General features: G+C 70.7%; 53 protein-coding genes and 5 tRNA genes (2 of these 58 running past the window's edge). 14 read left to right on the top strand and 44 right to left on the bottom strand.

The annotated features are described in order from the left end of the window. The 6 genes from trmD to proS all read right to left on the bottom strand — a co-directional run. Positions 1–18, bottom strand: partial view of a tRNA (guanosine(37)-N1)-methyltransferase TrmD gene (trmD, locus tag QBL25_RS29155; RefSeq protein ID WP_409059919.1) — the start only. It extends 804 nt beyond the left edge of the window; the window shows 18 of its 822 coding nt (coding positions 1–18); its start codon is at positions 16–18; its stop codon lies beyond the left edge, outside the window. Next, positions 18–632, bottom strand: a complete 615-nt coding sequence (gene rimM / locus QBL25_RS29150) for a ribosome maturation factor RimM (RefSeq protein ID WP_409059918.1) — start codon at positions 630–632, stop codon at positions 18–20. Before rimM ends, trmD begins: the two co-directional genes overlap by 1 nt. A gap of 143 nt (positions 633–775) precedes the next feature. Continuing rightward, the gene (locus QBL25_RS29145) at positions 776–1,015 is read right to left on the bottom strand and encodes an RNA-binding protein (protein ID WP_030361979.1); all 240 of its coding nucleotides are present in this window, start codon (positions 1,013–1,015) and stop codon (positions 776–778) included. 2 nt (positions 1,016–1,017) lie between these two features. After that, on the bottom strand, positions 1,018–1,455 hold the full coding sequence (gene rpsP / locus QBL25_RS29140) for a 30S ribosomal protein S16 (protein ID WP_409059917.1): 438 nt from the start codon (positions 1,453–1,455) through the stop codon (positions 1,018–1,020). 218 nt (positions 1,456–1,673) lie between these two features. Then, positions 1,674–2,270: a hypothetical protein gene (locus tag QBL25_RS29135; RefSeq protein WP_409059916.1), complete on the bottom strand. Its 597-nt coding sequence runs from the start codon at positions 2,268–2,270 to the stop codon at positions 1,674–1,676. A gap of 261 nt (positions 2,271–2,531) precedes the next feature. Then, complete coding sequence (proS, locus tag QBL25_RS29130) at positions 2,532–3,947, bottom strand: proline--tRNA ligase (protein WP_409059915.1); 1,416 nt, start codon at positions 3,945–3,947, stop codon at positions 2,532–2,534. Positions 3,948–4,174: 227 nt separating this feature from the next. Here proS and QBL25_RS29125 point away from each other — a divergent pair, with 227 nt between their 5' ends. Beyond that, positions 4,175–5,044 (top strand): SAM-dependent methyltransferase, encoded by an 870-nt coding sequence (locus tag QBL25_RS29125; RefSeq protein WP_409059914.1) that lies wholly within the window; start codon positions 4,175–4,177, stop codon positions 5,042–5,044. Between the two features lie 18 nt (positions 5,045–5,062). On the opposite strand, the gene ftsH is transcribed toward QBL25_RS29125, so the two are convergent. The 6 genes from ftsH to QBL25_RS29095 form a co-directional block, all read right to left on the bottom strand. Then, a complete protein-coding gene (gene ftsH / locus QBL25_RS29120; protein WP_409059913.1) occupies positions 5,063–7,000 on the bottom strand; it encodes an ATP-dependent zinc metalloprotease FtsH in 1,938 nt (645 codons plus the stop codon). 107 nt (positions 7,001–7,107) lie between these two features. Further along, the gene (gene ffh / locus QBL25_RS29115) at positions 7,108–8,664 is read right to left on the bottom strand and encodes a signal recognition particle protein (RefSeq protein ID WP_409059912.1); all 1,557 of its coding nucleotides are present in this window, start codon (positions 8,662–8,664) and stop codon (positions 7,108–7,110) included. An 853-nt stretch (positions 8,665–9,517) separates the two neighbouring features. Further along, the gene (locus QBL25_RS29110; protein ID WP_409059911.1) at positions 9,518–11,986 is read right to left on the bottom strand and encodes a [protein-PII] uridylyltransferase; all 2,469 of its coding nucleotides are present in this window, start codon (positions 11,984–11,986) and stop codon (positions 9,518–9,520) included. Positions 11,987–12,082: 96 nt separating this feature from the next. Beyond that, a complete protein-coding gene (locus QBL25_RS29105) occupies positions 12,083–12,421 on the bottom strand; it encodes a P-II family nitrogen regulator (protein ID WP_150493276.1) in 339 nt (112 codons plus the stop codon). Next, positions 12,418–13,782, bottom strand: a complete 1,365-nt coding sequence (locus tag QBL25_RS29100) for an ammonium transporter (protein WP_409059910.1) — start codon at positions 13,780–13,782, stop codon at positions 12,418–12,420. Before QBL25_RS29100 ends, QBL25_RS29105 begins: the two co-directional genes overlap by 4 nt. 336 nt (positions 13,783–14,118) lie before the next feature. Beyond that, positions 14,119–15,594 (bottom strand): hypothetical protein, encoded by a 1,476-nt coding sequence (locus tag QBL25_RS29095; protein ID WP_409059909.1) that lies wholly within the window; start codon positions 15,592–15,594, stop codon positions 14,119–14,121. A gap of 422 nt (positions 15,595–16,016) precedes the next feature. Here QBL25_RS29095 and QBL25_RS29090 point away from each other — a divergent pair, with 422 nt between their 5' ends. After that, positions 16,017–16,679 carry a bifunctional DNA primase/polymerase gene (locus tag QBL25_RS29090; RefSeq protein WP_409059908.1) on the top strand — a complete coding sequence of 221 codons (663 nt, stop codon included), beginning with the start codon at positions 16,017–16,019 and terminating at the stop codon, positions 16,677–16,679. Between the two features lie 105 nt (positions 16,680–16,784). On the opposite strand, the gene ftsY is transcribed toward QBL25_RS29090, so the two are convergent. Continuing rightward, positions 16,785–17,993 (bottom strand): signal recognition particle-docking protein FtsY, encoded by a 1,209-nt coding sequence (ftsY, locus tag QBL25_RS29085; RefSeq protein ID WP_409059907.1) that lies wholly within the window; start codon positions 17,991–17,993, stop codon positions 16,785–16,787. Between the two features lie 198 nt (positions 17,994–18,191). Between ftsY and QBL25_RS29080 the strand changes: the two genes are divergently transcribed. Next, positions 18,192–19,640 carry a purine-cytosine permease family protein gene (locus tag QBL25_RS29080; RefSeq protein ID WP_409059906.1) on the top strand — a complete coding sequence of 483 codons (1,449 nt, stop codon included), beginning with the start codon at positions 18,192–18,194 and terminating at the stop codon, positions 19,638–19,640. A gap of 108 nt (positions 19,641–19,748) precedes the next feature. Next, on the top strand, positions 19,749–20,729 hold the full coding sequence (locus tag QBL25_RS29075) for an LLM class flavin-dependent oxidoreductase (protein WP_409059905.1): 981 nt from the start codon (positions 19,749–19,751) through the stop codon (positions 20,727–20,729). A gap of 44 nt (positions 20,730–20,773) precedes the next feature. Here the strand turns inward: QBL25_RS29075 and QBL25_RS29070 are convergent, their stop codons facing one another. The 4 genes from QBL25_RS29070 to QBL25_RS29055 form a co-directional block, all read right to left on the bottom strand. Continuing rightward, positions 20,774–22,225, bottom strand: a complete 1,452-nt coding sequence (locus QBL25_RS29070) for a sugar porter family MFS transporter (RefSeq protein WP_409062815.1) — start codon at positions 22,223–22,225, stop codon at positions 20,774–20,776. Between the two features lie 191 nt (positions 22,226–22,416). Continuing rightward, positions 22,417–25,992, bottom strand: a complete 3,576-nt coding sequence (gene smc / locus QBL25_RS29065) for a chromosome segregation protein SMC (RefSeq protein ID WP_409059904.1) — start codon at positions 25,990–25,992, stop codon at positions 22,417–22,419. Between the two features lie 330 nt (positions 25,993–26,322). Continuing rightward, positions 26,323–26,526 carry a hypothetical protein gene (locus QBL25_RS29060; protein WP_135333243.1) on the bottom strand — a complete coding sequence of 68 codons (204 nt, stop codon included), beginning with the start codon at positions 26,524–26,526 and terminating at the stop codon, positions 26,323–26,325. 382 nt (positions 26,527–26,908) lie between these two features. After that, the gene (locus QBL25_RS29055; RefSeq protein ID WP_409059903.1) at positions 26,909–27,190 is read right to left on the bottom strand and encodes an acylphosphatase; all 282 of its coding nucleotides are present in this window, start codon (positions 27,188–27,190) and stop codon (positions 26,909–26,911) included. Positions 27,191–27,322: 132 nt separating this feature from the next. On the opposite strand from QBL25_RS29055, the gene QBL25_RS29050 reads away from it, so the two are divergent. Both QBL25_RS29050 and QBL25_RS29045 read left to right on the top strand, forming a co-directional pair. Next, entirely contained in the window at positions 27,323–28,261 is a 939-nt protein-coding gene (locus QBL25_RS29050; RefSeq protein ID WP_409062814.1) for a CAP domain-containing protein, read from the top strand. Between the two features lie 72 nt (positions 28,262–28,333). After that, positions 28,334–28,801 (top strand): winged helix-turn-helix transcriptional regulator, encoded by a 468-nt coding sequence (locus tag QBL25_RS29045; protein WP_409059902.1) that lies wholly within the window; start codon positions 28,334–28,336, stop codon positions 28,799–28,801. On the opposite strand, the gene mutM is transcribed toward QBL25_RS29045, so the two are convergent. From mutM to QBL25_RS29000, 9 genes are all read right to left on the bottom strand, one after another. Next, entirely contained in the window at positions 28,771–29,634 is an 864-nt protein-coding gene (gene mutM, locus QBL25_RS29040; RefSeq protein ID WP_409059901.1) for a bifunctional DNA-formamidopyrimidine glycosylase/DNA-(apurinic or apyrimidinic site) lyase, read from the bottom strand. The genes QBL25_RS29045 and mutM overlap by 31 nt on opposite strands. Before the next feature lie 112 nt (positions 29,635–29,746). Continuing rightward, on the bottom strand, positions 29,747–30,598 hold the full coding sequence (rnc, locus tag QBL25_RS29035; RefSeq protein WP_409059900.1) for a ribonuclease III: 852 nt from the start codon (positions 30,596–30,598) through the stop codon (positions 29,747–29,749). Positions 30,599–30,605: 7 nt separating this feature from the next. Continuing rightward, a complete protein-coding gene (gene rpmF, locus QBL25_RS29030) occupies positions 30,606–30,779 on the bottom strand; it encodes a 50S ribosomal protein L32 (RefSeq protein ID WP_003951102.1) in 174 nt (57 codons plus the stop codon). Between the two features lie 2 nt (positions 30,780–30,781). Next, entirely contained in the window at positions 30,782–31,426 is a 645-nt protein-coding gene (locus QBL25_RS29025) for a YceD family protein (protein WP_409062813.1), read from the bottom strand. Positions 31,427–31,596: 170 nt separating this feature from the next. Continuing rightward, entirely contained in the window at positions 31,597–32,697 is a 1,101-nt protein-coding gene (locus QBL25_RS29020) for a cell division initiation protein (protein ID WP_409059899.1), read from the bottom strand. A 121-nt stretch (positions 32,698–32,818) separates the two neighbouring features. Then, positions 32,819–33,298 carry a pantetheine-phosphate adenylyltransferase gene (coaD, locus tag QBL25_RS29015; protein ID WP_365824281.1) on the bottom strand — a complete coding sequence of 160 codons (480 nt, stop codon included), beginning with the start codon at positions 33,296–33,298 and terminating at the stop codon, positions 32,819–32,821. Positions 33,299–33,324: 26 nt separating this feature from the next. Then, positions 33,325–33,918, bottom strand: coding sequence for a 16S rRNA (guanine(966)-N(2))-methyltransferase RsmD (gene rsmD, locus QBL25_RS29010; RefSeq protein WP_409059898.1), 594 nt, complete (start codon positions 33,916–33,918; stop codon positions 33,325–33,327). A gap of 100 nt (positions 33,919–34,018) precedes the next feature. Continuing rightward, positions 34,019–36,241: an ATP-dependent DNA helicase RecG gene (recG, locus tag QBL25_RS29005; RefSeq protein WP_409059897.1), complete on the bottom strand. Its 2,223-nt coding sequence runs from the start codon at positions 36,239–36,241 to the stop codon at positions 34,019–34,021. A gap of 72 nt (positions 36,242–36,313) precedes the next feature. Further along, positions 36,314–37,996 (bottom strand): DAK2 domain-containing protein, encoded by a 1,683-nt coding sequence (locus tag QBL25_RS29000; RefSeq protein ID WP_409059896.1) that lies wholly within the window; start codon positions 37,994–37,996, stop codon positions 36,314–36,316. A 218-nt stretch (positions 37,997–38,214) separates the two neighbouring features. On the opposite strand from QBL25_RS29000, the gene rpmB reads away from it, so the two are divergent. After that, entirely contained in the window at positions 38,215–38,400 is a 186-nt protein-coding gene (rpmB, locus tag QBL25_RS28995) for a 50S ribosomal protein L28 (protein WP_160507429.1), read from the top strand. A gap of 73 nt (positions 38,401–38,473) precedes the next feature. On the opposite strand, the gene QBL25_RS28990 is transcribed toward rpmB, so the two are convergent. Further along, positions 38,474–39,442 (bottom strand): thiamine-phosphate kinase, encoded by a 969-nt coding sequence (locus QBL25_RS28990; protein ID WP_409059895.1) that lies wholly within the window; start codon positions 39,440–39,442, stop codon positions 38,474–38,476. Between the two features lie 209 nt (positions 39,443–39,651). On the opposite strand from QBL25_RS28990, the gene QBL25_RS28985 reads away from it, so the two are divergent. Then, on the top strand, positions 39,652–39,885 hold the full coding sequence (locus QBL25_RS28985; RefSeq protein WP_361720591.1) for an Lrp/AsnC ligand binding domain-containing protein: 234 nt from the start codon (positions 39,652–39,654) through the stop codon (positions 39,883–39,885). Positions 39,886–39,905: 20 nt separating this feature from the next. Next, the gene (locus tag QBL25_RS28980) at positions 39,906–40,394 is read left to right on the top strand and encodes a DUF3515 domain-containing protein (protein ID WP_409059894.1); all 489 of its coding nucleotides are present in this window, start codon (positions 39,906–39,908) and stop codon (positions 40,392–40,394) included. A 16-nt stretch (positions 40,395–40,410) separates the two neighbouring features. Here the strand turns inward: QBL25_RS28980 and QBL25_RS28975 are convergent, their stop codons facing one another. Genes QBL25_RS28975 through QBL25_RS28965 form a run of 3 tightly spaced genes read right to left on the bottom strand, consistent with a single transcriptional unit; the run spans position 40,411 to position 43,434 of the window. Continuing rightward, entirely contained in the window at positions 40,411–41,589 is a 1,179-nt protein-coding gene (locus QBL25_RS28975; protein ID WP_409059893.1) for a D-alanine--D-alanine ligase family protein, read from the bottom strand. A 34-nt stretch (positions 41,590–41,623) separates the two neighbouring features. Then, the gene (locus tag QBL25_RS28970) at positions 41,624–42,634 is read right to left on the bottom strand and encodes an NAD(P)H-dependent glycerol-3-phosphate dehydrogenase (RefSeq protein ID WP_409059892.1); all 1,011 of its coding nucleotides are present in this window, start codon (positions 42,632–42,634) and stop codon (positions 41,624–41,626) included. Next, a complete protein-coding gene (locus QBL25_RS28965; RefSeq protein ID WP_409059891.1) occupies positions 42,631–43,434 on the bottom strand; it encodes a lysophospholipid acyltransferase family protein in 804 nt (267 codons plus the stop codon). The genes QBL25_RS28970 and QBL25_RS28965 overlap by 4 nt, the downstream gene beginning before the upstream one ends. A 159-nt stretch (positions 43,435–43,593) precedes the next feature. Between QBL25_RS28965 and cofC the strand changes: the two genes are divergently transcribed. Together cofC and QBL25_RS28955 are read left to right on the top strand one after the other, a co-directional pair. Next, a complete protein-coding gene (gene cofC / locus QBL25_RS28960; RefSeq protein ID WP_409059890.1) occupies positions 43,594–44,229 on the top strand; it encodes a 2-phospho-L-lactate guanylyltransferase in 636 nt (211 codons plus the stop codon). A 13-nt stretch (positions 44,230–44,242) separates the two neighbouring features. Further along, positions 44,243–44,446, top strand: a complete 204-nt coding sequence (locus QBL25_RS28955) for a hypothetical protein (protein ID WP_409059889.1) — start codon at positions 44,243–44,245, stop codon at positions 44,444–44,446. 140 nt (positions 44,447–44,586) lie between these two features. Here QBL25_RS28955 and QBL25_RS28950 read toward each other — a convergent pair whose 3' ends face one another. The 4 genes from QBL25_RS28950 to leuC form a co-directional block, all read right to left on the bottom strand. Further along, positions 44,587–45,285 carry an HU family DNA-binding protein gene (locus QBL25_RS28950; protein WP_409059888.1) on the bottom strand — a complete coding sequence of 233 codons (699 nt, stop codon included), beginning with the start codon at positions 45,283–45,285 and terminating at the stop codon, positions 44,587–44,589. A 173-nt stretch (positions 45,286–45,458) separates the two neighbouring features. Further along, the gene (locus tag QBL25_RS28945) at positions 45,459–45,695 is read right to left on the bottom strand and encodes a hypothetical protein (RefSeq protein WP_409059887.1); all 237 of its coding nucleotides are present in this window, start codon (positions 45,693–45,695) and stop codon (positions 45,459–45,461) included. Between the two features lie 249 nt (positions 45,696–45,944). After that, positions 45,945–46,538 (bottom strand): 3-isopropylmalate dehydratase small subunit, encoded by a 594-nt coding sequence (gene leuD / locus QBL25_RS28940; RefSeq protein ID WP_409059886.1) that lies wholly within the window; start codon positions 46,536–46,538, stop codon positions 45,945–45,947. Positions 46,539–46,543: 5 nt separating this feature from the next. Continuing rightward, a complete protein-coding gene (gene leuC / locus QBL25_RS28935; protein ID WP_409059885.1) occupies positions 46,544–47,977 on the bottom strand; it encodes a 3-isopropylmalate dehydratase large subunit in 1,434 nt (477 codons plus the stop codon). Between the two features lie 180 nt (positions 47,978–48,157). On the opposite strand from leuC, the gene ndgR reads away from it, so the two are divergent. Further along, positions 48,158–48,874, top strand: coding sequence for an IclR family transcriptional regulator NdgR (gene ndgR / locus QBL25_RS28930; protein ID WP_053137572.1), 717 nt, complete (start codon positions 48,158–48,160; stop codon positions 48,872–48,874). Positions 48,875–48,962: 88 nt separating this feature from the next. On the opposite strand, the gene QBL25_RS28925 is transcribed toward ndgR, so the two are convergent. After that, positions 48,963–49,421 (bottom strand): DUF4188 domain-containing protein, encoded by a 459-nt coding sequence (locus QBL25_RS28925; RefSeq protein WP_409062812.1) that lies wholly within the window; start codon positions 49,419–49,421, stop codon positions 48,963–48,965. Between the two features lie 154 nt (positions 49,422–49,575). Here QBL25_RS28925 and QBL25_RS28920 point away from each other — a divergent pair, with 154 nt between their 5' ends. Further along, positions 49,576–50,238 carry a MerR family transcriptional regulator gene (locus QBL25_RS28920; protein ID WP_409059884.1) on the top strand — a complete coding sequence of 221 codons (663 nt, stop codon included), beginning with the start codon at positions 49,576–49,578 and terminating at the stop codon, positions 50,236–50,238. A 96-nt stretch (positions 50,239–50,334) separates the two neighbouring features. On the opposite strand, the gene QBL25_RS28915 is transcribed toward QBL25_RS28920, so the two are convergent. The 9 genes from QBL25_RS28915 to QBL25_RS28875 all read right to left on the bottom strand — a co-directional run bounded on the left by QBL25_RS28915 (position 50,335) and on the right by QBL25_RS28875 (position 54,296). Beyond that, positions 50,335–50,407, bottom strand: a tRNA-Glu gene (locus QBL25_RS28915). A gap of 22 nt (positions 50,408–50,429) precedes the next feature. After that, positions 50,430–50,501 (bottom strand) — tRNA-Gln (locus QBL25_RS28910). Between the two features lie 28 nt (positions 50,502–50,529). Further along, positions 50,530–50,602 (bottom strand) — tRNA-Glu (locus QBL25_RS28905). A 62-nt stretch (positions 50,603–50,664) separates the two neighbouring features. Further along, positions 50,665–50,737: transfer RNA gene (locus QBL25_RS28900), tRNA-Glu, on the bottom strand. A 21-nt stretch (positions 50,738–50,758) separates the two neighbouring features. Next, positions 50,759–50,830: transfer RNA gene (locus QBL25_RS28895), tRNA-Gln, on the bottom strand. 87 nt (positions 50,831–50,917) lie between these two features. Continuing rightward, entirely contained in the window at positions 50,918–51,643 is a 726-nt protein-coding gene (locus QBL25_RS28890; protein ID WP_409059883.1) for an HAD family hydrolase, read from the bottom strand. A 109-nt stretch (positions 51,644–51,752) separates the two neighbouring features. After that, on the bottom strand, positions 51,753–53,234 hold the full coding sequence (gene gltX, locus QBL25_RS28885) for a glutamate--tRNA ligase (RefSeq protein ID WP_409059882.1): 1,482 nt from the start codon (positions 53,232–53,234) through the stop codon (positions 51,753–51,755). After that, positions 53,227–54,015, bottom strand: a complete 789-nt coding sequence (locus QBL25_RS28880) for a fumarylacetoacetate hydrolase family protein (protein ID WP_409059881.1) — start codon at positions 54,013–54,015, stop codon at positions 53,227–53,229. The genes gltX and QBL25_RS28880 overlap by 8 nt, the downstream gene beginning before the upstream one ends. An 80-nt stretch (positions 54,016–54,095) precedes the next feature. After that, the gene (locus QBL25_RS28875; RefSeq protein WP_409059880.1) at positions 54,096–54,296 is read right to left on the bottom strand and encodes a hypothetical protein; all 201 of its coding nucleotides are present in this window, start codon (positions 54,294–54,296) and stop codon (positions 54,096–54,098) included. A gap of 575 nt (positions 54,297–54,871) precedes the next feature. Between QBL25_RS28875 and QBL25_RS28870 the strand changes: the two genes are divergently transcribed. Beyond that, positions 54,872–56,431, top strand: partial view of a nitrate- and nitrite sensing domain-containing protein gene (locus QBL25_RS28870; RefSeq protein ID WP_409059879.1) — the 5' portion only. 2,307 nt of this gene lie beyond the right edge of the window; the window shows 1,560 of its 3,867 coding nt (coding positions 1–1,560); it begins with the start codon at positions 54,872–54,874; the stop codon falls past the right edge of the window.

Below are 56,431 nucleotides of genomic sequence, written 5' to 3'. Positions count from 1 at the left end.
GACGACGTCGAGCCGCATCAGGCGTCGTCCTTCGCGGGGCCGCCCGCGGAAGGGCCCTCGGCGGGGTCCTCGTCGGGGTGCTCGGCAGGGTCCTCGTCGTCCCTGGCGGACGCGATCTCCGCGCGGTCGTCGATCAGGCCGGGCGGCGGGTCGATGACGGCCCGCTGCTCCTCCAGGTCGATCTCGGTGACGATCGCCTCCACGAAGGGGATCATCACCTCGCTGCCGTCGGGCCGCTCCACGATGAACAGGTCCTGCGAGGGCAGGTGCGAGATCTCGGTGATCCGGCCGACCTCGGTCCCGTCCTCGGTGACGACGTCGAGGTCCATCAGCTGATGGTCGTAGTACTCGTCCTCGTCCTCCGGGAGCTCTTCCGGGTCGATCTCCGCGATCAGCAGCGTGTTGCGCAGCGCCTCGGCGCCCGTGCGGTCGCGTACGCCCTCGAAGCGCAGCAGGAGGCGGCCGCTGTGCACCCGGCCCGCCTCGATGGTCAGCGGCCCCGTGGAGGCGGGGTCGGTGGCGAGGACGGCGCCGGGCCCGAGCCGCAGCTCCGGCTCGTCGGTGCGCACCTCGACGGTGACCTCACCCTTGATGCCATGGGCGCGGCCGATCCGCGCGACTACCAGCTGCACTGCTCTCTCTCCTGTCGTGTGCCTACGGAAGGGTCCCGTCGGCGACTACGGACGCCCGGGACCACACACGGGTCGCCCACAGACGACTACGGGCCGAGGAAGGCCAGAAGCCCTCCCCGGCCCGTGCCGGTGCTGCCTTTGGTTCAGTGAACCTGGTCCACGTCGACGAGGTCGACGCGGACACCGCGGCCGCCGATGGCGCCCACGACGGTCCGCAGAGCGCGCGCGGTACGGCCGTTACGGCCGATCACCTTGCCGAGGTCGTCCGGGTGAACCCGGACCTCGAGCACACGCCCCCTGCGCAGGTTGCGCGAGGCGACCTGCACGTCGTCGGGGTTGTCGACGATGCCCTTCACGAGGTGCTCGAGAGCCTCCTCGAGCATGCTCAGGCCTCGGTCGACTCGGTGGGCGCGGCCTCGGCCGCGTCCGCCTTCTTGTCAGCCTTCTTGGCCTTCTGGGTGATGGCCTCACCCTTCGGCTCGTCGCCCTCGAGGCCCTTGGTGAAGGCCTCGAACGCGGCGCGCTTGTCCTTGGGCTCCGCGACGAGCAGCGGCGCGGGGGCCGGAAGGCCCTTGTGCGCCTGCCAGTCACCGGTGAGCTTCAGGATCGCCATGACCGGCTCGGTCGGCTGAGCGCCGACGGAGAGCCAGTACTGCGCGCGCTCCGAGTCGACCTCGATGCGCGAGGGGTTCTGCACCGGGTGGTACAGACCGATCTCCTCGATGGCCCGACCATCACGGCGGGTACGGGAGTCGGCGACGACGATGCGGTAGTGAGGCGAACGGATCTTGCCCAGACGCTTCAGCTTGATCTTGACTGCCACTGGAGTGGTGTCTCCTGGTCTTGACGTGGTTGGGCACAACGAGATGCCACGTGGGGTTGCGGTACTCGGGGTGCCCGATGGACGCGTCAGCCGGAGGCGAGAGGGTTCCTATGCGGCTGTCGAGTACAGCTAGCCATTGTGCCATACGTCGCCGGGGCGTCCGAAACCGGTCCGGGCGCCCCCGCGACCACGGCGTGCGCGGCTGACGGGCCGGTCCGTCAGCCGGCCACGGCGCCGACCACTTCCGGGATACGGAAGGGCTTGCCGCAGCCGCCGCAGACGATGGGCGCCTGGGCGAGCACCGAGGGGACCACGCGGACGTTGCGCCCGCAGTCGCAGACGGCCTTGACGCGGACGCCGCCCCCGGAGGAGCCATGCCGGGCGGCCGGGCCGCGGAAGCTGCGTGCCGTGTCACCGGCGGTCGCCGCGGTGTGCGCCTTCAGGGCACGCTGCAACCGCTCGATCGTCGGGCGGTAGCGCTTGCGCGCCTCGGGGTTGAGCGTGACCAGGGAGAAGCCGCTGCTCGGGTGCGGCTCCTCGGGGTGGTCGAGGCCCAACTCCTCGGCGATCGCGAGGAATCTGCGGTTGTGATAGCGGCCCGCGCGTGAGGTGTCGCGTACGCCGCGTGACGCGGCGATGCCATGGACTGCCTCGTGGAGCAGTCGCTCGAAGGAGAGTTCGGCGCCGCAGGCGGACGACGACTCTCCGATCAGGGATTCGGGCGCGGCAAGATCGGGCAGCTCGGGGTGGTGCCGCTGAATATCGGCCCACGCCTGTGCCAGCTCTGCGGCGAGAACAGGTGGTGTCGTGCTCACGTCGTGAACAACGAGCCGGGATGCCCGGGGGTTCCATTCCGGGGCATCCCAAATAATTTGCACGTACCCGTCAGTTGCCGTTGATGCGTCCGGACGAGGGCGGGTGCGCCGATCTGCCCAGAAGCCTCGCAGGTCATGGCAACCCGGTACGTAGCGGCGCGTACGCCCCCGCGCGTAGAAGAAGCACGCACACCGGGGCTCGTGGTGCCCCGGCAGGCGTACGGGCCGGGAACGGGAGCGCTGGTTCCGGAAGGGCGCCCCTCAGTAAGCGCGCGCCACGACCGCGACGTTACCCGGGGTCTCCTCGGCGTCCGGCACCGCCCCGTCCTCCGCGACCAGACACCGTACGGAGACGGAGTGCTCGGCGAGCTTCGCCTCGCCCTCCGCGCCGAGCGTGGCCCAGGGGATGCGGGCCCAGCCGCCGGCCGCCGCGGCCTCCACGGCCTGGTCGACGGTGGTGACGTCCGAGGTGCGGGACTCCCGGCGCTCGCGGGCCTGGTCCAGGAGCAGTCGCTGGTCCTCTTCGAGGAGGGCGGGCAGCACCGCCGCCAGGGAGCCGATCGCCACCGGCTCCTTGCCTCCCCTGATGCGGCGGGCCAGCATCGCGGTGCCGCTCTCCAGGTCGCGCGGACCGACCTCGACGCGGACCGGCACTCCCTTGAGCTCCCAGTCGACGGCGCGGCGCCCGAAGGGGATGTCCGTGCGGTCGTCGACCTCGACGCGTACGCCCGCGGCCCTGAGCCGGTCGCCGATCTCACGGACCTCGGCGAGCACGGCGTCGTCGCCCTTGACCGCGAGGACGACGGCCTGGATCTGCGCGAGGCGCGGCGGGACCCGCAGGCCGTCGTCGTCGCCGTGCATCATCACCAGGGCGCCGATCATCCGCGTCGTACTGCCCCAGGAGGTCTGCCAGACGAACTCCTGCCCGCCCTCCTTGGAGAGGTAGCGGGTCTGGAACGCGCGGGCGAAGTTCTGGCCGAGTTCGTGGCTCGTGCCGAGCTGGAGGGCCTTGCCGTCGCCCATCATGCCCTCGAGCGTCAGGGTGTTGACCGCGCCCGCGAAGCGCTCACGGGCGGTCTTGCGGCCCAGCACGAAGTCCATCGCGAGGACGTCCCGCATGAAGGCCCCGTAGACGTCGCGGTGGATCCGGCCCGCGAAATCGCGTGCTTCCTCGTACGTCGCGTGGGCCGTGTGCCCCTCCTGCCAGAGGAACTCCGACGTGCGCAGGAAGAGCCGGGGCCGCAGCTCCCAGCGGACGACGTTCGCCCACTGGTTGATCAGGAGCGGCAGGTCGCGGTAGCTCTGCACCCACTTGGTGAAGTATTCGTTGACGATCGTCTCCGAGGTGGGGCGCACGACGACCGGCTCCTCCAGCTCCTTGCCCCCGCCGTGCGTGACGACGGCCAGCTCCGGGGCGAAGCCCTCGACGTGCTCGGCCTCCCGGGTCAGGTACGACTGGGGGATGAGGAGGGGGAAGTACGCGTTCTGCGTACCCGTCTCCTTGATGCGGGCGTCCATGTCCTGCTGCATGCGTTCCCACAGGCCGTAGCCGTACGGTCGGATCACCATGGTGCCGCGCACCGGGCCGTTGTCGGCCAGTTCGGCCTTGCTGATCAGATCCTGGTACCAGCGCGGAAAGTCTTCCGCCCGGGGCGTGAGAACGGGTGCCTTGGCCATGGCGCGCATGGTACGGCGGGCCTCCGGAGCGAGTGAATTGAATTCTTCCGGGACTCACCCGGGGGGCGCACGACGGTGGCACGCAAGCATTGCCCCACAACCCCTGGACGCCGCGACGGATGCGGAGTTCTCTGGCATACGGGGGGAGTGCGAGCGCACTGCACGGGGGCGGACGAAACGTTTGAACACGACACTCCAGCAACTCTCGGCGGATTGGGGCGCTTTCGATGACACCTACACTCGCGCAACCGCACCTCCCCCGCGCCGGCGCGACCCCACGCGGCGTGGACCGGTGCGCACGCGCGCGTGACTGGGCGGAAATCCAGGAACGGATGCTGGTACCGCTCTATGAAGCGGTGTACGAACGACTCGACGTGGACGGCCGGACACGGCTTCTCGGTCTCGGCTGCGGCTCCGGACTCGCCCTCCTGATGGCGGCGTCCCGGGGCGCGACGGTCACCGGTGTCGACCCCTCGGCACCCGAACGGCTCGCCCTGGCACGCGAGCGCCTGCTGTCCGATGCGGACGCGGACACGGACACGTCGTCGCACGGCGGCGCCCGGCTCGTCGAAGGAGGCCCCGCCGACGTCGCGGGCCCTGACGTACCCCCCTTCAACATGGTGACCGCGTTCCAGCCGATCGGCTGTGTGGCGGGCGACTCCGAGGGCCTGTCCGGCCTTCTGGAGGCCACCGTCCCGCTGACCGGGCGCGGCACCCCCGTGGTCCTCGCCGGCTGGGGTCCGCCGGAGCGCTGCACGACGTCTTCCGTGCTGAAGGTGGCGACCAAGCTCGCCGACCCGTTCCGCAGCGCGGGAAGCTGGCGCCCCGCCCTCCGTGACGACCTGGAGGAGGTCGCCCAGCGGGCCGGCCTCAAACCGGACGGCTCGGGACGCGTGGCGTGCCCCTTCGGGTACGCGGACACGGACAGCGCGGTCCGCGGCCTGCTCTCCACGGGGCTGTTCGACGCGGCGGTGGGCGCGACGGACCAGGTCCAGGTCGACAAGGAGCTGACGGAGGCCCTGCACCCGCACAAGCGGCGGGACGGGACGGTGTGGATGCCGAACGTCTTCCGGTACTTGATCGCGCGTACGCGGTAGTGGGTTCGCGGAAGGGGCCTAGCCGGCGTCCTTGGTGAGGCGGGTGATGCCTGCGACCCGGTAGGCCGCCTCCTCGTCCAGCGTCTCGTTCTCCAGGAGGGCGGCGGCCAGGGCGTCCAGCTGCCCCCGGTGCTCGGCCAGTTGGCGGCACGCGCTCTCGTAGCACTCGTCGACGATCCGCCGCATCTCGTGGTCGATCGTGTCGAGGGTGACCGGCGCGGCCGAGAGCCCGTACGCCTGCTGGGCGTCGTTCGGCAGTGCGGAGAGCCGGCCCACGCGCTCGCTCATGCCCCAGCGGCCGACCATGCCGCGGGCGATGTTCGTGACCTGCTCCAGGTCGTTCTCGGCGCCCGTCGTGACGACGCCGAAGACGACCTGTTCGGCCGCCATGCCGCCGAGGGCCCCGACGATGCGGCCGCGCAGATACTCCTCCGTGTACGCGTACTTGTCGGAGTCCGGGGTCGACAGCGTGACGCCCAGGGCTCGGCCGCGGGGCACGATGGTGATCTTCCGGACGGGGTCCGCGCCGGGTTGCAGCATGCCGAGCAGGGCGTGCCCGCTCTCGTGGTACGCCGTGCGGCGCCGCTCCTCGTCCGGCATGACCAGCGGCCGCTCGGCACCGAGCTGGACCTTTTCGAGCGCTTCGGAGAGGTCGGCCTGTGTCACCTGCTTCTGCTTGCGCTTGACGGCGAGCAGGGCGGCTTCGTTGGCGAGGTTGGCGAGTTCGGCGCCGGTCATCCCCGGTGTCGTACGGGCGACCTGGGCGAGGTCGGTGTCGTCCGCCAGCGGGATCTCACGGGTGTGGATCTTGAGGATGGCCTCGCGTCCGTTCCGGTCGGGCGGGCTGACGGTGACGACCCGGTCGAAGCGGCCGGGGCGGGTCAGGGCCGGGTCGAGGATGTCGGCGCGGTTGGTGGCCGCGAGGACGATGACGCCTTCGGAGCCCGAGAATCCGTCCATCTCGGTGAGGATCTGGTTCAGCGTCTGCTCGCGCTCGTCGTGCCCGCCCATCCCGCTGCCGCCGCCACGTGCCCGTCCGATGGTGTCGATCTCGTCGATGAAGATGATGGAGGGCGCGACCTTCCTGGCCTCGGCGAAGAGTTCGCGTACGCGCGAGGCGCCGACGCCCACGATCATCTCGATGAACTCCGACGCGGACGCCGAGAAGAAGGGCACCCCGGCCTCACCGGCGACGGCCCGCGCGAGCAGCGTCTTACCGGTGCCGGGCAGGCCGGCCAGGAGCACGCCCCGCGGCATCTTGGCGCCCATCTCGCGGTACGCCGCCGGATTCTTCAGGAAGTCGACGACGTCACTGAGCTCGCCCTCGACCTCGTCGATGCCCGCCACGTCCTCGAAGGTGGTGCGCTGCTCGCCGGGCTCCAGCTCCACCGGCTTCGGCGGGGCCTTGCGGCCCAGCATGCCGCCCGCACCGCCCATGCCCGAGCTCATCCGCCGGGCGATGAAGATCCACAGGACGACCAGGAGCAGCATCGGGGCGAGCGAGATCAGCAGGTTGGAGAGGAAGCTGCGCTCCTGGACGACGGGCTCGGCGGTGACGGTGACGTCGTGCTTGGTCAGGTCGTCCCAGAGCTTGTCGTCGGCGAAGGCGGGGCGCTGGGTGGTGAACTTGGTGTAGTTCCCCTTCTCGTCGCCCGGCTTCGGCTGCTCCTTCTTGAGCTGCCCCTGGATCGCGTCGCCCTTGGAGTAGATCTTCGTGACGTTCCCGGAGTCGACCTGCTTGCTGAACTCCGTGTACGAGATCGTCGGCTCGTCGCCGTCGTTGAAGAAGGACAGGACGAGGTTGGCGATGAGATAGACGATGAGCGCGGTGAGGATGAGCCCGCCCCACCCGCCCGGCATCTTCTTCTTCGGCGGCGGCGCGGGCTCGGGCGGCGGTGCGCCCTCGGAGCGCCACGGCTGGTCGGGCGCCTGGCGCGGCGGCACAGGGTTGCTCATATCCGGACGCTACGACACAAACCGGGGCCGGGCATCCGCTCCGGAAACGCCTGGGGCGCCCCTCCCGACAGAGGGGCGCCCCAGGCGGCGTACGGAAACGGGCCAGGTCAGCCCATGAACTTCTTGAACTCGTCCGGCAGCTCGAAGTTCTGGCCCTGCTGTCCCGCGGGGAGGTTGAAGGCGCCGCCTTCCTGGGCCGCCTGCTCGCGGCGGGCGGCGGCCTCCTGCTCCTCCTGCTTGCGCTTCATCGGGTTGCCCGACTTCCGCTTGCCCTTGGCCTGCTTCTGCTTCTTCTTCTGCTTGCCGGGGCCGCCACCCATGCCCGGCATCCCGGGCATGCCGGGCATCCCGCCGCCCTGGGCCATCCGCGACATCATCTTGCGGGCCTCGAAGAAGCGCTCGACCAGGTTCTTGACGGCGCTGACCTCGACGCCGGAGCCCTTGGCGATACGGGCGCGGCGCGAGCCGTTGATGATCGCGGCGTCCGCGCGCTCGGCGGGCGTCATCGACTTGATGATGGCGGCCGTGCGGTCGACGTCCCGCTCGTCCAGGTTGTTGATCTGGTCCTTGATCTGACCCATGCCGGGCATCATCCCGAGCAGCTTGCTGATGCTGCCCATCTTCCTGACCTGCTCCATCTGGGCCAGGAAGTCGTCGAGGGTGAAGTCCTTGCCGCCCTTGCTGCTCTGCAGCTTGGCGGCCATCTTCTCGGCCTCTTGCTGGGAGAAGGTCTGCTCGGCCTTCTCGATCAGCGTGAGCATGTCGCCCATGCCGAGGATGCGGGACGCCATGCGGTCCGGGTGGAACGCGTCGAAGTCGTCCAGCTTCTCGCCGTTCGAGGCGAACATGATCTGACGGCCGGTGACCTGCGCGATCGACAGGGCGGCACCACCGCGGGCGTCGCCGTCGAGCTTCGACAGGACGACGCCGTCGAAGCCGACGCCGTCGCGGAAGGACTCCGCCGTGTTGACGGCGTCCTGACCGATCATGGCGTCGACGACGAAGAGGACCTCGTCCGGGCTGACGGCGTCGCGGATGTCCGCGGCCTGCTGCATCAGCTCCTGGTCGATGCCGAGGCGGCCGGCGGTGTCGACGATGACGACGTCGTACTGCTTGGTCTTGGCGAACTCGATGGAGTCCTTGGCGACCTGGACCGGGTCGCCCACGCCGTTGCCCGGCTGCGGGGCGTAGACGCCGACGCCCGCGCGCTCGGCGACGACGGAGAGCTGGTTCACGGCGTTGGGGCGCTGGAGGTCACACGCGACCAGGAGCGGGGAGTGGCCCTGACCCTTGAGCCAGAGGCCCAGCTTTCCGGCGAGGGTGGTCTTACCGGCACCCTGGAGACCGGCGAGCATGATGACGGTCGGCGGGTTCTTGGCGAACCGCAGGCGTCGCGTCTCGCCGCCGAGGATGCCGACGAGCTCCTCGTTGACGATCTTGATGACCTGCTGGGCGGGGTTCAGGGCCTGGGAGACCTCGGCGCCGGTGGCGCGCTCCTTGACCTGCTTGATGAACGCCCGGACGACGGGGAGGGCGACATCCGCCTCGAGCAGGGCGATGCGGATCTCGCGCGCCGTGGCGTCGATGTCCGCCTCGGACAGGCGGCCCTTGCCCCGGAGGTTCTTGAATGTCGCTGCGAGGCGGTCGGAGAGAGTGTCGAACACGGCGGTCGCGAATCCTCGGGTCGAAGGGGGCGCCCCCCGCTCGCGCGGAGCTGAGCGTGGGGGAGGGCGGATGGGTCGCCCTCCAGGGTATCCGCACCACCGGGCGCGTGGGCGCGCAGCGTCCGGGCGGGACTTGTCCGCCCCCTGGCGGGGGCTTCTCCCCTGCGTGTACCCGCCTGCCCCGGGGTCCTGCACACCGAACAAGCCTTTCCCGCCCACCCACCCGATTACCCCGGAGCGGGAAGGGTGTTCGGTGCCCGGAGGCGGGCGGGTGCGTGCGCCGAGGCGGGAGCGGGCGCGGAAGCGTGGGCGGGCGGGCCGGCACAGGGGACAGCGGCGTGGACGAGTGAAGCGGCGTGGGCGGGCGAGCCATCGCGGGGCGGCAGCGGCGGGGACGAGTGAAGCGGCGTGGGCGGGCGAGCCATCGCGGGGCGGCAGCGGCGGGGACGAGTGAAACGGCGTGGGCGAGCGAGCCATCGCGGGGCGGCAGCGGCGGGGACGAGTGAAACGGCGTGGACGGGCGAGCCATCGCGGGGCGGCAGCGGCGGGGACGAGTAAAGCGGCGTGGGCCGGCGAGCCACCGCGGGGCGGTCGCGGCGTGGACGAGTGAAGCGGGGCGAGCCATCGCGGGGCGGTAGCGGCGGGGGTGGCGCGGGGCAGGCGGGCCCGTGGGGAGTGTGCCGGGCCGCGGCGCGTCACCCCTCGCGCTCCCGCCGGCCCCGCAGCTTCGCCTCCAGCGCGCTGGCCCCTACCTCCGCAGCTTCGCCTCCGGCGCGCTCGCCCCTACCTCCGCAGCTTCACCTCCAGCGCGCTCGCCCCTAACCCCGCAGCTTCGCCTCCGGCGCGCTCGCCCCTAACCCCGCAGCGCCTCCTCCACCGTTCTGGCCACCGTCGCTGCCCGCTCCCCCGGCAGGGGCGTTCCCTTGTCCGTCACGTAGAAGGCGTCCACCGCGTTCGAGCCCAGGGTCGACACATGGGCGCTGCGTACTTCCACGCCCGAGGACTCCAGGGCCCGGCCGATGCGGTGGAGGAGGCCCGGGGCGTCCTGGGCCCGCACCTCGATCACCGTCGCGAGGCGGGAGCCCGCCGAGGCGACCGTGACGCGGGGCGGCGGTGCGACCGTCCCCCGGCGGCGCGGGTACGCCGCGTCCCGTTCCGCGAGGCGTGCCGCGATGTCCAGCGAGCCGTCGAGGGCCCGCACCAGATCCGCCCGCAGCCGCGCCGCCTGCGGCAGGGAGCCGTACTCCGCGGCCACCCGCCAGTTGAGCAGCAGCACCGGGTCCTCGAGCCCGGACGGCAGCCCCACCCCGCGCAGCTCCGCGGTCCGCACGGTGAGCCGGTGCATGGCGAGCACCCCGGCCAAGGCGGACAGCACACCCGGCTGGTCCGGCACCGCGATGATCAGCTCCACGCCCAGCGGCTCAGGGCCACCGGCCGCCTCGGCCTCCGTCTCGGCCACTCCCCCGGGTGCCTCGGTCTGGGCCCGCAGCGCCAGCACCGGACCGCCCGTACGGAACGCCTCCACCGCCAGCCGCTCCTGCTCGGCGGTGGGCGCGACGTCCTCCGCCCCCTCCGGCTCGTCCCCGGAGAGGACCGCCCCCACTCGCTTCACCAGGTCGGCGACGAGCGAACCCCGCCAGGCGGACCAGGCCGCGGGCCCGGTGGCGAGCGCGTCCGCCTCCGTCAGGGCGTGCAGCAGCTCCAGCGTCCCGAGCGACCCCACCGCGTCCGCCACGGACCGCACCGTCGCCGGGTCGTCCAGGTCGCGCCGCGTGGCCGTCTCGATGAGGAGCAGGTGATGCCGTACGAGCGTGGCCAGGACGGCGACGTCCGCACGGTCGAAACCGATCCGCGCGGCGACGTCCCTGGCGATGATCTCCCCGGCCTTGGAGTGGTCCCCGGGCCAGCCCTTCCCGATGTCGTGCAGCAGCCCGGCGACCAGGAGCAGGTCGGGCCGGCCCACGCGCCGCGTCAGCTCCGCGGCCCGCACCGCCGTCTCCACCAGGTGCCGGTCGACGGTCCAGGTGTGCACGGCGTTGCGCTGCGGCCTGCACCGCACCCGCTCCCAGTCCGGAAGGAGCCGGGTGATCAGCCCCTCGGCCTCCAGCGCCTCCCACACCTCGACCGTGGGCCGCCCGGCCCCCAGCAGCGTCACCAGCTGCTCCCGGGCCTCGGCGGGCCACGGCGTGGGCAGCGGCCGCACCGCCGCGGCCATCCTGCGCACCGCGTGCAGCGAGAGCGGCAGCCCCGCCTGGGCCGCGGCAGCGGCGGCCCGCAGCGGCAGCACCGGGTCCCGTTCGGGCCGGGCCGCCCGGGCGAGGACGACCTCGCCGTCCTGCTCCACGACCCCCTCGGCCAGCGGCGACCGCTCGGCCGCCGCCCCCTTGCCGCCGCCCAGCATGGCCCGCAGCCGGGGCCGCACGGACCGGGACCGCAGCACCCGGCCCACCTCGCGCCACGTCACGTCACTCGCGTACGAGACGGTGCGCGCGGCCTCGTACACCTGCCGCAGCAAGGTGTCGGCGTCGAGCAGGCCCAGCTCGGCGGCGACCTGGTCCTGTTCCTGGAGGGCGAGCCGGTCCGTGGCCCGCCCCGTGGCCAGATGCAGCGCGTCCCGCACGTCGAGGAGACGCCGCCGGGCGTCGGCGAGGCCCTCCCGGGGCGCGTCCGCGAGCCATGAGGCGGCGACGGCCCGCAGCGCGGTCGCGTCCCGGAGGCCGCCCCGGGCCTCCTTCAGGTCCGGCTCCAGGAGATAGCTCAACTCCCCCTGCCGCTCGGCCCGTTCCTCGCACAGCTCGCGCAGCTCGGGCAGCCGCTTCGGCGCGAGGTTGCGCCAGTCGGCGAGGACCGCCGTCCGCAGCCCGGCGGTCAGCCCCAGGTCCCCCACGACGTGCCGCGCGTCGAGCAGCCCCAGCTGCACCTTGAGGTCCTCGCCCGCGGTCTTGCGCGCCTCCGCGGGCGTCCGCACGGAGTGGTCGAGCGCGAGCCCTAGATCCCAGACGGGATACCAGACGCGGTCCGCGAGGGCGGCGATCTCACCGGCGTCCGCGCTGCCGTCGTGCAGCAGCAGCAGGTCGAGGTCGCTGCGCGGCGAGAGCTCGCCCCTGCCGTAGCCGCCCACGGCGACCAGCGCGGCCCCGCGCGGGGCTCCGGCCGCCGTGAAGAGCCCGGTCAGCCAGTCGTCGGTCAGGTCGGAGAGGGCCGAACGGCGCGGCGGCCCGGACTGCGCCTCTCCTTGGAGGAGGCGCAGCCGGGCCGCCGCATAGCCGCTGGGTCCGGAGTCTTCCGAGTCCGATTCACTACGTACGTCCACACTCGTCACCCAGCAGCTCCTGTTCCAGTTCCGCTCAGTTCCGCTCAGTTCCGCTCGGCCCGGCCCGGTCGAGGGCCCGGCCCCGGCACGTCCCCGCAGCGCGGCTCAGAGCGCGTCCGGCCCGCGTTCACCGGTCCGCACCCGGACGGCCGTGTCCACCGGCACGCTCCAGACCTTGCCGTCCCCGATCTTGCCGGTCCGGGCGGCCTTGACCACGACATCCACGAGCTGTTCGGCGTCGTCGTCCTCGACCAGGACCTCGATCCGGATCTTCGGCACGAGGTCGACGGTGTACTCCGCGCCACGGTAGACCTCGGTGTGACCGCGCTGGCGGCCGTACCCGCTGGCCTCGGTGACGGTCAGGCCCTGGACGCCGAAGGCCTGGAGGGCTTCCTTGATCTCGTCGAGCCGGTGCGGCTTGACGACCGCGGTGATGAGCTTCATGCGTCCACCCTCTTGTTCTTCTCGTTCGCGGCCTTGCCGGCGTCCTGGACCGGCCCGGGCACGGCGGCGGTACGGGGCGCCGTGCCACCGCCCGCGCCACTGAAGTCGTACGCGGTCTCGGCGTGCTGCACCTGGTCGATGCCCGAGACCTCCTCGTCCTCGCTGACCCGCATCCCGATGGTCTTGTCGACCAGGAAGGCGAGGATCGCGGAGGCGATCATGGAGTACGCGAGGACGGCGCCGACACCGGCGGCCTGCTTGCCCAGCTGGTCGAGCCCACCGCCGTAGAAGAGACCCTTGGCGTCGGACTGGACGCCGCCGGTGGCGAAGAAGCCGACGAGCAGCGAGCCCACGACACCGCCGACGAGGTGGACCCCGACGACGTCGAGGGAGTCGTCGTAGCCGAATTTGAACTTCAGGCCGACGGCCATGGCGCAGAGCAGACCGGCGACGGCTCCGATGGCGATCGCGCCGAGCGGCGAGCAGGAGCCGCCGGACGGGGTGATCGCGACGAGGCCGGCGACGGCACCCGACGCGGCGCCGAGCGTGGTGAACGCGCCGTGCCGGATCTTCTCGTAGGCGAGCCAGGCCAGCATGGCCGCGGCGGTGGCGACCTGCGTGTTCAGGAACATCATCGCGCCGACGCCGTCGTCGTTGCCCAGCCACGATCCGGCGTTGAAGCCGAACCAGCCGAACCACAGGAGCGCGGCGCCGAGCATGACCAGCGGCAGGCTGTGCGGCCGCATCGGGTCCTTCTTGAAGCCGACGCGCTTGCCGATGACCAGGATCACGCCGAGCGCGGCGGCACCGGCGTTGATGTGCACCGCCGTACCACCGGCGAAGTCGATGACGCCGAGCTCGAAGGCCCAGCCGCCGGTGCCCCACACCCAGTGCGCGACCGGGAAGTAGACGACCGTGGCCCACAGCGCGACGAACAGCGCCCAGGCGGTGAACTTCACGCGGTCGGCGAGCGCGCCACTGATCAGCGCGGGCGTGATGATCGCGAACATCAGCTGGAAGACCGCGAAGACATAGACCGGGACGGTGTAGCCGTCCCACAGCTCGGTGAGCCCTATGCCGCTCAGTCCCACATAGTCGGACGACCAGCCGAAGAGGCTGCCGTGGTCGGTGCCGAACGCGATGGAGAAGCCGTACAGCACCCAGAGGATGGTGACGATCCCCAGACTGATGAAGCTCATCATCAGCATGTTCAGCGTGCTCTTGACCCGGACCATGCCTCCGTAGAAGAAGGCGAGTCCCGGCGTCATGAGCATCACCAGGGCGGAACAGATGAGCATGAACCCTGTGTTGGCGGCAGACAGCTGCGGAGCGTCTGCGGCGATCGTGATGCCTGGGGGCATCGGCGTCTCCTCGTCGTCGTATGCGGCCCGTGCGGGCGGGGCAGGTGGGGTCTCCCCTGGTCGAGCGGAGCCGAGAGCTTGGGGAAGGGTGGGCCTTTATGCGCCAGAGATTGGCCCAGCACCGTTTCAGGGGGAGCCCCTCGATGTTTCGCCGCAGTGACGAAGAGGTCGTGCGTGTTACGCGTCCATGAACTGCCGGGTCAGGCGGGGCGCGGTTTCATACCCTGCGCACACAGCCTGAACCGGCCGCGACGGCCATCCGATTGACCTGGCGTGGGGGAGCCGAGTCGGGCGGTTCGGGATGGCCGGCCGCGGCCGGAGCTTGGGTGGACGCCGTCAGACCGCCTCCGCGGCTTCCGGCATCTCGACGGCGAGCTGGTCGGTCAGCTGCACGACCTCGGCGATGTCGCCGAAGTCCCGCACGGCCGTGTCCACGGTCTTCCGGAGCCGGGTGTTGACCCGCTCGGAGCGGACCTTCTTGGCGATGGCGAGGGCCTGGCCCGCGAGGACCGTGCTCCGCTCGGGCTCGCGCCGCAGCAGGTGGACCGTGGCCATGCCGATGAGGTTCAGGGCGTACGAACGCTGGTGCTCGGAGTCTTTGCCGAAGAGCTCGACGGCGCGCTCCATGACGGGCTCGGCGAGCGAGGCATACGTCGGGCTGCGGCCCGCCACATAGGCCAGGTCACGGAACGAGTGGGCGTTCTCGCCGTTCAGCTCGGCCTCGGAGAAGAAGCGGATCCAGTCGGGCTCGGGCTCGTCGAAGTCGGCGGCGTCGGCGAAGGTGTCCTCGGCCATGCGCACGGCCCGCTTGCACTTGCCGGGCTGGCCCATGCTGGCGTAGGCGCGGGCCTCCATCGCATACAGCATGGCCTGGGTGCGCGGGCTCGCGCAGTCCCGGCTGCCGTACTGCGCGAGGTGGATCAGTTCGAGCGCGTCGTCGGGCCGCCCGAGGTGGATCATCTGACGGCTCATGCTGGAGAGGATGTACGAACCGAGGGGCTTCTCGCCGGCTTCCTTCGCCGCGTGCAGGGCGAGCACGAAGTACTTCTGGGCGGTGGGCTGGAGTCCGACGTCGTAGCTCATCCAGCCGGCGAGTTCGGCCAGCTCGCCCGCGACCTTGAAGAGGCGCTTGGAGGTGGACTCGGGCTGGGGCTCCTGCAACAAGTCCGTCACCTCGTGCAGTTGGCCGACGACGGCCTTGCGCCGCAGGCCTCCGCCGCACTGGGCGTCCCACTGCCGGAACATCACGGTCGTGGACTCCAGGAGGTCAAGCTCCGGCTTGGAGAGCCGGCCGGGCCTGCGCGGGGGGGCGGCGGGCTCGGGATCGCCGACCGGGCTCGTCGGGCCGGGGACCAGCCAGCGCTGCATGGGCTCGATGAGGGAGGGGCCCGCGGAGAGCGCGAGCGAGGTGCCGAGGAAGCCGCGCCGGGCCAGCATCAGGTCGCTGCGCGAGAACTCGCTGATGAGGGCGACGGTCTGGGGTCCGGTCCAGGGCAGGTCGACGCCCGAGACGGAGGGCGACTGGTGGGCGGCGCGCAGGCCGAGGTCCTCGACGGCGACGACGCAGCCGAACCGCTCGGAGAACAGCTCGGAGAGGATGCGCGGGATGGGCTCGCGGGGGTTCTCGCCGTCCAGCCAGCGGCGCACCCGGGAGGTGTCGGTGGAGATGTGGTGCGCGCCCAACTGGCGTGCCCTGCGGTTCACTTGGCGGGCCAGCTCGCCCTTCGACCAGCCGCTGCGCACGAACCAGGAATTGAGCAGTTCGTTCGGGCGCTTCTCAGCGTTCGCACCACTCTCGCCGTTGCCGCCCACTGGAACGCCCCCATCCCTCAAGACACTTACGCGCGGTCTCACGCCAAGCCCTACCAGAATGCCGCGCCTGGCGGCTCTCCGTCCGGAGAACGTCACCCATCGAACAGGAAACCGACTTGCCTCCGGCATACCCACGAGTGCCCGGCACTCAGGGACCGTGCACTGAAAGTAATCCTACGATCACCCCTCCGGCGAGGGCGATCGCGGAAACGCCACCATTCGCCACCCCTTCGAATGAACTCCAGTCCCGCCACAAGCGATTGACTTGACAGTGGACGACCGAAGGTGGGCGGAAGGGAGCACTTGGGGGCGCGAATGACCGGGCGCACCCCCCTGAGACCACCGGGCGCCCACACAAAAGCACAGGGTCACGATCCGATTCCGTCACGTAACCACACCGCGCTCGACCCGTTGGAGGGGGCATGGGCTTCACGATCGGCGGCATCCGGGGAACCGACAAGCCTCGCACCGGTTCACGGCGGCGCGGCCGCACGTCGGACTGCACGGCGGTGGCCGAGTACACCGGACTGTGGGGATGGGCCGCGGTTCCCGGCGCACGCGCCCTGGACGGCCGCTGCTCCTGCGGCGCGGCCGGCTGCGCGGCCCCCGGCGCCCATCCCCTGGAATTCGCCCCGGAGGTCCCCGCGGGCGCGACGCTCGACGAAGTGACGGAAGCCTGGGCCCAGTTCCCGGGCGCCGCCGTACTGCTGCCCGTGGGGCGCGCCTTCGACGTCATCGAGGTGGCCGAGGCCGCCGGACGCCGGGCGCTGGTCCGCCTGGAGCGCATGGGCCTGCCGCTCGGCCCGGTGGCCGCCACCCCGGAGGGCCGGGCGCACTTCTTCGTGGCCCCCGGCGCCGCCGCCGAACTCCCCCGGCTGCTCTACCGCATGGGCTGGGACGACGCGGGCCTCGACCTGCACGGCCTGGGCCCCGGCACGCACATCACGGCCCCGCCCTCCGACCGCGCGGGCCTCGGTCCGGTCCGCTGGCTGCGCGCCCCGGACCTGGACTCGGCGACCCATCCCCCGCAGGCCCGGCTGCTCCTGGGGACCCTGGCGTACGTGGCGCACCGCTCGCCGGCGTAGCGCCCGCACAGCGAAATGCCCGCTCCGGCTGCACCCCGGGGCGGGCATTTCTTCCGCGCTTGTCTCGGGCCCCGAAGGGGCGCGTGGCCGCGGACCGGCGGAGGGTTACTCCCCGATCAGCGCGTCCACGAAGGCCTCGGGCTCGAACGGCGCCAGGTCGTCCGCGCCCTCGCCGAGCCCGATCAGCTTCACGGGCACGCCCAGCTCGCGCTGGACCGCGACGACGATGCCACCCTTGGCCGTGCCGTCCAGCTTCGTCAGGACGATGCCGGTGATGTCGACGACCTCGGCGAAGACGCGCGCCTGCACCAGGCCGTTCTGCCCGGTCGTGGCGTCCAGGACGAGGAGGACCTCGTCCAGCGGCGCGTGCTTCTCGACGACGCGCTTGACCTTGCCGAGCTCGTCCATCAGGCCGGTCTTGGTGTGCAGCCGCCCGGCGGTGTCGATGAGGACCACGTCGGCGCCCTCGGCGATGCCCTCCTTGACCGCGTCGAACGCGATCGAGGCGGGGTCGCCGCCCTCGGGGCCGCGGACCGTGCGGGCGCCGACGCGCTCGCCCCAGGTCTGCAACTGGTCGGCGGCGGCCGCGCGGAAGGTGTCGGCGGCGCCGAGGACCACGGTGCGGCCGTCGGCGACCAGGACGCGGGCGAGCTTGCCGGTGGTGGTGGTCTTGCCGGTGCCGTTCACGCCGACGACCATCACGATGCCGGGCGTCTCCAGGCCCGACTCGGTCTTGACCGTCCGGTCGAAGTCCGTGCCGACCAGCGCGACGAGCTCCTCGCGCAGCAGCGTGCGCAGATCGTCGGGGGTGCGGGTGCCGAGCACGCGGACGCGCTCGCGCAGCCGCTCGACCAGTTCCTGGGTGGGGGCGACGCCGACGTCGGCGGTGAGGAGGGTGTCCTCGATCTCCTCCCACGTGTCCTCGTCCAGGTGCTCGCGGGACAGGAGCGTGAGCAGCCCCTTGCCGAGCGCGTTCTGCGAGCGCGAGAGCCGCGAGCGCAGACGGACCAGGCGACCTGCCGTGGGTTCCGGGGTCTCGACCTCCGGGGCAGCCTCGGGGGCCTCTTCAATGACGACCGGCGCCTCGGCTCCGGCGCCCGGGAGTTCCACCTCCTCGATCGTGCGGCGCGGTTCGTCGCGCGGCGTCTCGGCCTCGTCGCCGACGTGCGGCTCGGCCGGAGGGGCGGTGATGGTGGGCGTGGACGACGGGGCCTTCGGGGACAGCCGCTTCTTCTTGCGGCTGCCGACCACGAGCCCGCCGAGCGCGCCGATCACGACCACGGCGATGACTACAGCAAGGATGACGATTTCCATAACCCACCCAGTATCAGCCATGGGGGCAAGGCGGGCCCAAGCTGTAGCTTCCTCCAAGGAACATAAGCTATTAGAGGCCACTACTCGGACTAAAGTACGATGGAGCTCTCCGCATCAACGCGCGTAGAGTCCAACGCGATCACCCCCACGGACGGGTCGCGGCGTTGCGATCCGAGCGAGAGGCACGGACCCCACCCCATGAGCACCACCGAACAAGAAGGCGCCCTGGAGACACGCGGCCTCGAGCCCGTCCCCGACTCCGAGCGCACCGGCCGGACCCGTGAGCTGTTCCCCACCTGGGTGGCGGCCAACATCAGCGTCCTGCTGCTCACCATGGGCGCGGGCATCGCGACGAACGGCCTCAACTTCTGGCAGGCCCTGGTCGTCGCGCTCGTCTCGCCGATCCTCAGCTACGGCCTGGTGGGGCTGATCTCCATCGCGGGCAAGCGCGGCGGCTCCCCCGGCATGACCCTCTCGCGTGCCGTCTTCGGCCAGCGCGGCAACCTCTTCCCGGGCTCGCTGATCTGGGTCGCCCGCTGGGGCTGGGAGACGATCAACGCGGTCACCGGCGCGTACGCGATCATCACCGTCCTGGACATCTGCTTCGGCGTGCGGTCCAGCACGTGGCTGACGGTCGTGACGCTGGTCGCCTTCGTCGCCTGCACGTTCCTGATCAGCGGCCTCGGCCGCAAGGTCCTGCACATCTGCAACACCTGGGCGACGTACCTCTTCGGCGCGTTCAGCGTGCTCGTCCTGGTCTACCTGGTGGCGAACACCCCCTGGTCGGACGTCTTCTCGCGGTCCGCGGGCTCCACCGCCGCGATGATCGCGGGCATCGGCACGATCGCGGCCGGCGGCATCAGCTGGGTCCCCACGGGCCCGGACTTCACCCGCTACCTCCCGCGCAACGCCTCCAACAAGGCCCTGGTGGGCAACGCCGTCGGCGGCGCCGGCATCGTCGTCGTGCCGATGGTCCTGATGGGCGCGGTCATGGCGGTCAGCACGCCGAGCCTGTCGAAGGCCTCGGACCCGGTCTCCTTCCTCGGCGAGCTGCTCCCGACGTGGATCGCCGTGCCGTACCTCCTGATGGCCCTGATCGGCATGCTGCTGATCAACTCGATGTCGATGTACTCCGCGGGCTTCACCGCCATGACGCTCGGCATCAAGGTCCCGCGTACCTGGGCCGTGTCGATCAACGCCGTGATCAGCCTGATCTTCGGCTACCTCCTGATGAACGTGGCCACCAGCTTCATCGGCTCGTTCATCTCCTTCCTGACGCTGCTCGCGGTCGCGTTCTCCGCCTGGATCGGCGTGTTCGGCATCGACATGCTGACCAGGAAGACGTACGACGGCGAGGCGCTGATGGACACCAAGCGCACCAGCGCCTACTGGTACCGGGCGGGCTTCGCCTGGCAGGCCATGACCGCGTGGGCGACCGCCCTGGTGGTGGGCCTGCTCTTCACCAAGGTCGACTGGTTCAGCGGTCCCCTCGCCACGTCCTGGGTCGGCCGCAACGGCCTGGGCTGGCTGGCCACGATCCTCATCGCCGCCGCGCTCTACGCGGTCCTGCCGAGGAACACCGCCACCGGGACTCCCCAGAGCTCACGGGGCGACGGCGAGGGCGAGACCGAGCTGGTCTCCGCCTGACCCCGCCACCGGCCTGATCCGGAACAACTGCCCCCGGACCCTGGCCATCTGACACGGTGTCATCTAACGTCCCTCTTCGCCCACCCATGGTGAAGGGGGACGTCTTCCATGCCCGTCACAGTCGTACGCTTCAACCTCGTCGATCCGGATGCCACGCCCTCCTCGCTGAGCGAGCGCTACAAAGCCGCCGTGGAGATGGCCGCGTACGCCGACGACCGGGGCATCTCCACCGTGCAGACCGAGGAACACCACGGCGTGGACAACAACTGGCTGCCCTCGCCCTTCACGTTCGCGGGCGCGGTCTTCGGCGCGACCCGGCGCATCGCGGTCACGGTCTCCGCCATCATCGGCCCGCTGCACGATCCGCTGCGGCTCGCCGAGGACATCGCCGTGCTCGACCTGCTCAGCGGCGGCCGGCTCGTCACGGTGGCGGGGATCGGCTACCGGCCCGAGGAGTACGAGGCCTTCGGCGTCGACTGGAAGCGGCGCGGCAAGCTCCAGGACGAACTCCTGGAGACGCTGCTCCAGGCGTGGACGGGCGAGCCCTTCGAGTTCCGCGGCCGCACCGCGCGCGTCACCCCGCGTCCCTTCACCCGGCCGCACCCGATGCTCCTGGTCGGCGGCTCCTCGCAGGCGGCGGCCCGCCGGGCGGCCCGGCTCGGCCTGCCGTTCTTCCCCAGCGCCCACCTGCCGGAGCTTGAGGCGTACTACAACGAGCGCCTCGCGGAGTACGGCACCGAGGGCTGGACGATGATGCCCGCCGCCGAGACCCCGCTCCTGCACATCGCCGACGACCCGGACCGCACCTGGGCCGAGCACGGCGCGCACTTCCTGCACGAGGCCCGTACGTACGCCTCCTGGCAGTCCAAGGACATCCGCTCGGCCGTGAAGTCCGCCGCCACCACGGTCGAGGAGCTGCGCGCCGAGGGCGTCTACCGCGTCCTGACGCCCGAGGAGTGCGTGGCGTACGTGCAGGGGGGCGCGGCCAATCTCGTGCTGCACCCGCTGTCCGGCGGGATGCCGGTCGACGAGGGCTGGCGCAGCCTGCACCACTTCTGCGAAAACGTACTGCCCCGGATCAAGGAGTAGGTCCTTGGTCCGGGGCAGCTTCCTCAGAGGAGGGGCAGCGGGGATTAGCCCATCTCCTCCAGGGTCTTGCCCTTCGTCTCCTTGACGAACTTCATGACGAAGGGGATCGAGATCACGGCGAAGGCGCCGTAGATGATGTACGAGCCGGTCAGGCTCCACTCGGACATGCTCGGGAACGTCTTGGTGATCGCGAAGTTCGCGAGCCACTGGGCGGAGGCGGCCACACCGAGCGCGGCGGCGCGGATGCGGTTCGGGAAGATCTCGCCGAGCAGCACCCAGACCACCACGCCCCAGGAGAGGGCGAAGAAGAGCACGAAGGCGTTGGCGGCGATGATCGCGGTCAGACCCTGCGCGTTCGGCAGCGAGACGTTGTCGCCGGAGCCGGTGCGGTACGAGAAGGCCCAGGCGCAGGTGAAGAGCGCGAGCGCCATGCCGGCGGAGCCGATGATGGCCAGGGGCTTGCGGCCGATGCGGTCGACGAAGATCATCGCGATGACCGTGCCGATGATGTTCACGATCGACGTCTCGAACGAGTACAGGAACGAGCTGCTCGGGTCCTTGCCGATCGACTGCCACAGCTGGTTCGAGTAGTAGAAGATCACGTTGATGCCGACGAGCTGCTGGAACACCGAGAGGCCGATGCCGATCCAGACGATCGGCAGGAAGCCGACCTTGCCGAGCAGGTCCTTGAAGGAGGACTTGTGCTCGCGGCGCATGCCCTCGTGGATCTCGGCGACGCGCGCGTCCAGGTCGATCTTGGTGCCCTCGACCTCGCCGAGGACCTTCTTGGCCTCGACGTCACGGCCGACCGAGATCAAGAAGCGCGGCGACTCGGGGATCGCGAAGGACAGCAGGCCGTAGAGGAGGGCCGGGACGACCATGACGCCGAGCATCAGCTGCCAGGCCTCAAGGCCCATCAGCTTGCCGCGCTGGTCGCCGTCCGCCACGTTCAGGATGGCCCAGTTGACCAGCTGGGAGACGGCGATGCCGATGACGATCGCGGCCTGCTGGAAGGAGGCCAGACGGCCTCGGTAGGCGGGCGGCGCGACCTCGGCGATGTAGGCCGGGCCGATCACGGACGCCATGCCGATGCCGATGCCGCCGATGAAGCGCCACATCGTCAGGTCCCAGGCCGCGAACGGCAGGGCCGATCCCACGGCGCTCGCCGCGAACAGGACGGCGGCGATCTGCATGCAGCGGATGCGGCCGATGCGGTCGGCGATGCGTCCGGCGATCGCGGCGCCGACGGCACAGCCGAGCAGCGCGGTCGCGATGATCCAGCCGAGCATGTTGGCGTCGACGTCGAACCGGTGCTGGATGGCGACGGTGGCGCCATTGATCACCGAACTGTCGTAGCCGAAGAGGAAGCCACCCATCGCGGCTGCCGCCGTGATGAAGATGACATGGCCGAGATGGTCCGGCTGGGCCTCTCTCCCGTGGCCGGGCTGCGCCTTCGTTGTGCTGGTCACATGGACTCCTCGGGCCACCGGCAGCATCGCCGGGGGTGGGGGTGAGCACTTCAAGTGGCGCACAACTTCACGCCGCCCACCACCTGAAGGTAAAAGCAACGTTGCAGAGACTATGCCTTCAAGTTTCGAAGTCAATACCTGGGTTCCTGTGAACTTCAGGCACCTCCGAGGCAGGGTTCGTTCAAGTCTTGAAGTTATGAAGGGGGGCGTGTGAAGGACTACCGGAGCCGCTGACTGATCACCTTCGAGACGCCGTCGCCCTGCATGGACACGCCGTACAGCGCGTCGGCGACCTCCATCGTCCGCTTCTGGTGCGTGATCACGATGAGCTGCGAGGCCTCCTGGAGCTCCTCCATGATGCGGATGAGCCGTTGCAGGTTGGTGTCGTCGAGCGCGGCCTCTACCTCGTCCATCACATAGAAGGGACTCGGCCGTGCCTTGAAGATCGAAACGAGCAGCGCGACGGCCGTCAGGGACCGTTCGCCGCCGGAGAGCAGCGAGAGCCGCTTGACCTTCTTGCCGGGCGGGCGGGCCTCGACGTCGACTCCGGTGGCGAGCATGTTGCCGGGATCGGTGAGGATCAGCCGTCCCTCGCCGCCCGGGAAGAGCCGCGAGAAGACGCCCTCGAACTCACGGGCGGTGTCCCGGTAGGCCTCGGTGAACACCTGCTCGACGCGCTCGTCGACTTCCTTCACCACTTGCAGGAGGTCGGTCCGCGTCTTCTTCAGGTCTTCGAGCTGCTCGCTGAGGAACTTGTGGCGCTCCTCCAGCGCGGCGAACTCCTCCAGGGCCAGCGGGTTCACCTTCCCGAGCTGCTGGTACGCCCGTTCGGCTGACCGCAGCCGCTTCTCCTGCTCGGCGCGGACGTACGGCACCGGCCTGTTGCGCGGGTGCTCCGGGTCCTCCGGGAGCTCCTCGCCCTCGGCGGCGGGGGAGGGCGGCACGAGCTGGTCGGGTCCGTAGTCGGACACGAGCCCCGCGGGTTCCACACCGAGTTCCTCCAGTGCCTTGGACTCCAGCTGCTCGATCCGCAGCCGCTTCTCGGCACCGAGTACCTCGCCGCGGTGGACTGAATCCGTCAACTTGTCGAGCTCGGCCTTGAGGTCGCGCCCCTGGCCCCGCTCGGCGGCCAGCTCCCGCTCCCGCACCTCCTTGGCCCGCTCGGCGGCGGAACGCTCCTCCTGCGCCCGCAGCAGGGAGACCTCCACGTGCGCGAGCAGCTGGCGCGCGCCACGGGCCACGGCGTCGGCGACCGCCGCCTCGTGCCGCATCCGGGCCTTGCGCTGCTCGGCACGCGCGCGTGCCTCGCGTTCGGCGCGCGCGGCCCGGTCGAGCGAGTCGGCACGCCCCGCCAGGCCCTTGACCCGCTCCTCGTGCGTCCGCACCTGGAGCCTGGCCTCCATCTCGGTCTGCCGGGCGTTGGCCCCGTCCGCGGCGAGCCGGTCGCGCACCGAGGTGTCGGGCTCCTCCTCCACCGGTGCCTCTTCCGCCACGGCAAGCCGCTCGGCCAGCTCCTCGGCGTCCTCGACCGCCTTGTCCAGCGCCTCCTGCGCCTTGGCCGCGGCGGCCGCACTGCGCTCGGCCTCGCCGGCCGCGCCACGGGCCTGCCCGGCGAGCGCGCCCAGCTGCTGGGCCACGGCCGACTTCTCCCGGTCGGCGGAGCGCCTGCGCTCCCCCAACTCCTCGACGAGCGCGGCCACTTCCCCGCGCCGCTCCCCCGCCTCCTGCTGGGCCGCCGCCAGGACGTCGCACTGCTCGGCCAGGCGCTCCAGCTCGGCCGCCGCCTCGTCCACGGAGGCCTGGACTTCGAGCAGGCTCGGCGCCCCGGCGGAGCCGCCCTGCGCGAAGTGCGCCCCGAGCAGGTCGCCTTCCGCGGTGACGGCGGTCAGCTCCGGGTGCGCGTAGACGAAGTCCTCGGCGTCCTCCAGCGTCCCGACGGCGACCATCCCCCGCAGCAGCCGCCGCACCGCGGGCATCAACTCCTCGGGCCCGCGCACCAGTTCGGCCACCAGAGGCGGCCCGTCGGAGCCCTCCTGCCGTACGTCGCCGGGGCGGCCCGCGTCCGAGGTGTCCGGTGCGCCCGCCAGGAGCAGCGCGGCCCGTCCCGCGTCCTGCTTGCGCAGCAGCCGGATGGCCTCCGCCGCCGAGGCCGGGGTGCTCACCGCGATCGCGTCCGCCGCCGCGCCGAACGCCGCCGCGATCGCGACCTCGTACCCCGGGGTGATCGTGAGCAGTTCGGCCGCCGGGCCGAGCAGTCCCGTCAGGCTGTCCTTGGCGGCCAGCAGCGCTCCCGTGCCGTCCTTGCGGCGCAGGCCGAGCGCGAGCGCCTCGTGCCGCGCGGCGACCGCCGCCCGCTTGCGTTCGGCGGCGGTGGCGGCCTCGCGGGCCGCGGTCAGGGCGCCCTCCGCCTCGGTGAGGGAACGCTTCGCCTCGTCGTGCCGCTCGCCGAGCTCCGCGTCACCGGCGTCCAGTCCGTCGACCTCCGCCTTCAGCTGCTCGTACTCCTCCTGGGCGGCGACCGCGCGCTGCCCGGCCTCGTCACGCGCCACGGAGAGCCGGTCGATCTCGGCCTGCGCGGAGCCCGCCCGCGAGCGCGCCGCGTTCACCTGGCCGTGCAGCCGCGCGAGGCCCTCACGCCGGTCCGCGATGGACCGCGCCACGTCCTTGAGGCGCCGCTCCTCGACCGCGAGCTCCCGCTCCAGATCGGCACGGTGGCCGACCGTGTCCTCCAGGGCGTGCTCCGCGGCCTCCAGGGCGGCCGCCAGCTCCGCCTCCTGCTCACGGATCCGGGCGGCCTCACGCTCCATGTCCTCGGGGTCGCGGCCACGCCGCTCCTCCGGGGGCGCGGCGGTGGCGCTCTTGACCCGGGCGTCGGCGAGCGACACCGTGCCGCGCACCCGCTCGGCCAGCTGCGACAGCTCGTACCAGGTCTGCTGGGCCCGCTGGAGCCGCGGCGCGAGGCGGCGCACCTCGTCCTCCAGGTCGGCCTCGCGCTGGAGCGCCTTCTTCAGCTCGGCCTCGGCACTGTCCTTGCGCCGCTTGAGCTCCGCCTCGTCGGCGACCTCGGTCCGCAGCGCGTCCCGCAGCCGTACGAGGTCGTCGGCGAGCAGCCGGAGGCGGGTGTCGCGCAGATCGGCCTGGATGACGGCGGCCCGGCGCGCCACGGCCGCCTGCCGGCCCAGCGGCTTCAGCTGGCGCCGCAGCTCGTCGGTCAGGTCCTGGACGCGCGCGAGGTTGGCCTGCATCGCGTCGAGCTTGCGCAACGCCTTCTCTTTGCGCTTGCGGTGCTTGAGGACACCCGCCGCCTCCTCGATGAAGGCGCGGCGGCCCATGGGGTCGGCGTGCAGGACGCCGTCGAGCTGGCCCTGGCCGACGATGACGTGCATCTCGCGCCCGATGCCGGAGTCGGAGAGCAGTTCCTGGATGTCGAGCAGCCGGCAGGTGTCGCCGTTGATCTGGTACTCGCTGCCGCCGTTGCGGAACATGATGCGCGTGATGGTGACTTCGGCGTACTCGATGGGCAGGGCGCCGTCGGAGTTGTCGATGGTGAGGGACACCTCGGCGCGGCCCAGCGGCGGGCGGCCCGTGGTGCCGGCGAAGATGACGTCCTCCATCTTGCCGCCGCGCAGCGACTTGGCGCCCTGCTCGCCCATGACCCAGGACAGCGCGTCCACGACGTTGGACTTGCCGGAGCCGTTCGGTCCGACGACGCAGGTGATGCCCGGCTCGAACTTCAGCGTCGTCGCCGACGCGAAGGATTTGAAACCGCGCAGAGTCAGGGCCTTGAGGTGCACGCCATCGGACTCTACCCGCCACCCCTTCGCCACCACCGCCCTTCCCCACGGGGCATCGCGCGCGCCGCACCTTCCCTCCGGCCGTTTCACCCAGGAAGATGCAGGGCACATCAGACGGTGAAGGAAGCGGCACACGCGGCGACAAGCGGTGACTGACGGCACCAAGAAAGAAGGGACGCCGAAGCGTCCCTTGCAGATCTGGACAAGCGGCTGACATGGGCAGCCCGACCACGTGCGTTGACCGGCACCTCGCAGACCCGAGTGACCGTGACGCGTGCAGCACGCGTCACGCGAGATCGTGCGAGGTGAGCGCCTTGCTGAAGGTGGTGGTCAGGTGAGCGCAGGCTCCGCCTGGGGTACGTCGATGCTCTCCAGGAGCGATTCGTGAGAAGCGGCAGCCGCGAGCGCGTCGTTCTCGGCCTGGATCTTCACGAGCTCAGATTCCAGGTCCTGGACGCGCTGCTGGAGCCGTCGCATCTCGGCGAGAAGTCGCGGGTCGGAACCGCCGACGTAACCGAGAAGCGCCTTTGCCATGATGGATGGTCCTCCACAATGAGTGACCGACCGAAGCGGTGTGGGTCGTGAGGGATTCGCACCCGCGGTGCTTGGCACTCGTTGTACTTGCTGGTTCTTGCGGCCGTTCTCACATGCCAAACAGCTAAGGTGCGCGGGGCTTCCAGAGTCTCACCAAAAAGTTTGACGGTCAACACGATCACGCCCCGTATTGGCGGGCGACCCGGGGGCCTGCGGCCGTTCGAACGGCGGCGCTGCCTCTGCTGCGGGGCCCTGGGGGCGTGTCGATCATCCTTCACCTGGGAGCCTGCCACGAGGGACCGTTCTTGGCAACCACCAGGCGTTTCCTGCCCCGGGCAGTTGCCGCCGCCCCACGGGAGCGGGTCCGCACGACCGGTCTCCGTCAGCGAATCGCGAACGTCTCGTAGATGCCGCGCGGAGTGTCCCAGATCTCAGTGACGCCGTCGACGCGGCCGGGTGTGTCGCCCGTACGCAGCCAGTCGAGCAGCTCCTGGGCGCCCGCGCGGGGGCCTTCGGCGACCACTTGTACGCGGCCGTCCTCCAAATTGAGAGCAAAACCACTCAGGCCGCCGATCTCCAGAGCCCTGGCCCGCGTGAACCAGCGGAATCCCACGCCTTGCACCCGGCCACGCACCCAGGCCGTGACTCTGACTTCTTCGTTCATGGGTGCACGCTAACCGGCCAAATGCTCTCGGAGCACTTCGTCCCCATGCGCCATCGCGTACAGTCCCGACACGATGAGCCTCACCCGTATGGGTGAGCCACGTTGACCGCTGAGGACGAGGAAGGCCAGGAGATGGGACGCCACCGACGCTCCGGCGCAGGGGCAGCCGCCACCGGCCGCGCCACTGGGGTCTCCGACACGTACGCGGGCGGACACGCCGGCGTCCCGGAGCCCCGCCCCGCCACCGTGTCACACCGCCGCAAGGGCCGTGCGGCCCCGGTGCGCACCGGCCTGCTCGGTGTCTCGGCGGCCGTGGCGATGGGTGCCGTGGCGGTCGCCTCCGGCCTGGTTCCCGGCGCCGACAACTACTCCCTCGGCGGAGGCGGCGACTCGAACAAGGTGCGCGCCGCCAGCTCCCCCAGCGAGGTCTCGCCGCAGGGCGGCGACACCGGGACCGCCGAGCGCGAGTCGGCCCCGCCGAGCCGCGGCTCCGGGCGCCCCGACGCCCCGACGCCCTCCTCCCCCTCGCGGACCGCCGAGAAGCCCTCGGCCGAGCCGTCGAAGAAGCCGTCGACCAAGGCGCCCGCGCCCAGGACCGACGAGAAGAAGAAGACGACTCCCCCGAGCCCCTCGCGCACCCCCGCCGAGAAGCCGAAGGCCCCGCCGGCCGCCGCGCCGAAGTCGCCGTCCGCCGAGAGCGCGGCCGAGGCAGCGGTGCTCACCCTGGTGAACGAGGAGCGGGCCAAGGTGGGCTGCTCCCCCGTGCGCGCCGACGCCAAGCTGGCCTCGCTCGCCGGGAACTTCAGCGCGGACATGGCCGAGCGCGACTTCTTCGACCACACCGACCCGGACGGCGCGACCCCCTGGGACCGCGCCGAGAAGGCCGGGATATCGGACCTGGGCGGCGAGAACATCGCCCGCGGCCAGGCGAACGCCCGGTCCGTGATGGACGCCTGGATGAACAGCCCCGGCCACCGGGCCAACATCCTCAACTGCGATTACAAGACCCTGGGCGTCGGCGCGCACTTCGCGCCGGGCGGCCCCTGGTGGACGCAGGACTTCGGCTTCTAGCCGAGGGTGTCGCGGCTAACTTTTCGTTAGCGCAATCCGTGGGCCAGCGCTGTGCGGGAGTACGCTGGTCGCATGGAAGGCTCCCTTGACCCGGCGGACGTGACGGACGCGACAGACACGGCGGACGCGGCGGAGAAGACGGACACAGCGGTCCCGGTCGACACCGCGGACCTGGCGTTCGACGTGTTCTCCCGGCAGTGCCCCTCGCGCGGCACCCTGGAGCACGTCACCGGCCGCTGGGGAGCACTCACCCTGGGCGCGCTGCACGACGGCTCGTTCCGTTTCAACGAACTGCGCCGCCGGGTCGACGGCGTCAGCGAGAAGATGCTGTCCCAGACGCTGCACGCGCTGGAGCGCGACGGCCTGGTCCACCGCGAGGCACAGCTCACCAATCCGCCGCGCGTGGACTACCGGCTCACGCCGCTCGGGCGGGAGATCGCCGACCGGCTGATGAGCCTCATCCACTTCGTGGAGGGCAGGATGGACGGCGTCCTCGCGGCGCGCGAACGCTACGACAGCGCGGCCGCCGGCGGTCGCTGACAGCGCGGGCAGAAGTAGCTGGAGCGGTTCATCCAGGGGCGTCGGCGCATCGCCGTACCGCAGCGGCGGCACGGTTCGCCCTCGCGGCCGTAGGCGTCGAGCGACCGGTCGAAGTATCCGGACTCGCCGTTCACGTTCACGTACAGACTGTCGAAGCTCGTCCCGCCGACGGCGAGGGCGGAGTTCATCACGTCCCTTACGTGGCCCAGGAGTTCGGCCGTGCGCGGGCGCGTGAACGTGGCCGTGGGACGTTCGTAGTGCAGCTTCGAGCGCCAAAGGGCCTCGTCCGCGTAGATGTTGCCGACACCGCTGATCAACGACTGGTCCAGCAGGGCGCGTTTGATCGTCGTACGACGGCGGCGCAGCGCGGCGTGGAAGGCCGCGTCGTCGAACTTCTCGTCGAGCGGGTCGCGTGCGATGTGCGCGATGACGTCCGGCAGCCCGTCCGGGGTGTTCTCGTGCAAGGAGAGGCCGCCGAAGGTCCGCTGGTCGACGAAGCGCAGCTCGGTGCCGAGCTCGTCGGCGAACCGCACCCGGATCCGCAGGTGCTTCTCGTCCGGCGCCTCGTGGGTCTTGACGAGCAGCTGTCCGCTCATGCCGAGGTGGGCCAGGATCGAGGTGCTGCCGTCCTCGACGGGCAGCCAGAGATACTTCCCGCGCCGCATCGCCGTACCGACGCGGTGGCCCTTGAGGCTCGACGCGAAGTCCTCGCCGCCCGCGAGATGCCGCCGCACGGCCCGCGGATGCCGCACCTCGACGTCGGCGACCGTGCGATGGGCCACCCATCGCTCAAGTCCACGCCGGACGACTTCGACCTCGGGCAGCTCGGGCATGGGACGCACTCCGGAATGACGGGCGGGCGGTCGGGAAACCGTGCCGCGAGGCGGCGAAATGGCTGGTGCCGGCCACCCCGAAGGGCGACCGGCACCAACAGTAAAGCTGCTGTCAGGCAGAGGGGGCGACGTCGCCCCCCTCGGCCTCCGCGACAACGGCAGCGGGAGCCGAGGCGGCGATGTCCGCCGCCTTGATCCGCTCGTCCGCGGCGGCGCGGATCTCGCGCCAGGCGGACTCGGCGGCCTGCTGCTCCGCTTCCTTCTTGCTGCGGCCGGTGCCGGTGCCGTACGAGACGCCTCCGACGCGGGCGGCAGCAGTAAAGGTCTTCTCGTGGTCCGGGCCGCTCTCCGTGACGAGGTACTCGGGCACGCCGAGGCTCTCGGTGGCGGTGAGCTCCTGGAGGCTGGTTTTCCAGTCCAGGCCCGCGCCCAGGTTCGAGGACTTCTCGATCAGCGGGTCGAAGAGCCGGTGCACCAGCTCGCCCGCCGCGTCCAGACCCTGGTCCAGATAGACCGCGCCGATCACCGCTTCAAGGGTGTCGGCGAGGATGGATGCCTTGTCCCGGCCACCCGTGCCCTCTTCGCCCCGGCCGAGCCGGATGAAGGAGCCGAGTTCGAGGCCACGGCTGACCTCCGCCAGCGCACGCGAATTGACCACCGCGGCCCGCAACTTGGCCAGCTGGCCTTCGGGCAGGTCGGGGTGGGTGCGATAGAGCGTGTCCGTGACGACGAGTCCCAGCACCGAGTCCCCGAGGAACTCGAGCCGTTCATTCGTCGGCAGACCGCCGTTCTCGTACGCGTACGAACGGTGGGTCAGTGCACGCACCAGAAGGGCGGACTCGAGTCTGTACCCGAGCCGCCCTTCCAAAAGCGTGTGGGACGAGGCCGTGTTTTCCGCCTGCTTCTTGGCGTTTTCCGCCTTGGCGTCATCCGCCATTTTGTGGCTAGACACGGTGCCTCTCACCAGCCGCTCAGACCTCGAGGACCTGGCGCTTGTTGTACGTGCCGCAGCTGGGGCACGCGATGTGCTGCTGCTTCGGCTCGTGGCAGCGCTCGCACGCAACCAGGGTGGGGACCGCAGCCTTCCACTGCGACCGGCGGTGGCGCGTGTTGCTGCGCGACATCTTCCGCTTCGGAACAGCCACGGCTACTTCTCCTGCTTCTCGTCGACGCCGGCTTCGGCGCCGCTCACGTCGTCCTTCTCGCCGTCCTGGATGGTCCCGGCGAGTCCCTGCAGTGCCGCCCAACGAATGTCGACGGCATCGTGGTGGTGGTCCGGATCGTCCGCGAGCCGTGCTCCGCACTGGGAACACAGGCCCGGACAGTCGTCCCGGCACACCGGCTGCATCGGCAGTGCGAGCACTACCGCGTCACGCAGCATGGGTTCGAGGTCGAACAAGCCGTCCTCGAGATAGAGCCTGTCCTCGTCGTCCTCGGCGTCGTCGGCCGGTTCCGCGGTGCGGCCCCGGTCGTCGGCGTCAGGGTACGAGAACATCTCCTGGAAGTCCGCTTCCACCTCAAGCTTCAGCGGCTCCAGACACCTTACGCACTCCCCCTCGGCCGACGCACGGGCGGTGCCTGTGACAAGCACCCCTTCCATGACCGACTCAAGGCGGATCTTCAGCTCGACCGGAGCACCTGCCGGCACTCCGATGACCCCGTCGATGCCGAGGACGTCCGGCGAACCGGGGGCCTCGACCGTACGGGTCAGCCGCTGCTGCGCACCGGGACGCCGACCCAGCTCGTGTGTGTCGAACACGAGCGGGTTTCGGTGATCAAGGCGAGCACTCAGGGCTTTTCCTGCTTTCGAATCCTGGAAGTCAAAGGAGGGCCGCCCCCGTCATGAGCTTGGCTCACTAGCCGGGCAGCCTGGATCGCGGACGTACGCGCGACCGAAGAGCCAGGATACTGGACCTTTCGCTTTCGGCCCAATCCGGTCCCGCGAGGGCCGCGGACCGGGGGCTAGCGGCCCTGCTCGTACTGGCGCAGCTGCTCCGCGGTGATCATGCCGGTGTCGAAGAGGCTCGTCTCGTCGAGCACGCCCGGGGTCTGGTGGTGCTGCTGCTCCGGCTCCCCGTAAGCCTGCTGCTGCGGCTGCGCGTACCCCTGCTGCCGGCCCTGGTCGTATCCCTGCTGCGGATAGCCGTACGGATCCTGCTGCTGGTAGCCGTACGGGTCCTGCTGGGCGTACTGCTGCTGGTAGGCGTACTGGTCCTGCTGCTGGTACCCGTACGGGTCCGGCTCCTGCTGCGGCGGGGCGTACGGCTGCTGCTCCGGGATCTGCGGGGCCGCCTGAGGCGGCTGCGGGGCCGCGGGTGCGGCTGCGGCTGCGGGCGCCGGAGCCGTCGCGGGGTCGGTGAGGCCCGCGAGGTACTCGGCGTCCGTGGTGTGCGCCTGGGAGCCGAGGCCCTCGGCGAGGCCCGCGAGGTCGTCGGCGGGCGCCCGGCCGTGCAGGGTCTGGCGGCCGCGGCCGACCGCCTCCAGGGTCTTGGCGAGGACCGCCTCGAAGGCGCCGAGCTTGGCGTCGACGTACGCGTCCGCGTCGCGGCGCAGTGTCTCGGGGTCCAGGCTGCGCTGCGGGGCGTCCTCGTCCTCGTACCCCTGCTCGTCGAGGCCGGGTCCGGTGCCGAGGAGCTTCTCGCGGCCGCGGCCCACGGAGCCGAGGGTCTTGGTGAGGACGACCTCGAAGTTGGCCAGCTTGCTGTCGACGTAGTCGTCGGCCTCGACACGGACCTCCTCGGCGGCCTGGCGGGCCTCGGCGAGGATGCGCTCGGCCTCGCCCTGGGAGTTGCGGGCGACCTCCGTGTCGGAGATCAGCGAACCGCGCTCGGCGTGCGCGGTCTCGATGATCCGGTCCGCCTCCTGGCGGGCCTGCTCGACCAGCTGCTCGCGGCCGCCGATGAGCTCCTGGGCCTGGGCGAGGGAGCCGGGCAGCGCCTGGCGCACCTCTTCGAGCATCGACAGCAGATCGGCGCGGTTGACCACGCACGAGGCCGACATCGGCATGGACCGGGCACTGCCGACCGCGTCGACGATCTCGTCGATCTTCTTCTGCACGTCCACCGTGTGCTCGCCACTCTCTACAGCTGGTTGGAGACGGACGGCACGACTGTAAGGCCAGTCGGCGGCCGCCCGACACCGGGTGACGGACAGTCAGTGCGCCCGGCGGTCGGTCAGGGGGCCGTCACTTCTTGCCGATGCGCTCGGTCAGCGCCTCGTGGACCACCGGCGGCAGCAGGTGGGCGACGTCGCCGCCCCAGGCGGCGACCTCCTTGACCAGGGAGGAGGACAGGAAGCTGTACGTGGGGTTGGTGGGCACGAAGAGGGTCTCGACGCCCGAGAGGCCGTTGTTCATCTGGGCCATCTGGAGTTCGTAGTCGAAGTCGCTGACCGCCCGCAGGCCCTTGACGATGGCCGGGATGTCGCGCTGCTTGCAGAAGTCGACGAGGAGACCGTGGAAGGACTCGACCTCGACGTTGCCGAAGTCGGCGGTGACCTCGCGGATCAGCTCGATCCGCTCGTCGACGGTGAAGAGGCCCTTCTTCGACTGGTTGATCATCACCGCGACGTGCACCACGTCGTACAGCCGGGAGGCGCGGGCGATGATGTCGAGGTGTCCATTGGTGATGGGGTCGAATGACCCCGGACAGACGGCGCGGCGCAACTGAAGTCCCTCGCTCTCCGGTCCGGTCATGGCGCGATCACTGAGTCGTCGCACGTAGAGGCGGCGCGACCGTACCAAAACGTGCCTTCGCCGTAGCGACGGGACCTCAGTGACTCGAAGCCGTCGGGCCAGCCGAATTCTCCGCCTCTGGTACTGCGTTCAACGGTGACGAGCGCATCGTCCGTGAGCCAGCCCCCCGCGCGGAGTGTGAGCAGGATCTCGCGAAGATCGTCATCGGTGACCGCATACGGAGGGTCGAGAAACACCAGGTCGTACGGGGTCGTGGGGGCGCCGCCCTGGACGATCTGGGCGGCTTTGCCCGCCCTGACCTCGGCGCCGGGCAGGCCGAGCGACTTCACGTTCTCCCGGACGGTGCGCACCGCACGGGCGTCCGCCTCGACCAGGAGGGCGTGGCCGGCGCCGCGTGAGAGGGCTTCGAGGCCGATGGCTCCGGACCCGGCGTACAGATCGAGGACGCGCGCGCCGTCCAGCGTGCCCTGGAGGGCCTGCCAGGTGGAGAACAGGCCTTCGCGTGCGCGGTCGGTCGTGGGCCGGGTGCCGGTCCCTGGCGGGACGGCGAGGCGACGTCCGCCGGCCACACCGGCGATCACGCGGGTCATCTGAGTCCTTGTCGGTGAACGAACGTGCGGGGAAGATCCGGCCTCAGTCTCTCAGCCCCCGGGCCGCCCCCGCCTGTCAGCCCTTGTCCCGCCCCTTGCCTCAGCCCTTGTCGAGGTACTGCTCGCGCTCGTCGTCCAGGAGGGCGTCCAGGGCGGTGCGCAGCTCGGGCAGGTGCTCCAGCTCCGGGTCGGCCGCGACCACCGTGACGGCCTCCTCGCGGGCCTCGGCGATGACCTCCTCGTCCTCGATGACCGCGAGCATCCTGAGGCTGGAGCGGACACCGGACTGCGCCTGGCCGAGGACGTCGCCCTCGCGGCGCTGCTCCAGGTCGATCCGGGAGAGCTCGAAGCCGTCGAGGGTGGCGGCCACGGCCGCCAGGCGGGCGCGGGCGGGGCTCGCCTCGGGCATGTCGGTGACCAGGAGGCACAGGCCCGGGGCCGAGCCACGGCCGACGCGACCGCGCAGCTGGTGCAGCTGCGATACGCCGAAGCGGTCGGCGTCCATGATCACCATGGCGGTGGCGTTCGGGACGTTCACGCCGACCTCGATGACCGTCGTCGCGACCAGGACCTGGGTCTCGCCGGCGGCGAAGCGGCGCATCACCGCGTCCTTGTCGTCGGGCTGCATGCGGCCGTGCAGGACCTCGATCTTCAGACCGCTCAGCGGGCCGCGGGCGAGCTGCTCGGCGACCTCGACGACGGCGAGCGGGGGCCGCTTCTCGGCGGTGGCTTCTTCCTCGGCCTTCTTCTCGGCCTTCTTCTTGGCCTTCTTCGGGTCGGCGCCCTCGTCGGGTTCGTCGCCGATCCGGGGGCACACCACGTACGCCTGGTGGCCGTTCTCCACCTCCTCGCGCACGCGCTCCCACGCGCGGGCCAGGAAGTGGGGCTTGTCCTCGGAGGGCACGACGTGGCTGGCGATGGGTGAACGGCCCGCGGGGAGCTGGTCGAGGACCGAGGTCTCCAGGTCGCCGAAGACCGTCATCGCGACCGTGCGCGGAATGGGCGTGGCCGTCATGACCAGGAGGTGCGGGGGCTGCTTGCCCTTGCCGCGCAGGGCGTCGCGCTGCTCGACGCCGAAGCGGTGCTGTTCGTCGACGACGACCAGGCCGAGGTCGTGGAACTGGACCTTGTCCTCGATCAGCGCGTGCGTGCCGATGACGATCCCGGCCTCGCCGGTGACCAGGTCCAGCAGGGCCTGGCGCCGGGCCGCCGTGCCCATGGAGCCGGTGAGCAGCGTGACCTTCGTGCCCTGGTCCGAGCCGCCGAGCATGCCGCCCTCGGCCAGCTCGCCCATCATCTCGGTGATGGAGCGGTGGTGCTGCTGGGCGAGCACCTCGGTGGGCGCGAGCATCGCGGCCTGTCCGCCCGCGTCGACGACGGCGAGCATGGCGCGCAGGGCCACCATCGTCTTGCCGCTGCCGACCTCTCCCTGGAGGAGGCGGTGCATCGGGTGCTCGGTCGCCAGGTCGTCGAAGATCTCCTTGGAGACCTTCTCCTGGCCCTCGGTGAGCGTGAAGGGCAGCTTCGCGTCGAACGCGTCGAGCAGGCCTCCCTCGCGGGGGCGGCGGGCGATCGCGGGGAGTTGCGCGTCCGCGTACCGGCGCCTGGCCAGGGCGACCTGGAGGACGAAGGCCTCGTCCCACTTCAGGCGGTCGCGGGCGGCTTCGATGTCCGCCTTCGTCTGCGGCCGGTGGATCTTCAGGAGCGCCTCGGGGAGCGGGATCAGCTCCCGGCCGTCGCGCAGGCTCGGCGGCAGCGGGTCGACGGCCTCCCGGGCGCTGGGCAGGACCGCGTCCACGGACTTGGCGATCTTCCAGGACTCCAGCTTGGCCGTGGCGGGGTAGATCGGGATGAGGGCTCCGGCCCAGGAGTCGACCGCCTCTTCGGCGTTGTCCGGGTCGCCCTTCAGGAGTTCGTACGCCGGGTGGGCGAGCTGCATCTTGCGGTTGAAGACGGACGCCTTGCCCGCGAACATCGCGCGCGTGCCGGGCAGCAGGTCCTTGTGCGGCTTGTGGATGCCCCGGCCGAAGAAGACCAGCTGGAGCTGGCCGCTGCCGTCGGTGATCGTCACTTCGAGGCGCTGGCCCCTGCCGCCGTTGAACGTCAGGATGCGCGCCGTCGCGACCTGGGCGACCACCGTGACGTGCTCGTCCAGCGGCAGGTCGGCGAGGCGGGTGAGCTCGCCCCGCTCCGCGTACCTGCGCGGGTAGTGGTGCAGCAGGTCGCCGACGGTGTGCAGGTCCAGGTGCTCGGCCATCACCTTCGCGGTGGCGGGACCGACCACTTTCTTCAGGGGTTCTTCGAGCGCGGGCACGAGATCCATTGCACACCACGCCACTGACATTTCCGCGTACGTCCGTGAAATCCGCTGGTCAGCGGTGGACGGAGAGGTCGGTCACTCCACGCCGATCAGCAGCAGCGCCGACTGGCGTCCGCCGCGGTAGACCACCGTGTCGACCGCCAGGTGCACCTCGCGCACGTGCTTCTCCAGCTCGTCGCCGAGGCTGTCGGGCACGTCGTCGCCGAGCACCAGCGTGACCATCTCGCCGCCGGCGGCCAGCATCCGGTCCAGGACGGACCGCGCGGTGCGGGTGGTGTCGTCGCCGATCAGCGCCACGTCGCCGTCGATCAGGCCGAGCACGTCACCGGCCTGGCAGATGCCCGCCGTGGTCCACGACTGCCGCTCGGCGACGGCCAGTTCGGCGTACCGCGTCGCGCCGGCCGCCGAGGTCATGGCGACGACGTCCTCGTCGAAGCGGCGGTCCGGCTCGTGCACGGCGAGGGCCGCGATGCCCTGGACCGCGGACCGGGTCGGGATCAGCGCGACCCGCACGCCTTCGGTGCGGGCCTGTTCCGCCGCGGCCGCCGCGGTGTGGCGCAGCTCGGCGTCGTTGGGCAGGAGCACCACCTCGCGCGCGTGGGCCCGCCGGATCGCGTCGACGAGTTCCCCGCTGGCCGGCGGCTCCCCGGGGCGCGTGGGCACGGTGGTCGCCCCGGCGTCGGAGTAGAGCCCCGCGAGCCCCTCCCCCGGCACGACGGCGACGATCCCGCGCTGCACGCGCTCCCGGGGCGGCTGCGCGGCGCCCGCGGTGTGCGCGTCCCCGACCCCGAAGTGGGTGATGCGGATGCGGTGGGGCCGCCCCGCCTCGACGCCCGCCTCGACGGCGGCGCCGGCGTCGTCCACGTGGACGTGGACGTTCCACAGCCCGTCGCCGCCGACGACGACGAGGGAGTCCCCGAGCCGGTCAAGACGCGTCCGCAGCCGTGCGACGGCCGTGTCGTCGGCCTCCAGGAGGTAGATGACCTCGAAGGCGGGCGCCGTGGCGCCGCCCGGGGCGTCCTGGCACTCGACGGCTTCCGCGTTTCCGTCCGGGGAGGCCGTACGCGGCAGCGGTGACGCCGCCCTGGGTGCCACCCCTTCCGACAGGGCGCCCACGAGCGCCCCGAGGACCGCCACGAGCCCGCGCCCTCCGGCGTCCACCACTCCCGCGCGGCCGAGCACGGCCAGCTGCTCCGGGGTTGCGTCCAGGGCCCGGCACGCACCGTCGTACGCGGCCCGCGCCACCGCCCCGCAGTGGCCCGCGGCAGCCGAGACCGCGGCGGCCTCGTCGGCGGCGGCGGCCGCCACCGTCAGGACCGTGCCCTCCACGGGGTGCGCCACCGCCTGGTAGGCCGACTCGGCGGCCCGGCGCAGCGCGAGCGCCAGCGCGGGACCGTCGGCGTGATCGGTGTCACGGTCGGCGCCCAGGACCTGCGCCATGCCGCGCAGCAGCTGCGAGAGGATCGTGCCCGAGTTCCCGCGGGCCCCGATCAGGGCGCCGTGCGCCATGGCCCGCACGGCCTCGGCCAGGGTGGGGTGGGTCGGGTCGAGGCCGGTGAAGGCGGCGTCGACCGCCTGGGCCGCCGATTCCACGGTCAGATAGAGGTTGGTTCCGGTGTCCCCGTCCGCGACCGGATAGACGTTGATCGCGTCGATCTCCTCGCGGGCCCTTCCCAGGGCGTCCAGAGCGAGGCCGCACCAGGCGCGCACCGCGACGGCGTCGAGGTTCTGCGGCACCTGCTCGCCTCCTAAAGGCATCCGGACTGGACGCAGCGTAGACCGGGAAGGGCGAAAGGCCCGGGGCGGGGCCGGGGCGAGACATGGTAGTTTCGTTCTACCGAAGCAGTCGTTGTATGCTGCTCCGGTTGCCCGATACCCATCGGGACATTCCTCCTGGCAACGCCACCCACGATCATTGCACTGATCCCGGCATGCCGGGATTAACCGTAAGTGCATCTGAAGTCTTGGAGTGACCCGTGGCTGCCAACTGCGACGTCTGCGGCAAGGGGCCGAGCTTCGGCAACAACATCTCGCACTCTCACCGCCGTACGTCCCGTCGCTGGAACCCGAACATCCAGCGCGTTCGTGCCGTGGTCAGCGGGACGCCGAAGCGGCTCAACGCCTGCACCTCGTGCATCAAGGCCGGCAAGGTCTCGCGCTGACGCAAAAGCGCGGCCACCTAGCTGGTTGCTGAAAGAGCCGGTCCCCCTCGGGGGGCCGGCTCTTTCGTATGTCTCACTCCATGTCGCCGTTGTCGCCGAAGTGGTCCCAGCCCTTGCTGGTCCAGGGCGCCCCGTCCACCGTGACCTGCGGCAGGGCCGAGGGGTTGAGGACCTCGCCGATGACCTTCCAGCGGGCGGGCAGCTTCACGTCCGGCGGGAAGGTCGCCACGATCGCGTGGTCCTCGCCGCCGTTGAGGACCCACTGGAGCGGGTCGACGCCGACGGCCTGGCCGATGTCGTTCATCTGGGAGGGCACGTCGACGTCCCCGGAGCGGATGTCGATGCGCACCTTGCTCGCGTCGGCGATGTGACCGAGGTCGGCGATCAGCCCGTCACTCACGTCCGTCATCGAGGTGGCGCCGAGACCGGCGGCCGCGGGGCCCGCGTGGTACGGCGGTTCGGGCCTGCGGTGGGCCTCCACGAAGGCGCGGGGCGAGCGGAAGCCGCGTGAGAGCACCGCGTGCCCGGCGGCGGACCAGCCGAGCCAGCCGGTGACGGCGACGACGTCGCCGGGCTGGGCTCCCGCGCGGGTGACCGGCTCGTGGTTGCGCAGATCGCCGAGCGCGGTGATCGCGACGGTGATCGTGTCGCCCCGTACGACGTCGCCGCCCACGACGGCCGCTCCCGCGACCTGGCACTCGTCCCGCAGGCCGTCCATGAGCTCGGTGGGCCAGCTCGCGGGGAGTTCGGCGGGGACGACCAGGCCCAGGAGGAGCGCGGTCGGCACGGCACCCATGGCGGCGATGTCGGCGAGGTTCTGCGCGGCGGCCTTGCGGCCCACGTCGTAGGCGGTCGACCAGTCGCGGCGGAAGTGCCGTCCCTCCAGGAGGATGTCGGTGCTCGCCACGACCCTGCGGTCGGGGGCCGACACGACGGCGGCGTCATCGCCCGGACCGAGCCGGACGGCCGGGGTGGAGGTGAGCCGCGAGGTGAGTTCCCTGATGAGCCCGAACTCCCCCAACTCGCCGACGGTTCCCTTCACCGGGACTCACCATGCCCTTTCACGCTGCTCGGCTTGCGGTCGCGAGCCGTCACTGTCATAGGTACGGTCGATATGACCGTCAACTTCTGTTGCCCGTCCACCGCGATGTGCGCGCCACAGCTCCCCCGGGTCTCCCCGCGGGAAGCGGCGACGCGGTACCGTGGCGTCCCTTCTCCCCACATGATCCTCGTGGCCGCCCTGGAGGTTCCGTGGTACAGGCGTACATCCTGATCCAAACAGAGGTCGGCAAGGCGTCGACCGTCGCCGAGCTGATCGGCAAGATCGCGGGAGTGATCCAGGCCGAGGACGTGACCGGACCCTACGATGTCATCGTGCGCGCCCAGGCGGACACGGTCGACGAACTCGGCCGCATGGTGGTCGCCAAGGTCCAGCAAGTGGACGGCATCACCCGCACCCTGACCTGCCCCGTCGTGCACTTGTAGCCCCCGTCTACCCTTGGCCGGTGAAGATTTCCCGTCGCCGGCGTCGCTGCCTCGTCACCGTCCCCGTGCTCGCACTCCTGATCGCGTCCGCGGGCTGCTCCTCAGCAGACGAATCGGTGAAGGCAGCGGTTCCCACCCCGGACGGCAAGGTCACCGAACTGTGCCGGAACCTGGACAAGCGGCTGCCGAAGAAGGTGGACGGTCTGCGGCGTGCCGACCCCGAGCCGGAGTCGGAGTTGACCGCCGGGTGGGGAGACCCGGCGATCATACTGCGCTGCGGTGTCGCCAGACCGCCGGAGATGAACGACCCGGAGTCCGACGGCGTGACCGTGGACGGCGTCAACTGGCTGCTCGACGAACAGGACGACGGGTCGTTCCGCTTCACCTCCACGCTGCGCAAGGCGTACGTGGAGGTGACGCTGCCCAAGGAGCGCGCGGGGGACGGCGTCGGTCCGCTGACGGACTTCGCCGTCCCCGTCAAGAAGGCCATCCCCAAGGGGATCGCCTAGCGTCCGGTACGGCGGTCTAGCGGAGCCCCGTCGAGCGGTCGAGGGCCGCCTGGACGAGGCGGTCCACCAGCTCGGGGTAGCTGATCCCGCTGGCTTCCCACATCTTCGGGTACATCGAGATGGGCGTGAAGCCCGGCATCGTGTTGATCTCGTTGATCACGAACCCGTCCTCGGTGAGGAAGAAGTCCGCGCGCACCAGGCCCTCGCAGGACGTGGCCTCGAAGGCCTCGACGGCAAGGCGCTGGATCTCGGCGGTCTGCTCGGGCGTCAGCGGGGCGGGCACGATCCCGGGCGTCGAGTCGATGTACTTCGCCTCGAAGTCGTAGTAGTCGTGCGACTGCACCGGCGGGATCTCCGCGGGCACGCTCGCGCGCGGGCCGTCCTCGAACTCCAGGACGCCGCACTCGATCTCACGGCCGCGCAGAAGCGATTCGACCAGGATCTTCGGGTCGTGGCGGCGGGCCTCCTCGATCGCCTCGTCGAGGCCCTCGAAGGAGTCGACCTTCGTGATGCCCATCGAAGAGCCCCCGCGCGCGGGCTTGATGAACAGCGGCCAGCCGTGCTCGCCGGCGAACTCGGCGATCTTCTTGCGGGCGGCCTGCTGGTCGCGGTCCCACTCGCGCGGGCGGATCACCAGGTACGGGCCGACGGGCAGCCCGAAGGAGATGAAGACCCGCTTCATGTACTCCTTGTCCTGGCCGACGGCCGACGCGAGCACTCCGGCGCCCACGTAGGGCACTCCGGAGAGCTCCAGGAGCCCCTGGAGGGTGCCGTCCTCGCCGTAGGGGCCGTGGAGCATCGGGAAGACGACGTCGACCTCGCCGAGCGCCTTGGGCACGGAGCCCGGCTCGCTGTAGACGACCTCGCGGTTGTTGGGGTCGAGCGGCATCACGACGCCGCCGTCGGCCGACTCGGCGAGCTGGGAGACGTCGGGGACCCGGCGGTCGGTGATCGCCATGCGGTCGGGATCGTCGGCGGTCAGGGCCCAGCGGCCGTCCGTCGTGATGCCGATGGGCAGGACGTCGTACTTGGTGCGGTCGATGGCACGCAGCACGGCGCCCGCCGTGACGACCGAGATGCCGTGCTCCGAGCTGCGGCCGCCGAAGACGACGGCCACACGGGGCTTGCGGAGCGGCAGCTCAGAGCTCTGCTCGGGGCGCGGCTCGGGGCTCTGGGGGAGGTTCTCGCTGCTCATATCGGCTTGAGGGTACCCGGTGGTCCGGGGAGAGTCAGCGGCGCTCGGGCTTGGCGCTGCGTGACATCAGCTCCTTGAGGGCGACGACCGGCGGCGTCCCCTCGTGCACGATGCCCACGACCGTCTCGGTGATGGGCATGTCGACGCCGTGCCTGCGGGCCAGATCGAGCACCGACTCGCAGGACTTGACGCCTTCCGCGGTCTGCTTGGTGACCGCGATGGTCTCCTCGAGGGTCATGCCCTTGCCGAGGTTCGTGCCGAAGGTGTGGTTGCGCGACAGCGGCGACGAGCAGGTGGCCACCAGGTCGCCCAGGCCCGCGAGTCCGGAGAACGTCAGCGGGTCGGCGCCCATCGCCATGCCCAGGCGCGTCGTCTCCGCGAGGCCGCGCGTGATGAGCGAGCCCTTGGTGTTGTCGCCGAGGCCCATGCCGTCCGCGATGCCGACGGCGAGCCCGATGACGTTCTTGACGGCGCCGCCGAGTTCGCAGCCGAGGACGTCCGTGTTGGTGTACGGGCGGAAGTACGGGGTGTGGCAGGCGGTCTGGAGGCGCTGCGCGATCGATTCGTCGCGGCAGGCGACGACCGCCGCGGCGGGCTGCCTGGCGGCGATCTCGCGGGCCAGGTTCGGGCCCGTGACGACGGCGACGCGGTCGGCGGCGACCTTCGTGACGTCCTCGACGACCTCGCTCATCCGCATCGCGGAGCCCAGTTCGACGCCCTTCATCAGGGAGACGAGCACGGTGTCGGGGGCCAGCAGCGGCGCCCACTCGGCGAGGTTCGCGCGCAGCGTCTGCGAGGGCACGGCGAGCACGGTGAAGTCGGCGCCGGCGGCGGCCTCGGCCGGGTCGGTGGTCGCCCTGAGGCTCTCCGGGAGTTCGACACCGGGGAGGTAGTCCGGGTTGGTGTGCGAGGAGTTGACGGCGTCGGCGAGTTCGGCGCGCCGGGCCCACAGGGTGACGTCGCACCCCGCGTCGGCGAGCACCATGCCGAAGGCCGTGCCCCAGGAGCCCGTACCAAAGACGGCGGCCTTCACCGGGTTCGTCACTTGCTGTCCTCCGTGGTGTTCTCGGGGGTGTTCCCGGGGGCGTTCTCGGGGACGCCGGCAGCGCTCCGGTCCGCCGCCTTGCGGCGCTGCGCCAGCCGCGCGCTGCGCGGGTCGTACGGGGTGCCGGGGGCCTTCTCCTGCCGGATCTCCTCCAGGAGTTCGGTGACCGCGGCCATGATGGTCTCGGTCACCTGTCGCAGCACCTCGGGGGTGGGTTCCCGGTCGTAGAAGCGCGAGAGGTCGACCGGCTCGCCCGCGAGCACCTGGAGCGTCTTGCGCGGGAAGAGGCTGAGCTTCTTGCTGTACGGGGGAAGCGCGAGGTTGGCGCCCCACTGGGCGACGGGGATCACCGGGCACTGGGTGCGCAGGGCCACCCGGGCGGCACCGGACTTGGCCGTCATCGGCCACATCTCGGGGTCGCGGGTGAGGGTGCCCTCGGGGTAGAACGCCACGCACTCACCGCGCTCGATCGCGTCGACCGCGGCACGGAAGGCGTCGAGCGCGTTCGTGGTCTCGCGGTAGACGGGGATCTGGCCCGTGCCCTTCATGACCTTGCCGACGAAGCCGTCCTTGAAAAGGCCGTCCTTGGCCAGGAAGCGCGGGACCCGTCCGGTGTTGTACTGGAAATGCGCGTACGAGAGGGGGTCGATATACGAGTTGTGATTCACCGCCGTGATGAATCCGCCGTCGGCCGGAATGTGTTCCATTCCTCGCCAGTCCCGCTTGAACAGAACCACCAGCGGCGGTTTAGCGATGACCGCCGCCAGGCGGTACCAGAAGCCGATTCTGCGGCGGGACACTCGGACACCTTCCTCCATGAACCTGGTCGGCCGCACAAGTGTCGCCCCAGGCTGCCTGTCTGTCGAGAACACCGTACGCCCGCCCCCGGAACCCGGCCCCGGGAGTGCCCCGCCCGGCAGGTCACAATGAGCCCGACGCGAAGGACGGAGCCGCCACCCGTGCAGTGGACCCTGGTGATACCCCTGAAACCGCTGGAGCGCGCCAAGAGCAGGCTCACCGCCACCACCGGCGACACCCTGCGCCCGGGCCTCGCCCTGGCCTTCGCGCAGGACACCGTGGCCGCCGCGGCGGCCTGTCCCGCGGTGCGCGATGTGGTGGTAGTCACGGACGACGGCCTCGCCGGACGCGAGCTGGCGGCGCTGGGGGCCCGGATCGTCCGCGACGAGCCCGCGGGAGGCCTGAACGCGGCCCTGGCGCACGGGGCGGCGGCCGTGCGCGCCGGACGGCCGCAAAGCGCCGTCGCGGCATTGAACGCCGATCTCCCCGCGCTGCGCCCCGGGGAATTGGCACGGGTACTCGTAGACGCGGCAGGATTTACCCGTTCTTTCCTCGCGGATGCCGCCGGAATCGGTACGACTCTGCTCTCCGCGGCCCCCGGCGTGGAATTGCGTCCGGCATTCGGTGTGGCGTCGCGTTCCCGGCACGCGGACTCCGGGGCGGTGGAACTCGGGCTCGGCGGGGTGGATTCCGTGCGCCAGGACGTGGACACCGGCGACGACCTGCGGGCCGCGCTCGCGCTGGGGGTCGGGCCGCGCACGGCGGCGGCCGCGGCCCGGCTCCTGATCTCCGACTGAGTACGCTTCCCCCATGCAGGCGACCGCGTACACGTACGACTCCGAGACCCGCAGCGGCAGCGTGCTGCTCGACGACGGCACTCCGGTGCCCTTCGGCTCCCCGGCGTTCGACGCGGGGGGCCTGCGGCTGCTGAGGCCCGGCCAGCGGGTGCGCATCGAGGTCGAGGGCGAGGGCGAGGGCCGCCGCATCACGCTGGTGACGCTCCAGACGTTCTGAGGCGGGGGGTCAGGCCCGGAGCGTGAGCCCCCGGGGTCGGCCCGGAGCCGGCCCGCGGCCAGGGCGGAAGCCCCCTGAACGCGCCGCGGGCCGGGCTCCCGATGGGGAGCCCGGCCCGGCGCGTGAGTGCCCTCGTGCCCTTACTTCTTGCGGGCGGTCGCCTTCTTGGCGGTGGTCTTGCGCGCCGAGGACTTCTTGGCGGGCGCGGTCTTCTTGGCCGTGGCCTTCTTGGTGGCCGGCGCGGTCTTCTTGGCGGTGGCCTTCTTGGCGGCGGGGGCCGCCTTCTTGGCCGTGGTCTTCTTCGCCGTCGCCGTGGCCTTCTTGGCCGTCGCCGTCGCCGTCGCCTTCTTGGCGGTGGTCTTCTTGGCCGCGGACGCCTTCTTCGCGGTCGCCGTGGTCTTCTTGGCGGTGGCCTTCTTGGCGGTGGCGGCCTTCTTCGCCGTCGCCTTCTTGGCGGTCGTGGCCTTCTTGGCCGCGGCCTTCTTCACGGTCGCCGAAGCGCTGCCGCCCGAAAGGCTGCCCTTGGGGGCCTTCTTGACCGCGACGTCGTTCTTCGGGAGCTTCTTCGAGCCGCTGACCAGGTCCTTGAAGCCCTGTCCGGCGCGGAAGCGCGGAACCGAGGTCTTCTTGACCCGAACGCGCTCCCCGGTCTGCGGGTTGCGGGCGTAGCGGGCGGGACGGTCGACCTTCTCGAACGAGCCGAACCCGGTGACCGAGACACGGTCTCCGCTGACCACGGCACGGACGACTGCGTCCAGAACCGCGTCCACGGCGTCGGCGGCCTGCTGGCGGCCGCCCACCTTGTCGGCAATCGCTTCTACGAGCTGCGCCTTGTTCACGTCTTCCCCTTCGGAGACCTCGCCCGAGCGTATTCGCCAGGCTTTTTCGCACGTTAGGCAGATATATACCGCAAATCAAACACGAAACGGGCTAATCACCCTTGTGCCGCAACGAACTCGGCTGTCCATGAGTTCCTCGAGGGCTCCTCGAAAGGCCGTTTGAGCCTTCTGAGTCAGGTGTCTTCGGGGAATCGGCCCTCGGCCGCCTCGTCGATGGACTCCATCAATCGCTCCAGACGCCTTGCCGCATCGGCGAGATCGTGTTTGGCCGCGGCCGTAATGACCAGCAGCTTCCGGGTCAGCGCCATCCGTACGCCCTCCGGGACTTGCAGTGCACGCACTCGTGAGTGCGCTTCCTTCAGTTGGTCCGCAACAAGCCCGTAGAGCTTGAGTTGGCTGTCGCGTTCCATGCACCGATTGTGCCATCTGGGGCGAGTTGTCGCCTCCGCAGGGGGTAACTACCCACATCCGGCGCCCTCCTGAGGGTACCCGGTCGGACCGAGTACAAGGGGATTTCAAGCCTCTTCTGCCGTCCGGATCAAGGGAGTTGAGACCACCCGTTCAGGTCATCGGCACCCCGTCCGGGGCCGGACACAGATGTACCCCCAACCGTCCACGATTGGGGGTACACCAGGGTGCTGCGGGGGCCTGCGGGGGCGTCAGACCTGCACGGTCCGGGGCTTGTGCGAGCGCCGTCCGGCCTCGTAGGCGGCGATGTCCGGCTCGTTCTGGAGCGTGATGCTGATGTCGTCCAGGCCGTTCAGGAGCCGCCAGCGGGCGTTCTCGTCCAACTCGAAGTCGGCGGTGACCCCCTCGGCGCGGACTTGGCGATCCTGCAGGTCAACGGTGATTTCGGCCTGCGGGTCGGCCTCCGTCAGCTCCCAGAGCCGGTCCACGACCTTCTGGTCGAGCACCACGGTGAGCAGACCGTTCTTCAGCGAGTTGCCGCGGAAGATGTCGGCGAACCGCGAGGAGATGACGGTCTTGAAGCCGAAGTTCTGGAGCGCCCACACGGCGTGTTCGCGCGAGGAGCCCGTACCGAAGTCGGGTCCCGCGACCAGCACGGTGGCGCCCTGGCGCTCGGGCCGGTTCAGGACGAACTCGCCGTCCTTGCGCCAGGCCTCGAAGAGCCCGTCCTCAAATCCGTCCCGGGTGACCTTCTTCAGCCAGTGGGCGGGGATGATCTGGTCGGTGTCCACGTTGCTGCGGCGCAGCGGAACGGCCCGGCCGGTGTGCGTGGTGAATGCTTCCATGGCTCTCAGACTCCGGCGGTGACGGGGGCATCGGGGGCGTCGGTCAGGTCGGCGGGCGACGCCAGGTGGCCCGTGACCGCGGTGGCGGCGGCGACCTGGGGCGACACCAGATGGGTGCGGCCGCCCTTGCCCTGCCTGCCCTCGAAGTTGCGGTTGGACGTCGACGCGGAGCGCTCGCCGGGGGCCAGTTGGTCGGGGTTCATGCCCAGGCACATCGAGCAGCCCGCGTGCCGCCATTCGGCGCCCGCGGCGACGAAGACCTTGTCCAGGCCCTCGGCCACGGCCTCCAGGGCCACCCGGACGGACCCGGGCACGACCAGCATCCGTACGCCGTCGGCGACTTTGCGGCCCTCGACGATGGAGGCCGCCGCGCGGAGGTCCTCGATGCGGCCGTTGGTGCAGGAACCTACGAAGACGGTGTCGACCTTGATGTCGCGCAGCGCCTGCCCGGCGGTCAACCCCATGTACTCCAGGGCCTTTTCGGCGGCGTACCGCTCCGAGGCGTCTTCGTACGAAGCGGGATCGGGGACGTGTGCCGACAGCGGCGCGCCCTGGCCCGGGTTGGTGCCCCAGGTGACGAACGGGGCGAGCTTCGTGGCGTCGATGTAGACCTCGGCGTCGAAGACCGCGTCGTCGTCCGTCTTCAGGGTCTTCCAGTACTCGACGGCCGCGTCCCACTCCTCGCCCTTCGGGGCGTGGTCGCGGCCCTCGATGTAGGCGAAGGTGGTCGCGTCGGGGGCGATCATGCCCGCGCGGGCACCGGCCTCGATCGACATGTTGCAGATGGTCATGCGGGCTTCCATCGAGAGTTTCTCGATGGCCGGGCCGCGGTACTCCAGGACGTAGCCCTGGCCGCCGCCGGTGCCGATCTTGGCGATGATGGCGAGGATGAGGTCCTTGGCCGTGACGTCGTCGGGCAGTTCGCCGTCGACGGTGATGGCCATGGTCTTCGGCGGGGCCATCGGCAGCGTCTGGGTGGCCAGGACGTGCTCGACCTGGGAGGTGCCGATGCCGAACGCCAGCGCGCCGAAGGCGCCGTGCGTGGAGGTGTGGGAGTCGCCGCACACGACCGTGGTGCCGGGCTGGGTCAGGCCCAGCTGCGGGCCCACGACGTGGACGACGCCCTGCTCGACGTCGCCCAGCGAGTGCAGGCGCACACCGAACTCGGCGCAGTTCTTGCGCAGCGTCTCCAACTGCGCCCGCGAGACCGGGTCCGCGATGGGCTTGTCGATGTCGAGGGTCGGGGTGTTGTGATCCTCGGTGGCGATGGTGAGGTCGAGTCGCCGTACCGGGCGACCCGCCTGGCGGAGGCCGTCGAAGGCCTGCGGGCTCGTCACCTCGTGCAGCAGGTGCAGATCGATGAAGAGGAGGTCGGGCTCGCCTTCGGCGCGCCGGACGACGTGGTCGTCCCAGACCTTCTCCGCGAGTGTCCTACCCATCGCTTTCCCTCCGACCGGCTGTGTTGGGCCGGCCCAACTAGAGAATTGTTCGTCCACGCCCGTACCCCTCGTGCCGCGCGTGGACCGCTTTCCGTTGGTCCGCGGATCGCACGTACAGGGTGACGTGTTCCATCGAAAATTGAACTTGCGTTTCACAGAGTGAGACGCGAGTATCGACGCATGGACAACTCTAGCGGCGTCGGCGTTCTCGACAAGGCGGCTCTCGTCTTGAGCGCCCTGGAGTCCGGTCCGGCCACCCTCGCGGGGCTGGTCGCGGCCACCGGACTCGCACGACCCACGGCACATCGTCTCGCCGTGGCACTGGAACACCACCGGATGGTGGCGCGCGACATGCAGGGCCGTTTCATTCTCGGCCCGCGGCTCGCGGAACTCGCGGCGGCCGCCGGCGAGGACCGTCTGCTCGCCACGGCGGGCCCGGTCCTCACGCATCTGCGTGACGTGACGGGCGAGAGCGCGCAGCTCTATCGCCGCCAGGGCGACATGCGCATCTGCGTCGCCGCGGCCGAGCGCCTCTCGGGCCTGCGGGACACGGTCCCCGTCGGCTCGACGCTCACCATGAAAGCGGGCTCGTCCGCGCAGATCCTGATGGCCTGGGAGGAGCCGGAGCGCCTGCACCGCGGCCTCCAGGGCGCCCGCTTCACGGCCACGGCCCTCTCGGGCGTACGCCGCCGGGGCTGGGCCCAGTCGATCGGCGAGCGGGAGCCGGGCGTCGCGTCCGTCTCCGCCCCCGTGCGCGGCCCCTCGAACCGCGTGGTCGCCGCCGTCTCGGTCTCCGGGCCGATCGAGCGCCTGACCCGCCACCCGGGCCGCATGCACGCGCAGGCCATCATCGACGCCGCCGGACGCCTGTCCGAGGCCCTGCGCCGCACGGGCTGAGCCACCGCACCACCCGCAGACAGCACACGGAACGCCCGAGGGGCCGCCTCAACGCCGCGGCGGCCCCCCGGGCGTTCTTCTCATGCCCTCACGCCACCGTGAGGCGGTCGGCGGCCCGCTCCCCGCGGCGGCCCACCGGCACCACGCCGACGGCCCTGCCCAGACCGAACTCCGGCATGTTGATGTACACCGCCTCGTGGGCACCGGCCGGCACGACGTACGTCTCGTGCCAGAAGCCGACCTTCCCCTTGCCCTCCCGCAGCCGGCGGTTGAACGCGGCCCACGCGGGCCGGTGCTCCTTGTCCTGCGCCGACGCGTAGGCCAGGAGCTTCTCCGGCGACTCCCAGTACTGCACGACGTAGAACACCCGCGGGGGCCCGAGCAGCAGCTGGTGGTGCAGCATGCCGATCCCCCGGTCCTTCGACAGCTCCTCCAGCATCCGCGGCATGGCCCGGAAGACGGGCCACCAGCTGCGCAGGGCGCGGAAGTTGTTGATGCGCATCCCGATGGTGAAGACGGTGACGCCGCCCTGCGCGTCGGCGGTCATGCGCCCTTCGATCGGCTTGGTGCCCGCGTTGGTGCTCACGATGGTTCCCCCTTCAGAGAGCGTTGGATAGTCTCGCTATCCATGATTGGATAGTGCCACTCACCAAGTGAGAGCGCAAGAGGAAGCACGAGAAAGCACGAGGAGAAGCGAGCCGATGCGACTGGCGGAGCTGAGCACGCGCAGCGGGGTCTCGACGGCCACGATCAAGTACTACTTGCGCGAGGGACTGCTCCCGCCGGGCCACCGCGTGACGGCGACCCAGGCCGAGTACGACGAGAAGCACCTCCGGCGGCTGCGCCTGGTCCGGGCGCTCATCCAGGTGGGCCGGGTGCCGATCGCGTCGGCGCGGGAGGTGCTCACCGCACTGGAGGACGACTCCCTGGACCACAACTCCCGTCTGGGCACCGCGGTCTGGGCACTCCCCCACGGCCCCGAGCCGCTCGCCGGCGATCCGGCCACGGATGCGGCACGCCACACGGTGGACGCCCTCCTGGACCGGATCGGCTGGCGCGCCGGCCGGGGGTACGGGCCCGAGTCACCGGCGTACGGAATGCTCGTGACCGCGGTCGCGACGCTCGCCCGGCTCGGATACCCCTGCGCGGTCGACGACTTGGCGCCTTACGCGCGCTCCGCCGGTCAACTGGCCGTCGCGGACCTGGACCTGGTGGAGCGTCACGGGTCGCCGGACGAGCAGCTGGAGGCGGCGGTCGCCCTCACCGTGCTGTACGAGCCGGTCCTGCTGAGCCTGCGCAGGCTCGCCCAGGCCGAGGAGTCCAACCGCCGCTACGGACAAGGGGGTTCACCGGAGCAGGCGTGAGGGAGAAGAGCAGGCGTGCGGGAGAAGCGCCGGGCGCGCCCGGGGGAATACGACGAAGGGGCCCTCCCTCGCGGGAAGGCCCCTTGCCTGTTCGCGTACCCCCGACCGGATTCGAACCGGCGCTACCGCCTTGAGAGGGCGGCGTGCTAGGCCGCTACACAACGGGGGCTAGCTTGTCCTGCTGTACTGCGCTGGGCTACCAGGACTCGAACCTAGAACAACGGAACCAGAAACCGTCGTGTTGCCAATTACACCATAGCCCACTGTGGTCTAGACCAGCTAGACCCTGCGTACCCCCGACCGGATTCGAACCGGCGCTACCGCCTTGAGAGGGCGGCGTGCTAGGCCGCTACACAACGGGGGCCCTAGCGATCCTGCATCGGTGGCAGTGGGTGCGACCCGGACTGCTTCCATGGGAAGGATCTGTACCCCCGACCGGATTCGAACCGGCGCTACCGCCTTGAGAGGGCGGCGTGCTAGGCCGCTACACAACGGGGGCGTTGCAGATAAGCTCTGCGAGCTGGCCTACCAGGACTCGAACCTAGACTAACGGAACCAGAAACCGTCGTGCTGCCAATTACACCATAGGCCATCGATACGCAACCCCTTGCGGGAGTTTTGCTCGACTTGCGCTTCCTGGTCGGACCTTTCGGCCTTCTCGGGCGGCGCAGGAAGAACATTACCCGAAGGTGGACGGCGCTCCAAAACGGGTATCGGCGCGGAGCAGCGGCGGCAGCTCGGTGAGACGCGTGATGCGGTGTACGCCCGACGGGCCTTCCCGCGACGTGCTGTTGCGGTCGAGCCAGATCCCGAGAAGACCCGCGTCCCTGGCGCCCCGGGCGTCGATCTCCGGCTGGTCCCCCACGTACGCCACCTCGCCGGGTGCCAGGCCCAGCGCCCCGCACACCGCGAGGAAGGCCTCCGCCGCGGGCTTGGAGACGCCGAGTTCGGCGGCGCACAGGACGGATTCGAAGCGGTCGCGTACGCCGAGGACGCGCAGTTTGCGGTCCTGGACCGTCAGCGCGGAGTTCGACAGGACCGCGTGGCGGTAGTCGGCGGCGAGCTCGTCCAGGACGGGGACGGTGTCGGGGAAGAGCGTCCAGGCCGCTTCGTAATGTGTGAGGTATCGCTCGAACCAGGCGTCGGCCTCCTGGTCGGTCAGGACGGCGTCCAGGAACTCGCGCACCCGGTCGCGGCGCTGCGCCTCGAACGCGATGCCGCCGGCGCTGAAGCGGGCCCAGTGGCGCTCGGTGACCTCTTTCCACAGGGCGAGAGCGCGCTCGGCGGTCTGGTACCGCTCCATGATGCCCTCGGCGGTGAGGTGCGCGTGCATACCGGTGGTGTCGGCGTGCGCGTAGTCGAAGATCGTGTCGTCGATGTCCCAGACCACGGCTTTGATCGGCATGGTTCCGACGGTATCCGCAGCGGCCGCCCGGCAGGGGCCGAACGTGCACGAAGGGCCCGGGAGCCGTGGTGGCTTCCGGGCCCTTCGGGACCGTTTTTCGTGCGGGCGCCTACGCGGCCAGCTTCGCCAGCGCCGCGTCGATGCGGGACAGCGACCTCTCCTTGCCCAGGATCTCCAGGGACTCGAAGAGGGGCAGGCCGACCGTGCGGCCGGTGACGGCGACGCGGACCGGGGCCTGGGCCTTGCCGAGCTTGAGGCCGTGCTCCTCGCCGGCGGCCAGGACGGCCTCCTTGAGGGACTCGGGGGACGTCCAGTCGGCGGCGTCGAGCTTGGCGCGGGCCGTCGTCAGGAGGGCGGCGGGGTCGCCCTTGCCCATGGCCTTCGTCCAGGAGGCCTCGTCCTCGACCGGCTCCTTCAGGAACAGGAAGTCGACGTTCTCCGTGATCTCGGAGAGGACCTTGATGCGGGTCTGGGCGTGCGGGGCGATGGCCTCCCAGGCCGCCTCGTCGAAGTCCTCGGGCGCCCAGTTGGCGTGCGGGGCCCTCAGCCACGGCTCGCAGGCCGCCGCGAACGTCTTCACGTCCAGCATGCGGATGTGGTCGGCGTTGATCGCCTCGGCCTTCTTCAGGTCGAAGCGGGCCGGGTTGGCGTTCACGTCCGCGAGGTCGAACTTGGCGACCATGTCCTCGATCGAGAAGACGTCCTGGTCAGCGGAGAACGACCAGCCCAGGAGGGACAGGTAGTTCAGGAGGCCCTCGGGCAGGAAGCCGCGCTCGCGGTAGAGGTTCAGGGACGCCTGCGGGTCGCGCTTGGAGAGCTTCTTGTTGCCCTCGCCCATGACGTACGGGAGGTGGCCGAAGGCCGGGGCCTCCTTGGCGATGCCCAGGTCGGCGAGGGCGCCGTAGAGGGCGATCTGGCGCGGGGTCGAGGAGAGCAGGTCCTCGCCGCGCAGGACGTGGGTGATCTCCATCATCGCGTCGTCGACGGGGTTCACCAGGGTGTAGAGCGGTGCTCCGTTGGCGCGGACGATGCCGTAGTCCGGGACGTTCTCCGGCTGGACGGTGATCTCGCCGCGGACCAGGTCCGTGAACGTGATCGCCTCGTCCGGCATGCGGAAGCGCACGATGGGCTTGCGGCCCTCGGTCTCGTACGCGGCGCGCTGCTCGGCGGTGAGGTCGCGGCAGTGGCCGTCGTAGCCGGACGGCTTGCCGGCGGCGCGGGCGGCGTCGCGGCGGGCGTCCAGCTCCTCCGTGGAGCAGTAGCAGTAGTACGCGCGGCCGGCGTCCAGGAGCTTGTGCGCCACGTCCTGGTAGATGTCCATGCGCTGCGACTGGCGGTACGGCGCGTGCGGGCCGCCGACCTCGGGGCCCTCGTCCCAGTCGAAGCCCAGCCAGCGCATCGAGTCCAGCAGCTGCTCGTACGACTCCTCCGAGTCGCGGGCCGCGTCGGTGTCCTCGATGCGGAAGACCAGGGAGCCCTCGTTGTGCCGGGCGTAGGCCCAGTTGAAGAGAGCGGTGCGGACCAGGCCCACGTGGGGGTTGCCGGTCGGCGAGGGACAGAAACGGACGCGTACGGGGGTCGCGTTAGCCACGCTTGATCACCTTGTTGGTGAGAGTGCCGATGCCTTCGATGGTGACGGCGACCTCGTCGCCGACGTTGAGGGGGCCGACCCCTGCCGGGGTGCCCGTGAGGATGACGTCGCCCGGGAGCAGCGTCATGGCCTCGGAGATGTGCACGATCAGGTCCTCCACGGAGCGGACCATGTCGGTCGTACGCCCCAGCTGGCGCTGCTCGCCGTTGACCGTGCACTGGATGGTGAGGTCGGAGGGGTCGAGGTCGGTCTCCACCCAGGGGCCCAGCGGGCAGGAGCTGTCGAAGCCCTTGGCCCGGGCCCACTGCTTCTCGCGCTGCTGCACGTCACGCGCGGTGACGTCGTTGGCGCAGGTGTAGCCGAGGATGACGTCACGGGCGCGCTCGCGCGGGACCTCGCGGCACATCCGGCCGATGACGACGGCGAGCTCGGCCTCGTAGTGCACCTCCTGCGAGAAGGAGGGGTACGCGATGGCGTCGCCGGTGCCGATCACCGAGGTGGACGGCTTGAAGAAGGCGACCGGGACGTCGGGGACCTCGTTGCCGAGCTCCGCCGCGTGGTCCGCGTAGTTGCGGCCGATGCCCACGACCTTGTTGGGGAGCACCGGGGGCAGCAGCCTGACCTTGCTCAGCGGGACCTTCGTGCCGGAGAGCTCGAAGTCCGCGAACGGGATGCCCTTGATGATGTCGAGGACGAGCCCATCGGTCGTTCCGGGAGGGCTTTCGCCCTCGACCGCGCCGAAGGCGACGTTGCCGTCGATGGAGAACCTGGCGATGCGCACGTGAGCCTTGGCCCCTTGCTGGAATGGGTGGAGTCTGACACTCCAGGCTAACGCGGCAAGGGGGTCCGACCTCTCCCGTATTAACCCGCCACGGGGGCGGGCTGCTCCGGGGCGTCCATCAGGATCGTGCGCTTGGGGTTGGCCGTCACCGTCGGGAGCTCCAGCGCGTGGTCCGGCCGGTCGGCGGCCGGGGCGACCTCCTGCGCGTCCGTGAGGTGGGCGAGGGTGGTGCGGCGCGGGTTGGCTATGTTGCGGAACATCGCCGACTTCACAGTCTTCATCTGGTGTTCGGACCCTGTCAGTTGAGGCGTCGGGCGGAGGACGCGGGTTGTCGGATTCGCCATCCCTGTAAAGCGTCAGGCTAAACATCCAATTCCCGGCCAAAGCCCGGATGAGGCCTTGATCTTCATGTGAGTTTGCTCACGAGCTAGCGGGCAAATGGGTCAATTCAGGCCCGTGAAGGGCTTGTTGGAATCGGACATTGCGCCACTGAAGCCATCATTCCGCTCCCGATCATGAACACTGGGACACCCCGCACCCGCAGGTTTCCTGGGTTCAATCGACCGTTTTGCCCCGTATCACTTTCTACGTCTCGTGACGCGCCACTCACGCCTAGTCACGGAGGTCGCGGCGCGACACACGGGCCTTGTTGGAGATCCTGCACTGTGCTGGAATTCCCGGGACCGCCGCGGGATCGAACCGGCGCGCAGGGGCGCAACGCAGCGCCGAGTGGCGGCGGGAAAGGGGAGCCAGCGCCGGTCACTCACGACCACCATGGGGCGCTCTGCGCCCCACGACGCCGACACCGTCCCGCCGTTTGTGCGGAGGGACGCCTGGTCCAGAGGTTGCGACGCTAGTGCAGGGACGTTTCAAGAGGGATGGCAGCAGCGCTGCGGCGGAGCCGGAGCGCGGCGGGACCGACCGCGGCTCCTCGGCCCAGCACGCCCAGAACCCCGGGCAGGTACCGTCCGGCGACAACGGCCGCGGGCCCGGCGGCGGCGTGAGCCTGCCCACGGCCACCGCGACACCGGGCGGACCGGCCGGCACCGTGAAGGCACCCACCGGCCCCGGCTCGCGAATAGCCCTGCGCAACTGGCGCATCTCCACCCGTCTGGTCTCGCTGCTCGCGCTCCCCGTGATCACCGCGACCTCGCTCGGCGCGCTCCGCATCAACGAGTCCATGGACGAGATCCAGCAGCTCAACAACATGAAGCTGCTGACCGACATGACCAAGCGCGCCACCGAGCTCGCGTCCGCTCTCCAGGAGGAGCGCGACCGCTCGGCGGGCCCCCTCGCGCACGGCGCGGACTCATCGGACTACGTGGTCAAGGGCTCGCGGCAGAAGACCGACCGCGCCTACAACCGCTTCCTCCAGGAGACGCAGGACCTCGACAACACGGACGGCGACAAGGGCCTCCTCGGCGTCCGCGCCAACACCGTCGAGATCACCCAGCAGCTCCAGCAGATCAACAAGGTCCGCAAGGACGCGTACAAGGACGCGAACTCCACCTCGCAGACGGTCGACGCCTACAGCCAGCTCATCGAGCAGCTGCTCACCCTGTCCTCGGACATGGCGCAGGCGACCAGCAACCCGGACATGATCCAGCGCACCCGCGCCCTGACGGCCTTCTCCTCCGCCAAGGAGTACGCCTCGGTCCAGCGCGCCGTGATCGCCGCCTCGCTCCCCGCGGGCGACAGCACGTTCGGCAAGATCTCCGAGACCGACCGCCGCTACGGCTTCTCCGCGCTCGACAAGGAGAACTCCAAGCTCGATGCCTTCAAGGGCATCTACGTGGGCAACGCCGACGAGGTCACCAAGCCGATCGACGGCGGCAACTCCTCCATCAAGGGCGCCGACTCCTACGCCAAGCGCGTGCTCGGCCAGGAGGGCGGCATCAAGCTCCAGGACAAGCGCTCGTACAAGGACTGGGTGGACGCCGACACCACCAAGATCGACGCGATGTCCAAGATCGAGCTCACGCTGCTCAACGAGATGGAGCAGAAGGCCCGCGAGCTGCGCAACGAGTCCGAGCAGGCCGCGATCCTCAACGGTGCGCTGATCCTGCTCGTCCTCGGTGTCTCGCTCGTCGGCGCCTTCGTCGTGGCCCGGTCCATGATCCGCTCGCTGCGGCGCCTCCAGGACACCGCGACCAAGGTCGCCCAGGACCGGCTGCCCGAGCTCGTCAAGCAGCTCTCCGAGGCCGACCCGCAGGACGTCGACACCTCCGTCGAGTCCGTCGGTGTGCACTCCCGGGACGAGATCGGCCAGGTGGCCGCGGCCTTCGACGACGTGCACCGCGAGGCAGTGCGCCTCGCCGCCGAGCAGGCGCTCCTGCGGGGCAACGTCAACGCGATGTTCACCAACCTCTCGCGCCGCTCGCAGGGCCTCATCCAGCGTCAGCTCTCGCTGATCTCC

It is taken from the genome of Streptomyces sp. SYP-A7185, assembly GCF_046103685.1.
Classification (GTDB): domain Bacteria; phylum Actinomycetota; class Actinomycetes; order Streptomycetales; family Streptomycetaceae; genus Streptomyces.
Note: the sequence above shows the minus strand (reverse complement) of the source record. Positions and strands in the feature narration are given on the sequence as shown.

What these genes read in the sequence shown, in the direction of transcription:
- QBL25_RS28890 (WP_409059883.1), bottom strand. Translation starts at nt 51,643, where the DNA reads ATGCCGATCAAAGCCGTGGTCTGGGACATCGACGACACGATCTTCGAC.
- QBL25_RS28955 (WP_409059889.1), top strand. Translation starts at nt 44,243, where the DNA reads ATGCAGGCGACCGCGTACACGTACGACTCCGAGACCCGCAGCGGCAGC.
- ftsY (WP_409059907.1), bottom strand. Translation starts at nt 17,993, where the DNA reads ATGGAAATCGTCATCCTTGCTGTAGTCATCGCCGTGGTCGTGATCGGC.
- ftsH (WP_409059913.1), bottom strand. Translation starts at nt 7,000, where the DNA reads ATGAGCAACCCTGTGCCGCCGCGCCAGGCGCCCGACCAGCCGTGGCGC.
- QBL25_RS29060 (WP_135333243.1), bottom strand. Translation starts at nt 26,526, where the DNA reads ATGGCAAAGGCGCTTCTCGGTTACGTCGGCGGTTCCGACCCGCGACTT.
- QBL25_RS28875 (WP_409059880.1), bottom strand. Translation starts at nt 54,296, where the DNA reads ATGAAGACTGTGAAGTCGGCGATGTTCCGCAACATAGCCAACCCGCGC.
- QBL25_RS28945 (WP_409059887.1), bottom strand. Translation starts at nt 45,695, where the DNA reads ATGGAACGCGACAGCCAACTCAAGCTCTACGGGCTTGTTGCGGACCAA.
- QBL25_RS29000 (WP_409059896.1), bottom strand. Translation starts at nt 37,996, where the DNA reads ATGCCTTTAGGAGGCGAGCAGGTGCCGCAGAACCTCGACGCCGTCGCG.
- rsmD (WP_409059898.1), bottom strand. Translation starts at nt 33,918, where the DNA reads ATGACCCGCGTGATCGCCGGTGTGGCCGGCGGACGTCGCCTCGCCGTC.
- leuD (WP_409059886.1), bottom strand. Translation starts at nt 46,538, where the DNA reads ATGGAAGCATTCACCACGCACACCGGCCGGGCCGTTCCGCTGCGCCGC.
- mutM (WP_409059901.1), bottom strand. Translation starts at nt 29,634, where the DNA reads ATGCCCGAGCTGCCCGAGGTCGAAGTCGTCCGGCGTGGACTTGAGCGA.
- QBL25_RS29055 (WP_409059903.1), bottom strand. Translation starts at nt 27,190, where the DNA reads ATGAACGAAGAAGTCAGAGTCACGGCCTGGGTGCGTGGCCGGGTGCAA.
- QBL25_RS29080 (WP_409059906.1), top strand. Translation starts at nt 18,192, where the DNA reads ATGAGCACCACCGAACAAGAAGGCGCCCTGGAGACACGCGGCCTCGAG.
- QBL25_RS28975 (WP_409059893.1), bottom strand. Translation starts at nt 41,589, where the DNA reads ATGAGCAGCGAGAACCTCCCCCAGAGCCCCGAGCCGCGCCCCGAGCAG.
- QBL25_RS29045 (WP_409059902.1), top strand. Translation starts at nt 28,334, where the DNA reads ATGGAAGGCTCCCTTGACCCGGCGGACGTGACGGACGCGACAGACACG.
- leuC (WP_409059885.1), bottom strand. Translation starts at nt 47,977, where the DNA reads ATGGGTAGGACACTCGCGGAGAAGGTCTGGGACGACCACGTCGTCCGG.
- QBL25_RS29100 (WP_409059910.1), bottom strand. Translation starts at nt 13,782, where the DNA reads ATGCCCCCAGGCATCACGATCGCCGCAGACGCTCCGCAGCTGTCTGCC.
- QBL25_RS29090 (WP_409059908.1), top strand. Translation starts at nt 16,017, where the DNA reads ATGGGCTTCACGATCGGCGGCATCCGGGGAACCGACAAGCCTCGCACC.
- QBL25_RS29070 (WP_409062815.1), bottom strand. Translation starts at nt 22,225, where the DNA reads ATGCTGCCGGTGGCCCGAGGAGTCCATGTGACCAGCACAACGAAGGCG.
- proS (WP_409059915.1), bottom strand. Translation starts at nt 3,947, where the DNA reads ATGGCCAAGGCACCCGTTCTCACGCCCCGGGCGGAAGACTTTCCGCGC.
- QBL25_RS28925 (WP_409062812.1), bottom strand. Translation starts at nt 49,421, where the DNA reads ATGACCGCCGACGCGCAGGGCGGCGTCACCGTCTTCACCATCGGGATG.
- recG (WP_409059897.1), bottom strand. Translation starts at nt 36,241, where the DNA reads ATGGATCTCGTGCCCGCGCTCGAAGAACCCCTGAAGAAAGTGGTCGGT.
- QBL25_RS29075 (WP_409059905.1), top strand. Translation starts at nt 19,749, where the DNA reads ATGCCCGTCACAGTCGTACGCTTCAACCTCGTCGATCCGGATGCCACG.
- QBL25_RS29145 (WP_030361979.1), bottom strand. Translation starts at nt 1,015, where the DNA reads ATGCTCGAGGAGGCTCTCGAGCACCTCGTGAAGGGCATCGTCGACAAC.
- ndgR (WP_053137572.1), top strand. Translation starts at nt 48,158, where the DNA reads ATGGACAACTCTAGCGGCGTCGGCGTTCTCGACAAGGCGGCTCTCGTC.
- QBL25_RS28920 (WP_409059884.1), top strand. Translation starts at nt 49,576, where the DNA reads ATGCGACTGGCGGAGCTGAGCACGCGCAGCGGGGTCTCGACGGCCACG.
- QBL25_RS29125 (WP_409059914.1), top strand. Translation starts at nt 4,175, where the DNA reads ATGACACCTACACTCGCGCAACCGCACCTCCCCCGCGCCGGCGCGACC.
- QBL25_RS29050 (WP_409062814.1), top strand. Translation starts at nt 27,323, where the DNA reads ATGGGACGCCACCGACGCTCCGGCGCAGGGGCAGCCGCCACCGGCCGC.
- QBL25_RS29105 (WP_150493276.1), bottom strand. Translation starts at nt 12,421, where the DNA reads ATGAAGCTCATCACCGCGGTCGTCAAGCCGCACCGGCTCGACGAGATC.